Source organism: Microbacterium sp. UFMG61, assembly GCF_015354505.1.
Classification (GTDB): domain Bacteria; phylum Actinomycetota; class Actinomycetes; order Actinomycetales; family Microbacteriaceae; genus Microbacterium.
Genome location: NZ_JACAFP010000014.1, coordinates 1 through 56421, shown reverse-complemented (window position 1 = coordinate 56421; position 56421 = coordinate 1). Strand labels below are relative to the sequence as shown.

General features: G+C 68.6%; 54 protein-coding genes, 2 tRNA genes and 1 pseudogene (1 of these 57 only partly in view). 12 read left to right on the top strand and 45 right to left on the bottom strand.

What is annotated here, in order from left to right; genetic code table 11:
- Positions 1–258 carry the 3' portion of a DUF58 domain-containing protein gene (locus IXW21_RS16135; protein ID WP_194765264.1) on the top strand. The gene continues 957 nt to the left of window position 1, outside the view, so the window shows 258 of its 1215 coding nt (coding positions 958–1215); its start codon lies off the left edge, out of view; its stop codon occupies positions 256–258.
- Positions 245–2500 carry a transglutaminaseTgpA domain-containing protein gene (locus tag IXW21_RS16130; RefSeq protein ID WP_194765263.1) on the top strand — a complete coding sequence of 752 codons (2256 nt, stop codon included), beginning with the start codon at positions 245–247 and terminating at the stop codon, positions 2498–2500. Before IXW21_RS16135 ends, IXW21_RS16130 begins: the two co-directional genes overlap by 14 nt.
- A 28-nt stretch (positions 2501–2528) precedes the next feature.
- On the opposite strand, the gene IXW21_RS16125 is transcribed toward IXW21_RS16130, so the two are convergent.
- From IXW21_RS16125 to IXW21_RS16080, 13 genes are all read right to left on the bottom strand, one after another.
- Positions 2529–3422: a rhodanese-related sulfurtransferase gene (locus IXW21_RS16125; RefSeq protein WP_194765262.1), complete on the bottom strand. Its 894-nt coding sequence runs from the start codon at positions 3420–3422 to the stop codon at positions 2529–2531.
- 49 nt (positions 3423–3471) lie between these two features.
- Positions 3472–4206, bottom strand: coding sequence for a hypothetical protein (locus tag IXW21_RS16120; protein ID WP_194765261.1), 735 nt, complete (start codon positions 4204–4206; stop codon positions 3472–3474).
- Complete coding sequence (locus IXW21_RS16115) at positions 4203–4931, bottom strand: ABC transporter permease (RefSeq protein ID WP_194765260.1); 729 nt, start codon at positions 4929–4931, stop codon at positions 4203–4205. The genes IXW21_RS16120 and IXW21_RS16115 overlap by 4 nt, the downstream gene beginning before the upstream one ends.
- Positions 4928–5644: an ATP-binding cassette domain-containing protein gene (locus IXW21_RS16110; RefSeq protein WP_194765259.1), complete on the bottom strand. Its 717-nt coding sequence runs from the start codon at positions 5642–5644 to the stop codon at positions 4928–4930. Before IXW21_RS16110 ends, IXW21_RS16115 begins: the two co-directional genes overlap by 4 nt.
- A 13-nt stretch (positions 5645–5657) precedes the next feature.
- On the bottom strand, positions 5658–7331 hold the full coding sequence (gene mpaP / locus IXW21_RS16105; protein WP_194765258.1) for a daptide biosynthesis intramembrane metalloprotease: 1674 nt from the start codon (positions 7329–7331) through the stop codon (positions 5658–5660).
- A complete protein-coding gene (mpaM, locus tag IXW21_RS16100; RefSeq protein WP_194765257.1) occupies positions 7324–8145 on the bottom strand; it encodes a daptide-type RiPP biosynthesis methyltransferase in 822 nt (273 codons plus the stop codon). Before mpaM ends, mpaP begins: the two co-directional genes overlap by 8 nt.
- Before the next feature lie 63 nt (positions 8146–8208).
- Complete coding sequence (mpaA3, locus tag IXW21_RS18595; RefSeq protein WP_323742282.1) at positions 8209–8328, bottom strand: MpaA3 family daptide-type RiPP; 120 nt, start codon at positions 8326–8328, stop codon at positions 8209–8211.
- A 37-nt stretch (positions 8329–8365) separates the two neighbouring features.
- Positions 8366–8491 carry an MpaA2 family daptide-type RiPP gene (gene mpaA2 / locus IXW21_RS18460; protein ID WP_267238727.1) on the bottom strand — a complete coding sequence of 42 codons (126 nt, stop codon included), beginning with the start codon at positions 8489–8491 and terminating at the stop codon, positions 8366–8368.
- Between the two features lie 37 nt (positions 8492–8528).
- Positions 8529–8663 carry an MpaA1 family daptide-type RiPP gene (mpaA1, locus tag IXW21_RS18455; protein WP_267238726.1) on the bottom strand — a complete coding sequence of 45 codons (135 nt, stop codon included), beginning with the start codon at positions 8661–8663 and terminating at the stop codon, positions 8529–8531.
- Position 8664: 1 nt separating this feature from the next.
- On the bottom strand, positions 8665–9789 hold the full coding sequence (gene mpaC / locus IXW21_RS16095) for a daptide-type RiPP biosynthesis dehydogenase (protein WP_228528656.1): 1125 nt from the start codon (positions 9787–9789) through the stop codon (positions 8665–8667).
- Between the two features lie 59 nt (positions 9790–9848).
- Positions 9849–11108 carry a daptide-type RiPP biosynthesis aminotransferase gene (gene mpaD, locus IXW21_RS16090; RefSeq protein WP_194765255.1) on the bottom strand — a complete coding sequence of 420 codons (1260 nt, stop codon included), beginning with the start codon at positions 11106–11108 and terminating at the stop codon, positions 9849–9851.
- On the bottom strand, positions 11105–12151 hold the full coding sequence (mpaB, locus tag IXW21_RS16085; protein ID WP_194765254.1) for a daptide biosynthesis RiPP recognition protein: 1047 nt from the start codon (positions 12149–12151) through the stop codon (positions 11105–11107). Before mpaB ends, mpaD begins: the two co-directional genes overlap by 4 nt.
- 276 nt (positions 12152–12427) lie before the next feature.
- Entirely contained in the window at positions 12428–13288 is an 861-nt protein-coding gene (locus IXW21_RS16080; protein WP_194765253.1) for an aminoglycoside phosphotransferase, read from the bottom strand.
- Positions 13289–13492: 204 nt separating this feature from the next.
- Between IXW21_RS16080 and IXW21_RS16075 the strand changes: the two genes are divergently transcribed.
- Positions 13493–13580, top strand: a tRNA-Ser gene (locus IXW21_RS16075).
- 179 nt (positions 13581–13759) lie between these two features.
- On the opposite strand, the gene IXW21_RS16070 is transcribed toward IXW21_RS16075, so the two are convergent.
- The 8 genes from IXW21_RS16070 to IXW21_RS16035 form a co-directional block, all read right to left on the bottom strand.
- Positions 13760–14359 (bottom strand): GNAT family N-acetyltransferase, encoded by a 600-nt coding sequence (locus tag IXW21_RS16070; RefSeq protein WP_194765252.1) that lies wholly within the window; start codon positions 14357–14359, stop codon positions 13760–13762.
- A 30-nt stretch (positions 14360–14389) separates the two neighbouring features.
- Positions 14390–15025 (bottom strand): phosphatase PAP2 family protein, encoded by a 636-nt coding sequence (locus tag IXW21_RS16065; RefSeq protein WP_228528655.1) that lies wholly within the window; start codon positions 15023–15025, stop codon positions 14390–14392.
- A gap of 30 nt (positions 15026–15055) precedes the next feature.
- Positions 15056–16420, bottom strand: coding sequence for a multidrug effflux MFS transporter (locus IXW21_RS16060; protein WP_194765251.1), 1365 nt, complete (start codon positions 16418–16420; stop codon positions 15056–15058).
- A gap of 112 nt (positions 16421–16532) precedes the next feature.
- Positions 16533–17687 (bottom strand): cystathionine gamma-synthase, encoded by a 1155-nt coding sequence (locus IXW21_RS16055; RefSeq protein WP_194765250.1) that lies wholly within the window; start codon positions 17685–17687, stop codon positions 16533–16535.
- A 59-nt stretch (positions 17688–17746) separates the two neighbouring features.
- Positions 17747–19141 carry a cystathionine beta-synthase gene (locus tag IXW21_RS16050; protein WP_194765249.1) on the bottom strand — a complete coding sequence of 465 codons (1395 nt, stop codon included), beginning with the start codon at positions 19139–19141 and terminating at the stop codon, positions 17747–17749.
- 96 nt (positions 19142–19237) lie between these two features.
- On the bottom strand, positions 19238–20197 hold the full coding sequence (locus tag IXW21_RS16045; protein WP_194765248.1) for a carbohydrate ABC transporter permease: 960 nt from the start codon (positions 20195–20197) through the stop codon (positions 19238–19240).
- Positions 20194–21333: a carbohydrate ABC transporter permease gene (locus IXW21_RS16040; RefSeq protein ID WP_194765247.1), complete on the bottom strand. Its 1140-nt coding sequence runs from the start codon at positions 21331–21333 to the stop codon at positions 20194–20196. Before IXW21_RS16040 ends, IXW21_RS16045 begins: the two co-directional genes overlap by 4 nt.
- A 103-nt stretch (positions 21334–21436) precedes the next feature.
- Positions 21437–22756 carry an ABC transporter substrate-binding protein gene (locus tag IXW21_RS16035; RefSeq protein ID WP_194765246.1) on the bottom strand — a complete coding sequence of 440 codons (1320 nt, stop codon included), beginning with the start codon at positions 22754–22756 and terminating at the stop codon, positions 21437–21439.
- 284 nt (positions 22757–23040) lie between these two features.
- Between IXW21_RS16035 and IXW21_RS16030 the strand changes: the two genes are divergently transcribed.
- A complete protein-coding gene (locus IXW21_RS16030; protein ID WP_194765245.1) occupies positions 23041–24045 on the top strand; it encodes a LacI family DNA-binding transcriptional regulator in 1005 nt (334 codons plus the stop codon).
- 203 nt (positions 24046–24248) lie between these two features.
- Here the strand turns inward: IXW21_RS16030 and rplL are convergent, their stop codons facing one another.
- The 3 genes from rplL to IXW21_RS16015 all read right to left on the bottom strand — a co-directional run bounded on the left by rplL (position 24249) and on the right by IXW21_RS16015 (position 27192).
- Positions 24249–24626: a 50S ribosomal protein L7/L12 gene (gene rplL, locus IXW21_RS16025; protein ID WP_042539579.1), complete on the bottom strand. Its 378-nt coding sequence runs from the start codon at positions 24624–24626 to the stop codon at positions 24249–24251.
- Positions 24627–24676: 50 nt separating this feature from the next.
- Positions 24677–25165 (bottom strand): 50S ribosomal protein L10, encoded by a 489-nt coding sequence (gene rplJ, locus IXW21_RS16020; RefSeq protein WP_194765244.1) that lies wholly within the window; start codon positions 25163–25165, stop codon positions 24677–24679.
- A 233-nt stretch (positions 25166–25398) separates the two neighbouring features.
- Positions 25399–27192 carry a glycoside hydrolase family 15 protein gene (locus IXW21_RS16015; RefSeq protein WP_194765243.1) on the bottom strand — a complete coding sequence of 598 codons (1794 nt, stop codon included), beginning with the start codon at positions 27190–27192 and terminating at the stop codon, positions 25399–25401.
- Positions 27193–27243: 51 nt separating this feature from the next.
- On the opposite strand from IXW21_RS16015, the gene IXW21_RS16010 reads away from it, so the two are divergent.
- Together IXW21_RS16010 and IXW21_RS16005 are read left to right on the top strand one after the other, a co-directional pair.
- Entirely contained in the window at positions 27244–28608 is a 1365-nt protein-coding gene (locus tag IXW21_RS16010) for a glucose-6-phosphate dehydrogenase (RefSeq protein ID WP_194765242.1), read from the top strand.
- 82 nt (positions 28609–28690) lie between these two features.
- Complete coding sequence (locus tag IXW21_RS16005; RefSeq protein ID WP_194765241.1) at positions 28691–29383, top strand: YqaJ viral recombinase family protein; 693 nt, start codon at positions 28691–28693, stop codon at positions 29381–29383.
- Positions 29384–29386: 3 nt separating this feature from the next.
- Here IXW21_RS16005 and IXW21_RS16000 read toward each other — a convergent pair whose 3' ends face one another.
- The 6 genes from IXW21_RS16000 to IXW21_RS15975 form a co-directional block, all read right to left on the bottom strand.
- On the bottom strand, positions 29387–29896 hold the full coding sequence (locus IXW21_RS16000; RefSeq protein ID WP_194765240.1) for a hypothetical protein: 510 nt from the start codon (positions 29894–29896) through the stop codon (positions 29387–29389).
- The gene (locus IXW21_RS15995) at positions 29893–30609 is read right to left on the bottom strand and encodes a hypothetical protein (RefSeq protein WP_194765239.1); all 717 of its coding nucleotides are present in this window, start codon (positions 30607–30609) and stop codon (positions 29893–29895) included. Before IXW21_RS15995 ends, IXW21_RS16000 begins: the two co-directional genes overlap by 4 nt.
- A complete protein-coding gene (locus tag IXW21_RS15990; protein WP_194765238.1) occupies positions 30606–31259 on the bottom strand; it encodes a signal peptidase I in 654 nt (217 codons plus the stop codon). Before IXW21_RS15990 ends, IXW21_RS15995 begins: the two co-directional genes overlap by 4 nt.
- A 25-nt stretch (positions 31260–31284) precedes the next feature.
- A complete protein-coding gene (locus IXW21_RS15985; protein ID WP_194765237.1) occupies positions 31285–31902 on the bottom strand; it encodes a SipW-dependent-type signal peptide-containing protein in 618 nt (205 codons plus the stop codon).
- 2 nt (positions 31903–31904) lie between these two features.
- A complete protein-coding gene (locus IXW21_RS15980; RefSeq protein ID WP_194765236.1) occupies positions 31905–32528 on the bottom strand; it encodes a SipW-dependent-type signal peptide-containing protein in 624 nt (207 codons plus the stop codon).
- Positions 32529–32727: 199 nt separating this feature from the next.
- Positions 32728–33600: a LysR family transcriptional regulator ArgP gene (locus tag IXW21_RS15975; RefSeq protein ID WP_194765235.1), complete on the bottom strand. Its 873-nt coding sequence runs from the start codon at positions 33598–33600 to the stop codon at positions 32728–32730.
- 71 nt (positions 33601–33671) lie between these two features.
- Here IXW21_RS15975 and lysE point away from each other — a divergent pair, with 71 nt between their 5' ends.
- Complete coding sequence (lysE, locus tag IXW21_RS15970; RefSeq protein ID WP_194765234.1) at positions 33672–34337, top strand: L-lysine exporter; 666 nt, start codon at positions 33672–33674, stop codon at positions 34335–34337.
- Between the two features lie 20 nt (positions 34338–34357).
- Here lysE and IXW21_RS15965 read toward each other — a convergent pair whose 3' ends face one another.
- The 8 genes from IXW21_RS15965 to IXW21_RS15930 form a co-directional block, all read right to left on the bottom strand.
- Complete coding sequence (locus tag IXW21_RS15965; protein WP_194765233.1) at positions 34358–35167, bottom strand: amino acid ABC transporter ATP-binding protein; 810 nt, start codon at positions 35165–35167, stop codon at positions 34358–34360.
- Positions 35154–35819, bottom strand: coding sequence for an amino acid ABC transporter permease (locus IXW21_RS15960; protein ID WP_194765232.1), 666 nt, complete (start codon positions 35817–35819; stop codon positions 35154–35156). Before IXW21_RS15960 ends, IXW21_RS15965 begins: the two co-directional genes overlap by 14 nt.
- A gap of 3 nt (positions 35820–35822) precedes the next feature.
- On the bottom strand, positions 35823–36644 hold the full coding sequence (locus tag IXW21_RS15955; RefSeq protein ID WP_194765231.1) for an amino acid ABC transporter substrate-binding protein: 822 nt from the start codon (positions 36642–36644) through the stop codon (positions 35823–35825).
- A gap of 159 nt (positions 36645–36803) precedes the next feature.
- Positions 36804–37493, bottom strand: a complete 690-nt coding sequence (gene rplA / locus IXW21_RS15950) for a 50S ribosomal protein L1 (protein ID WP_056514047.1) — start codon at positions 37491–37493, stop codon at positions 36804–36806.
- Positions 37494–37504: 11 nt separating this feature from the next.
- Complete coding sequence (gene rplK / locus IXW21_RS15945; protein ID WP_091226625.1) at positions 37505–37936, bottom strand: 50S ribosomal protein L11; 432 nt, start codon at positions 37934–37936, stop codon at positions 37505–37507.
- Between the two features lie 209 nt (positions 37937–38145).
- Positions 38146–39180 (bottom strand): transcription termination/antitermination protein NusG, encoded by a 1035-nt coding sequence (gene nusG / locus IXW21_RS15940; RefSeq protein WP_194765230.1) that lies wholly within the window; start codon positions 39178–39180, stop codon positions 38146–38148.
- Between the two features lie 41 nt (positions 39181–39221).
- A complete protein-coding gene (gene secE / locus IXW21_RS15935; protein ID WP_194765229.1) occupies positions 39222–39494 on the bottom strand; it encodes a preprotein translocase subunit SecE in 273 nt (90 codons plus the stop codon).
- Positions 39495–39533: 39 nt separating this feature from the next.
- A tRNA-Trp gene (locus IXW21_RS15930) sits at positions 39534–39606 on the bottom strand.
- A 184-nt stretch (positions 39607–39790) separates the two neighbouring features.
- Here IXW21_RS15930 and IXW21_RS15925 point away from each other — a divergent pair.
- Positions 39791–41620, top strand: coding sequence for an HSP90 family protein (locus IXW21_RS15925; protein ID WP_194765228.1), 1830 nt, complete (start codon positions 39791–39793; stop codon positions 41618–41620).
- Positions 41621–41641: 21 nt separating this feature from the next.
- On the top strand, positions 41642–44440 hold the full coding sequence (locus IXW21_RS15920) for a hypothetical protein (protein ID WP_194765227.1): 2799 nt from the start codon (positions 41642–41644) through the stop codon (positions 44438–44440).
- A gap of 147 nt (positions 44441–44587) precedes the next feature.
- Here the strand turns inward: IXW21_RS15920 and poxB are convergent, their stop codons facing one another.
- Positions 44588–46312, bottom strand: a complete 1725-nt coding sequence (gene poxB, locus IXW21_RS15915; protein WP_194765226.1) for a ubiquinone-dependent pyruvate dehydrogenase — start codon at positions 46310–46312, stop codon at positions 44588–44590.
- A 161-nt stretch (positions 46313–46473) separates the two neighbouring features.
- Between poxB and IXW21_RS15910 the strand changes: the two genes are divergently transcribed.
- Genes IXW21_RS15910 through IXW21_RS15900 form a run of 3 tightly spaced genes read left to right on the top strand, consistent with a single transcriptional unit; the run spans position 46474 to position 48994 of the window.
- A complete protein-coding gene (locus tag IXW21_RS15910; protein ID WP_194765225.1) occupies positions 46474–47208 on the top strand; it encodes a DedA family protein in 735 nt (244 codons plus the stop codon).
- Complete coding sequence (locus IXW21_RS15905; RefSeq protein ID WP_194765224.1) at positions 47205–48350, top strand: sensor histidine kinase; 1146 nt, start codon at positions 47205–47207, stop codon at positions 48348–48350. The genes IXW21_RS15910 and IXW21_RS15905 overlap by 4 nt, the downstream gene beginning before the upstream one ends.
- Positions 48341–48994 carry a response regulator gene (locus IXW21_RS15900; protein WP_194765223.1) on the top strand — a complete coding sequence of 218 codons (654 nt, stop codon included), beginning with the start codon at positions 48341–48343 and terminating at the stop codon, positions 48992–48994. The genes IXW21_RS15905 and IXW21_RS15900 overlap by 10 nt, the downstream gene beginning before the upstream one ends.
- Before the next feature lie 84 nt (positions 48995–49078).
- Here IXW21_RS15900 and IXW21_RS15895 read toward each other — a convergent pair whose 3' ends face one another.
- The 6 genes and pseudogenes from IXW21_RS15895 to IXW21_RS15870 form a co-directional block, all read right to left on the bottom strand.
- Complete coding sequence (locus IXW21_RS15895) at positions 49079–50443, bottom strand: NAD-dependent succinate-semialdehyde dehydrogenase (protein WP_194765222.1); 1365 nt, start codon at positions 50441–50443, stop codon at positions 49079–49081.
- A 68-nt stretch (positions 50444–50511) separates the two neighbouring features.
- Positions 50512–51978: an NAD-dependent succinate-semialdehyde dehydrogenase gene (locus IXW21_RS15890; protein WP_194765221.1), complete on the bottom strand. Its 1467-nt coding sequence runs from the start codon at positions 51976–51978 to the stop codon at positions 50512–50514.
- Between the two features lie 50 nt (positions 51979–52028).
- The gene (locus IXW21_RS15885) at positions 52029–53573 is read right to left on the bottom strand and encodes an APC family permease (RefSeq protein ID WP_194765220.1); all 1545 of its coding nucleotides are present in this window, start codon (positions 53571–53573) and stop codon (positions 52029–52031) included.
- Positions 53573–54457, bottom strand: a complete 885-nt coding sequence (locus tag IXW21_RS15880) for a universal stress protein (RefSeq protein WP_194765219.1) — start codon at positions 54455–54457, stop codon at positions 53573–53575. The genes IXW21_RS15885 and IXW21_RS15880 overlap by 1 nt, the downstream gene beginning before the upstream one ends.
- Positions 54457–55836, bottom strand: a complete 1380-nt coding sequence (locus tag IXW21_RS15875) for a flavin monoamine oxidase family protein (protein WP_194765218.1) — start codon at positions 55834–55836, stop codon at positions 54457–54459. Before IXW21_RS15875 ends, IXW21_RS15880 begins: the two co-directional genes overlap by 1 nt.
- 76 nt (positions 55837–55912) lie before the next feature.
- Positions 55913–56421 (bottom strand): annotated as a pseudogene (locus tag IXW21_RS15870) (amino acid permease); the annotation flags it as partial.

Sequence of the window (56421 nt, the reverse complement as noted above, 5' to 3'; positions counted from 1 at the left end):
ACACCTCCCGGACCCCTCGTGTACATCACGGGCGAGATCGACGAGGAGGATGCCGCGCTGCTCCGACCGTTCGGGGCGGCGGCACCGATGCTCTTCGCGACCGCACCGAAGGACGGCGCGGAGACCGCCGCCACACAGCGGGGGTGGCGATTCGCCGCGCTGGGAGAGGACATCGCCGAGGCGTGGGAGGACGTTCTCCCCGAGCGGCAGACGATGTCGACGGCCGACCGGCGGGGGGACGCCGATGTTCAAGGCTGAGACCACCGCCCCGCGCCCGACTCCACCCGCCTGGCACCGCGAGCACGACCTGCCACCGAGCGTCATCGTGCCCTCGGTGCTCGCCGCGGCTGCCGCGCTCGTCGCGATGTGGCCGTACACCTCGGTGATCGCACCCGGAACGTGGTCGGCCACCGTGCTGCTGATGATCGTCGTCACGGCGCTGACGGGCATGATCGTGCGCACCGTCCTGCGTCGCCGTCGGGCGTGGCAGCGAGACCTCGCGACCATGGGTGTGCAGATCGTCGTGGCCTGTGGAGCCCTGACACTGCTCGTCGCGGGTGGCACCGCGCTGTTCGGCGTGATCCCGACCGAGAGGACCCTGATCGCCTTCCAGGGGCTCGCCGTCTCCGCCTGGGATGAGGTCGTGCACGGGGTCGCCCCTCTCGAGCCTTCACCGGGCCTCGCCGCCGTGATGGGCCTGGGTTTCGCGTTCGTCGCGATCGTGCTCGATGCCCTGGTCGCGCAGCGCGGTGCGGTCGTCGCGTCGTTGCTCACCGCCGCCGTCGGCGCGACGCCGATGATCGCCACGCTCGGCGACGCGAACGTCGTATGGTTCGTGGCGCTCGGACTGCTGGTGCTCCTGCTGCTCCGGTACACCGCCGTACAGAATCCCGAGAGCCCGCGGCGCACCTCGACCGCGCTGGCCGCCGGTGTCGGTGTCGCCGCCCTCGCGTCCACCGTCCTGATCGCCCCGGCCCTGCCGCTCGGCACGGGCATCGCCGGCACCGGCGTGGGCGTCAGCGTCGATGCGTCACTGCGCCTCGGTGACGACCTTCGTCAGCCGAACCCCGTCGAGGTGCTCACGCTGGCGACCACGGCAGAGACCGCGCCCTATCTGCGCCTCACCACGCTGTCGCAATTCGACGGACGCGTCTGGGAGCCCGACCGCGGCGACCTCCAGGCGCAGAGCGAGGGCTTCGGACCCGATGAGTGGAGTCCGGACATCGCGACGAAGGAGCAGAACACCTCCATCCGCGTCATCCGGATGTCGAGCTCGTGGCTGCCCGTGCCCTACCCCGCCACCAGCATCCAGGGAGTCCCCGCGGCCTGGCGCGTGAGCCCCGAGAACCGCACGCTGGCCTCCCGCACCGCGGATGCCGTGGGCAACGACTACACGGTGCGATCGACCCGCGTCATCCCGACGCTCGAGCAGATCAGGGCCATCCCCGCCGCCGAACCGGTCGTCGATCCCGACGTCGAGCCGGTCGAGCTGCCCGATGTGATCGCCGCCACAGCTCAGGAGGTGACAGCCGACGAGACGAACGACTACGACCGCCTGGTCGCCCTGCAGTCGTGGTTCCGCGGTCAGTTCAGCTACTCGCTCGAGACCCCCGTCGACGAGGGCTTCGACGGCACCGGCGCAGATGCGGTCGCACGCTTCCTCGAGGTGCGCTCGGGGTACTGCATCCACTTCGCCGGGGCGTTCGCGCTCATGTCCGAGAGCCTCGGCATGGACGTGCGCATCGTGGTCGGCTACCTGCCGGGCTCGCTCACCGACACGAGGCGTGGAGACGAGTCGGTGTACTCGGTCTCCAGCGATCAGCTGCACTCGTGGCCCGAGGTCCTCTTCCCCGGCGTCGGCTGGGTGCCCTTCGAGCCGACGGCCTCGCTGGGCGTGCCGACCGCCTTCGCAGCGGGCACGACGACCGGGGGCGGCAGCACCGGCACGACCGCCCCCGCTCCGACCAGTGCGCCGAGCACCGAGCAGACCACGGCCCCCGAGGTCGACCGCGGCGATGCGGGCGACAACGCCGGCACGACCGGCGAACTGCGGCAGCTCGACCCGACCCCGGTCGTGCTCGTCACACTCGGCATCCTCGTGCTGTTGTTCCTCCCCGCCGCGATCCGTCTCGCGACGGGAGCCGTGCGCCGTGGTCGGGCGCGGAGCGGTGATGCGGCGTCGGCGTGGGCCGAGCTGCGCGCGACCATGCTCGACCTCGGCGTCGCGCTCTCGGACGCCGAGAGTCCCCGCATGCGCGGCGATGACCTCGTGCGGGACAACGGAGTGGAGGTCGACGCGATGCGCACCCTGACGGATGCCGTCGAGCGTGCCAGCTACGCTCGCGCCGGGGCGGGGGATGCCATCGACCTGGACGCGCCGTTGAGCACCGTACTCCGCCAGCTCCGACACAGCGTCGACGTGCGGACGCGCGTTCTCGCGTTCGTCGTGCCTCGGTCGCTGTTCGTGACCCGGCGCTCCGACGGCGTGCTGGCCGCGTGAGCTGCAGAGGCGGGTGCGGACCTCGACCTCAGGCGGCCGCGTGTGCGTCGCAGGGCACCTGACCGCACGATTCGCACACCACGAACTGGGTGCGGCACGACAGGTCGGGGCAGTTCGCCGTGCGCTTGGTCGCGACACCGCATCCCGCGCACGTGCCGATGACCGCGGTGTGGTCGGAGAAGTCGACGGACCCGCGCTTGTCGAACACATAGAGCGAGCCGTCCCACAGGCCGTCGTCGCCGTAGGTCTCGCCGTAACGGACGATGCCGCCCTCAAGCTGGTACACCTCGCCGAAACCGCGGGAGGTCATGAGGCTCGAGAGCACCTCGCAGCGGATGCCGCCCGTGCAGTATGTGACCACGGGCTTGCCCTTGAGGTCGTCGTAGGCACCCGAGTCGAGCAGCTGCACGAAGTCGCGGGTGGTCTCGGTGTCGGGCACCACCGCGCCCCGGAAACGGCCGATCTCGGCCTCGAGCGCATTGCGCCCGTCGAAGAACACCACGTCGTCGCCACGCTCGTCGATGAGCTCATGCAGGGCCTCGGGGGTGAGTCTGGTTCCGCCCCCGACGACGCCGTTCTCGTCGACGCGCAGCTCGCCCGGAGCCCCGAACGACACGATCTCATCGCGCACCTTGACGCTGAGCTTGGGGAAGTCGAGGGTGCGACCGTCGGCATCGACCCCCGTTCCCTCGCTCCATTTGATGTCGGCGCCGGCGAACGGCGCGTACGAGCGGAAGGAGCGCGCCCACTTCTTGAGCGCGGGGAGGTCGCCACCGAGCGTGCCGTTCACGCCGTCCTTCGAGATGATCAGCCGGCCGCGCAGGCCGAGCGCCTCGCCGAGGTCGCGCTGCCACACCCGGATCGCATCGGGGTCGGCGAGCGGGGTGAAGACGTAGAAGAGGACGATCTTGGGGGTTGCCACCCCGCGATTTTACGCGGTCCGGCTGTCGGGCCTGGCCCCTCCGGTGCGACTACCGCACGTCCCTTCTCATGAACACGGCTCCGGCGGCGACGAGGATGGCCAGCAACCAGCCGACAGCCACCAGGGCGGCCGCGACACCGTCGAGGGTGTCTTCGGGCGCGACTCCGAGGGCCCCGAGGTCGAAGCGGAGAGCCTCGAGCATCGCGAGAAGAGGCAGGTACACGGCGCCGGCTTTCCAGACGACAGCGACCAGGATCGCGGACCCCATCGAGGCCGACACGAGGAAGAGGGCGACGAGGTGCGCCTGCACGATGATCCCGACGCCCACCCCCCATACCCCGGCGGCGGCGCCGAGTGCCAGCGAGGACCACACGGACCCCCACTCCACCGGGACGCCGCCCACCGCGACAGCCAGCCCGAGATGTCCGCCGAGCACTCCGGTGAGAGCGACGATCGCCCCGCCGAGTGCCGCTGCGGGCAGCCTCGCCACGAGCGTCGCCCACCGGGGCTGAAGCATCAGCCGTTGGGCGATGACACCATCTCGTCGATCGACGGTGTAGCGGAAGCAGCCGTACACCGACGCGAGAACCGCGCCGTACATCGCCGTCACGGCGCTGAACGGTGCGGCGAAGGCCTCCCGGTCGGCGGCGTCCGCCGTCGCGAACTCCGGAGGAATGCTCGTGACGAGCGACAGTGCCATCGCGATCGATGCCACGGATACCCAGCAGAGGACGATGTCGCCCGAGAAGCTTCGCGCCTGCGCTCGCAGCGCCCGGCCGATCACGTGCGCCTCCTGCGCTCCCGGAGCCAGGCGACGGCGATCAGCCCGGCCGTCCAGACGACTCCGATGCACAGAGCAGGGAGGACGTCGAGCAGAGCGCCCTGATGTCCCGGGATGCTCAGAGCGGCGAGGACCAGCCCCGGAGAGAACCTCGCCACCTCGGGTGCCGTCCGCAGCAGAGCGAGCTCCACCACCATGGGGAGCAGGAGGACGATCGCCGCCGTCAGATAATAGTTCCGAGTGATCCAGCCCACGGCTCCTCCGATGAACGCACCGAGGATCGCGCTCCCCATCGCTCCCGCATATCCTCTCCACGCTGCCGACGTGAGTTCGAGCGCCAGTCCGTCCTGGACGAGAAGGACCGAGACACCCGTCGTCCAGAGGGCGAAGATGGCGGCGGTCAGGGCGACTGCGACGATCGCTCCCCCGACGAGCTTTCCCGCGAACGTGCGCGGCGCCCCCACTGCGGTGAGCGTTCTGTCCATCGACGCGTAGTAGCACTCGCGGGTCACGCTGTAGGCCGCGACGAACGCGGCGGAGACGCCGGACCACGCGAGCGGCTCGAGCAGTCGAAGGGACGCCGCGGCGGAATCGAGGCCGTCGACGTCGAGACCTCTGCCGTCGGAGAACAGCACGAAAGCGGGCATCAGGAGCGCGACCAGGTACACCGGCAGGATCGAGCTTCCGCTCACAGCGCGCAGCAGCTCGCTGCGAATGGCGCCCCTCACGCGGCTGCTCCTTCGACGAGATCGAAGTACTTGCTCTCGAGCGAGTCGGCACCGCTCGAGATGAGGTCGTGCAACGGCCCGGCGAAGAGTGCGCGCCGTTTGATGACGACGACCTCATCGACCACCTGCTCCAGCTCGGCGAGCTGATGGCTGGCGATCAGGACCGTCCCCCCACGCTCCGCGTAGCCGCGGAGGAACCGTCGAAGCCAGCGGATGCCGTCCGGATCCAGACCGTTCGCGGGCTCGTCGAGGATGAGCGTCCGCGGAGAGCCGATCAGAGCCGCGGCCAACCCCAATCGCTGGGCCATTCCGGTCGAGAACGTCTTCACGCGACGACGAGCGTCTGCCGTCAGTCCGACCTCGTCCAGCACCTCCTCCGTTCGGCCCCGAGGCGCTCCGGCTGCGAGCCGGGAGATCTCCAGGTGGCGCCTGGCCGTGATGCCGCCCTCGAAACCGAACCCGTCCATATGGACGCCGACGTGCGTTGCGGGGTTGTCGAGTGCGGAGAAGGGCGCGCCGTCGACGAGACAGTCACCGCTCGTCGGCCCGAGCAACCCGACGATCGCTCGCAGAGTCGTCGATTTGCCCGCCCCGTTCGGCCCCAGAAGTCCGACGATCGCACCGTACGGCACGGCGAACGACAGGTCTTCGACGGCGACCCGACTCCCGTACCTCTTCGTGAGTCCTCTGACCTCGATCGCATTGTCGTTCATCTTCGTTCCTTTCCTACTTCTCGTCTCGAAGGCTCGACAGTGGCGAGAGCACTGCACTCGCCCAGATCGTCTGCCACAGGTTTCTCGCACCGAGCGCGACTCGCGCCTGTCCCGTCGTCGGCAGATCGTCGGTCTCATCCGAGATGTCCACGGCGGCGACGATCACAGCCGGAATCCGGGCGCCGTCGGCGTCGACGGGAAGGATCGCGTCCAGCGGAACCGTCGTCGACTCCGATCGCCGCGGCCGGACGATTCCCTCGCCGACCGGCATGTTCGCGAGGATCCCGTTGGTCATCAGCACGACGTGCGCGCCGTCCGGCACCGTCGTCCCGATGGTCTCGCCGGCCTGCACGAGGATGACGCCGCCGCCGCGCGACGTGAATCCGAACGTCGCCGACACGGGAATGGAGATCGCCCCTCCTGCGATCGCGATGACCGAGGCCAGCGCGATGCACACGGATGTGAAGCGGATCCTGGAGACGCCCGCACGGAGCACGCGGTGCAGTGCTCGGGCGACCACGACGGATCCGACCAGGAACACCGTGACCTCCAGACCCACCACGAGAAGGCCGAGCAGCGGTCCTCCCCCGGCGAGCGCGCGAGCGATGCGATCGACCGCGAACAGCACCAGGACTGCCGGGGTGATCAGGCTCGCGAGCCCGAACGGCACACTCCACCACGTGTTCACGCTTTTGCTCGTCCGCTGCCCCCCGAAAAGAAGGCGCGTCAGAAGATCCGCGCCGTCACGAACGCTTCGTGCCCGGAGATTTGGTTCGTCCAGAGCACTCATGAGGGCGATGTACCCGTCGAACCGCACGAAAGGGACCAGGTTGACGAGCACGATTCCGGTGCACGAGAGGGCGAGCAGCAGCAGGGTCTGATGGGCCACCGGCTGACGGACCATGAGTGCGGCGGTCACGGCGATCGCTCCGGTGACCGCATGCACCGCGGGTCCGGCCAGCGCGATCGCGACGCGTTGACGTCGGTCGGAGAGCCGCCAGCCGTCGGTCACGTCGACGAAGAAGGCAGGGGTGAGGTAGAAGAGCATGACCCCCGCCCGGCGAGGTCTCCCACCGAACCTCGTGAGCGTGACTCCGTGTGCGCTCTCGTGGAGCAGCGTCAGGAAAGAGAGGACGATGACGAGACACACCAGTCCGGCGATCGGAGCCGGGGTGGCGAGGACCTCGAGGAGCTCACCCGCCTGAAGTGCGGCCGCCGCGACTCCCAGGACGAGCAGGACCGCAACCGGGATCAGAACCGCTCGGCCCGAGAGCGGACCGATCATGCGGTCGACACCGCCGAAGATGGTCGGCGCGCGGAGCGTTGCGATCTGCAGGGTGAAGGGGGGCCGATAGACCACACGACCGGGCATCGTGTGCGCGCCCCCTTCGAGAAGCCCGCAGGCGCGAGAACGGTGGACCAGTGACACGAAGCTCTCGAAAGACTCGGACGCGGCGAACCTCCCGTGCAGATCGCCGAGAGCCGACTCGCCATCCATCGCCCGCAGCAGCTCCACGACGGTGAGGGACACCCTCGATGTCGGCACCCCATGACGCAGCGCGATCCAGACCGCGTCATCCGTCGCCCGCTCGAAGACGACACCCGTCGCGAGCCGCGGTCGAGCATCGGCGGTGAGAGGAGCCGTATCGCGCGGCCGTCGTGGACGATGGCCCCTCTTCTCAGTCATGATCGTCCTCGTGGTTCGACCCCGGCGCTCGTGACGTGGTGAGGAGCAGGATGTCCTCTCCGCGCGACGCACGGACGGCGGATACGACAGGGGCGGCGAAACCTGCGTCGATGAGCTCCTTCGAGAGAAGCTCATCGCTGAGCAACCGCAGCCGACTCGTGAAGACGGTCACCTCTCGACCGTCGCCGATGTCCGAGGCGCGAGCCCAATTGACCACGCGTGCTGCGCCGGCCGCATCGATCTGCTGGGAGAAGAGGTATACCTCCTCGCCGTCGGGTCCGGGCACGCGTATCTCGTGATCTCCGGACATCGCGATCTCCTCCGCCGAGGCGCCGCCCGCCACTGTGAGGGCGAACACACCGTGCTGAGCGAGGTGGCGGCGCACGTTCTCGTACAGAAGAGCTCTGCCCGCCCGGTCGAGCAGTGTGATGGACGTGGCACCGAGGATCACCAGCGCGAAACGCTGGGCCAGCGAGAAGTCGCGCATGTCCGCCACGACGCAATGCAGCAGGGAGCGGTCCGGAGCTGCGCGGCGAAGGTGGGCGAGCATATCGTCGGAGAGATCGATCGCGGTCACCCGATTCCCCGATCTCAGCAGGGGGATCGTCAATCTCCCGCTGCCTGCAGCGATGTCGAGGATCGGCCCGCGCGCGCGTCGCGCGAGCGCCAGCATCTCCCGCACTTCGGCGCGGTCGTTCCCGACCAGGCGCTCGTAGAAGCCAGAGCCTGCCCCCGAGTACAGGTCCTGTTCTCTCGGAACAGCACCCGCCTCCCTCAGCTTCGCCTCCATGGCAGGGGTCAACAGATTCGACATCCGCATAACGCCTTTCTTGAGAGATCCAGGTGCGGACGTGCTGTGCACGCCCGCACCCTGCGGTCAGGTCGCGATCGCCGCAGCGCCGGCGATGATGGCGATGATGTAGGTCGCGTGCTCCCACCATTCGAGTGGGGCATCAATCTGGTCGAGTTCCAGGAACTCGAGTGACTCTGTCTGCATTTCTCACCTCCTCAGTGGGATCGAGCCGACGTGATCTCTAGGTGAGTGCGATGATTCCGATGATCACGCCCAGCGCGAATCCGCGCGTGAAATCGAGTCCGTCATCCGGTGCTTCCATCGCCTCGAGTTCCGTGAACTCGAGAGTCGGTGTCGCAGTCTGCATGCTCTCCTCCGTTCTTTTCTTCCATCAGAGAATGTGGTCAGGTGGCTGCTGCTGCGCCGATGCCGATGAGCGCCAGCGCGGCTCCTATGCCTTTGTAGAAGCTCTCCCAGCTGGGAGCATCCATCGCATCCAGTTCCTGGAACTCGATTCGCCCGGTTTGTGTGGTCTCCATGTCAATCACCCCCTCTGTGCAGATCGACTGAAGTCGGCGTTCGATGCCGACGCGTGGGGCTCCAGAGAGAATCTCGGAGCAGTTCGCTGAAGTCGTCCGCTCCGAGACCCGGGAGCATGGGGAGGCGGTCGCCCCAGCATCTTTCGATGGCGACCGCGATGAGGCCCACCTCACCGCCGGTCGGTCTCGGCGGCAGGGCGAGGCCCCATCGTCGGACAACCGCGGAGATTCCCGATGACGGATCGAGCGGCAGACCCGTTCCCTCCGCGATCCGAGCCCAGAACCGCTCGAGGTTGCCGCGATCGCCCCATCGCGGATCTCCCGAGCAGATGCGTCCCCAGACGGCGGCGATGACCGCAGCCGTGGCCACCATCTTCCGCACACCCAGCGCGAAGGCGACTTCGTTCGCGATGTACCAGTGCCGGGCACTGTACGGGTGATTCCCCCGCAGCGCCCCACTGCGCTGAGTCGCCGCACTGAGTCGAGCGATGCGCAGCCGCACCGACGCGGATCGTGAGTCGGTGGTGCCCGCGTCGAGGAGCGCTCTCCCGAGAGCGACCGCATCGTTCCTCGACCGATCACTCTGCGCCGAGCTCGTCGACGCTCCCGCCAGACGGAGAAAAGCCTCCATCGTTCCTTCCCTGACGGCGGAGCGGCTGAGGGTCATCAGATTGCAGGGGTCGATGATGGCGTGGCGCGGCCGCAGGGAGCGACCGACGACCAACCGGAAGCCGGTCTCGTTTTTGAGGATTCCGACGCTGTTCGTCTCCGATGAGGTGCCGAGCGTCGTCGGGACCGCCACCAGTTCGACGGGCAGGGGAACGTCGGGAAGAAAAGTCAGGGCAGACCGCGCGGCACGCTCGACGGCGAAATCGAACACGCGTTCGCGAGCGAGCGCCAGTGCCGACAGCTTGCTGGCGTCGAGGACTGTCCCTCCCCCGACGGCGACGATCACCTCGGGCTTGTGATGAACTACCTCCCGAGCTGTCTTCATGACCGTCTCGACGTTCGCCGTTCGCGCGTCGATCTCGATCACTCGCCTCGAGGCTCCGACGGGCACGTACGAGGAGACCGACGAGTCTGCGATCACGAGCGCCTCACGCCCGGAGCTGAGGTGCGTGATCATCTGCGATGTGATGCCCCGCCCGTGCCAGAGTGTCGGGACTCGTCCTGTGAATCGCGCGGTCACGATGTCATCTCGCGTGTCTGACTCAGGCCCTCGCGCACGGCCGAGTCCACGCGCAGGAGCTCATCGGCATCGAAGCCGTACGCAGGAATCAGCTGGATCGCGCTGGGTCCCGGATGCACCAGCACGCCGTTCTGCGCGATGATCGAGACGATTCGCAGCACCTCAGCACCCGAGAGCGTGTCGCCCTCGGCATCGCGGATGCCCAGTCCGACGAAGCACCCGCGCCCCGTGACCTCCGAGACGAGACCATCCGACGCGAGACGCGACGCCAGGCTCGACAGGTCGGCAGCGAGCTCGCGCGTCACCGTCTCCGCATCGATACGGCGCAGTTCGTCGGCCACGGCGACGATCGCCGCCGTGCACGCCGGCGTTCCCGCCTGCGTCTCCCCATGGACGAAGGTCCATCCCCCGCCCACGAATGCCGTGGCTACGCGGGGCCCCACGAGCAGCGCGGCAGCACCCATCGCGCCGTTGGTCAGGGCCTTCGAAAGGATGAGAGCGTCGGGCGCCGCAGCCCAGGTGTCCGTGGCGAACATCCTTCCCGTACGGCTGAACCCCGTCGCGACTTCGTCGGCGACGATGAGGAAGCCGTACTTCTCGCGGAGAGCGAGGAGGCGAGAGACGAAGGCATCCGACAGCGCATGCGCGCCGCTGCCGAGAACGGGCTCCACCACGACCGACGCCACTCTGTCGCCCTCTCGCTTCATCAGCGCGTCCAGCTCCTCGCCGTCGTCGCTGTGAGAGACGTGGCGAACCGACCGACGGTCGACGGAGTAGACGGACTGGAGGAGTTCGTCCCCGCTCAGCGCATGGCTGCCGTACATCGTTCCGTGATAGCTGCCCGTCAGACCGACGACGAGCGACCGGGAGGTCCGACCCCTCTGCCACCAGTACTGCCTGGCGAGCTTCATCGCGGCGTCATTCGCCGCACCTCCCGACGTGGAGAAGATGACGCGGCTGTAGCTGAGCGGATTCGCCAGCGCCACGAGTGCTTCCGCCGCCTCCTCGGCGTATCGATGGGGCGTTCGGAACAGCGAGAGATACGACGCATCCCGCGTCGCCTTGTCGACGGCCTCGACGACCGCCGGATTGCCGAACCCCAGAGGGACGTTCCACAGTCCGCTCGTGGCGCAGAGACGCGTGGATCCGTCGGCGAACTCGACAGTGTTCCCGATTGCGCCCACGGCGACGAGATCACGAGTGAACGTGGCGTCTGCAGGAAGCATCGAGGGCCACAGCGCGTGGGGAATGGTCATCGCGCAGTTCCCGTCGTCCATGACGCGGCGACGCTTCGCGAGCCCGGATGAACGCCGAGTTTGGCGACGGCGTCGCCGCACAGCCGGGTGGCGTGACTGACCTCGAGATCGCATCGCCGCGCGACCCGCTCACCGGCGATCTCCACTGCGCTCGACGTCTGCGTGGCAGCGACCACGACGGCGGTGACGGGAGAGAGCAACTGGCGGCGCAGTGTGATGGTGCTCGCCAGAACGATGCCGTCGGGCATCTCGATCAGGAACGGATCGTCGGCCAGCGGCTCGGCGTCCGCGCGGTCGTCCTCGAGGAGGGCCCATCCGAAGCCGGAGATCCTGGCAGCACCGTTGGTTAGCCGGAGCATCTTCATGAGATCCGTCGCGTTGAGGTATCTTCCCATCCACGGTCGGTGGGTGTAGCCATCGACGGACATCGCCTGACGGACTGTGCCCGCCAGTTCCATGCGTCGGGGACGAGGAGAGGCGAGCATGATGCCCGGGTCGTCGACGTGGCCGATGTCCTCGCCCTGAATTCCGATGCTGACGCGGCCGTGCGCACCGATCCTGAACGCGGTCGGGCTCGCGACCCCGAGCGGATCTGCGAGAGCGCCGCGGTTCGCGAGGAGCACTCTCGGATCGAGCAACGCCGTCGGGAAGACTCCGGTTCGACGAGCCGCCTCGGCGTCATCGACGAAGGCGCGCCAGCCCGGAGCATCGCCGATGCACACCGCCGTGGGTCCGACTATCTGGATGAACTCCGCGGCGACGTAGTCCTGGAGTTCGACGCTGAGATCGTCGAGGAAGAGCTCGTCGCCGATCTCGCTCAGCGCCCCACTGCACCGCACGGCACTCGCAGGCCCTCGATACGGTTCGCCGCCTGCCGGAAGCAGGAGCAGGTCATCGGCATCGAGCCGCGCGTGGAGGCCGTCGATCCGGGCGCCCGCCTCGACGAAGAACGTCCGCGAGAACTGCTGCGGCTCTCCGCTGATCCATTCTCGGATCGCTCGAGCATCGCGAAGTTCGGTCTCTGCCGTCGATCCGGTCTGCATGTCTTCCCCCAAGATGACCTGATGCGCCACGACGAGGATTCGTCGTCATATGACGCTATAAAAAAGTCGAAGAGCATGCAATATGTTTCATATGCGATGAATCGGATCAGCGCACGACCGCGCACGCGCCCGACTCATCCTGAGTTCAGCCCCGTCGGCCGAATGCCGCAGGGTCAAGCCGAGCCCGCAGGGCCAGGCTGCAAGCCGCAGTGTCAGGCCGCCAGGGTCAGGCCGTCAGCCGCCGGCCGCCGGGTCAGCGCTCCCGCATCATGGTCGTCAGGTCAGGCGCAGAAGCCCCGTCGATCGCGGTCCCAGCAGGAGATCGACATGGCGGTGGATGAGCGGCACGAGCGCGCCGTGCTCTCCTCCGTCGGCTCGGGTCAGGAGCTTCGTCATCACATAGAGCTGCGAGGTCACGCCGTCGTCGGTCTCGAGGTCATCGCGGAACCGCCGCATGATCTCATCGGCGGTCCGAGGTGAGGCGAGCGAGTGACCGAGGAGGAAGGCGGCATCGTATCCGCGCGGCGCGAGCCCCCACGTCTCCCAGTCGGCGATCGCGAACGGATCGCGACGGAGATTGCCCCAGTGCAGCTCGCCGTGTGCCGGCCGCCACGTGACGGGGTCGACGCGCACGTCGACACCGAAGAACACTGCGACACGGCGCCTGATGACACCGGGGTCGAGGAGGCGCCGATCTGTATGTGCATCGAAGAGATGCTGCAGGTTGGTCTGCAGGCTGCGCCACCACGGATCGTCCACCGTCGGCGGACGGTCGATCACGGGTCGCGCCGCGCACGCCCTGCCCGGCAGCACGCTCAGCAGCTCGGCCCGGTACACGACGGGGCCGTCCTCCCACCCGCGCACGTCGAGCAGTCTCGGCACCGCCACCCCGGTGAGACGCGCGGCATCCTGGTTGCCCGTCCACCACGGGCCGTGCGCCCACTCCCGGCGCGCACGAACCACCCTCAGCCAGCGGTACACACCTTCCCGTTGCACCACCGAGCTGATGGAACGCTCACGGCGCCCGATCTGCACACGCCCCACCGCGTCGAGCCCGAGCTCCGACAGGGCGCGCTCGTGAGCTGTCCGCAGATCAGTACGCAGCGTCATCCGCTGCTCGGCAGTCGTCATGCGCATGCAAGCCCCCCAGCCGCATCCGACGCCGCTCTCGGAGTCGAGAGCACTCGGAGCCATGCCATATGGCCGCCAAACGTCGTCACTCGACGATAGGAAAGGTCGAAGTCCGACTCAAGGCATCCTGGAATCGCATACCGGTGCGACGGCATCCGGCGTGGTCACGGGCATCGAGCCCGATCGGATAGACTGTTCAGGTTGTTCCTTGGTGACGTGTCCGAGCGGCCGAAGGAGCACGCTTGGAAAGCGTGTGTTGTGCAAGCAACCGCGGGTTCGAATCCCGCCGTCACCGCCACAAGCCAGAGGGTCTCCGCGTCAGCGGGGGCCCTCTGGCTTTTCCATCGAGCACCGGGGTTCCGCCGTCACCGCGTCAGGCTGACTTCTCCGTGTCGGGCGGCCGCTGAGCACGCATCCATCCGCCCATCAGGGAGACCCCCGCCCATCGCCGCGCCCTCACCCGCGGCGGGCAGCGACTCAACTGAATCGCACCCCGTACTGCTGCCCGCCCGGCTCGGCCGGCAGGGGCGCCATACCGAGACGCTCGTAGAACGCCGCGGCCCCCGTGTTGTTCGGGTCCATGCCGAGGTGCAGCGCCGGAACACCCCGTCGCGTGAGCTCGGCGAACAGCGTCTCGATCAGCGCGCGTCCGAGTCCCTGCCCCTGCGTCTCGGGCAGCAGGTCGATGTGCAGGTGCGCGGGGTACTCGGCCGCGTGCGGGTTCCTGCCCGGGGCCTGGCTGTAGCCGTGCTCGATCATCCGCTCCTCGCGGGTCGTCGCCTCGGCCGGTCGCGGATACCGCTCCTGCAGCGTCGGCCACCACTCGTCGCGGAACCAGGTGGCGAACGCCTCGGTGTCGTCGGTCGCCACGATGTAGCCGATCACCCGCTCATCGTCGGTCTCGACCACCCAGGCGAGGTCGGGGTGCCTCTCGACGTAGGGCACCGCGAACAGGTCGCCCCAGAGCGAGTCGTCCGAGAGGATCCCGGTCGCGTCGGCGCCGGCATCCGCGGTCCGGGTGCAGATCTCGTACATGGCGGCACGGTCGGACGGACGATACGGACGGATGCGGGACACGACGACTCCTCGATGAGATGGGGTGTGCCGTCAGCCTATCGGCGCAGCGCCCGGCTCTCGGCGCGACGAGGTGCGCACCCAGGGCAGCAGCCATGCCGCGAGCACGAGCACCACTCCCGCTCCGACCAGCGCTCCGCCGATCGTGTCGGTCGCCCAGTGCACCGAGAGGAGGGTGCGCGAGATCGCCATCGCCACGATCCACAGGATGCCGAGGATCGCCGTCCACACCTTCGGGAAGACGAGCCACAGCACCACCGCGATCGTGGCGGCGTTCGCCACATGCCCCGACGGGAATGAACCGAAATCGCTGAGCACGATCATGTCCTCCGGGCGGGCGCGGCCGAAGAGATGCTTGAGAAGCTGCACCGCACCGGCACTGGCGAGGAACGCGGCCGCAGCGAACACCGCGGCCTGCCAGCGCCGCACGATCAGCAGCGCGATGATCACGAGCAGCGGCACCACGAGGATCGCCACCAGCCCGCCGCCGATGTCGTTGAGGATCAGCGCGGCCGTCAGCATCCAGTCGGCGCGATGCGCGGCGATAGTGACGTTCCACCAGCTGTCGAACCCGGGAGGTTCCGTGTAGCCGAACACGATCATCGCTCCGAGGAGCGTCGCCGCGACCAGCATCCCGATACCCCACCACAGCAGCGCGCGTCGTCTCATCGCTCCATTCTGCCGGTCGGATGCTGAGAATCAGGGAGTGAGCATGCCGACCGTGCGCGGACGCACGATCAGCCACAGCGACAGCACCCCGATGGCCGCACAGCCGACCATGACCGAAGCCATGGTCGTGGCCGTGATGCCGGCCCCCTGCGAGACCCAGCCGACGATCGGCGAGATGAGCCCGGCGACGCCGAAGTTCGTCGCTCCGATGACCGACGCGGCGGTTCCCGCTGCCTTTCCGTGTCGATCGAGCGCGAGCACCTGCACGTTCGGGAAGGTGAAGCCGCACGCCGTCATGAAGAAGAACAGCGGCACGACGGTGCCCCACAGCCCGAGGCCGAGCTGGTCGGTCACGATGATCGCCGTGCCCGCGATCAGCAGCGCGGCCGTCGAGTACGCCATGACCCACTGCGGGCCGAAGCGCGCCGCGAGCCGCGACGCCGTCTGCACACCGAGCACGACACCGAGCGAGTTCACCGCGAACAGGATGCCGTACTGCTGCGCGTCGAGACCGTGCGTCTGCTGGAACAGGAAGGGCGACGCCGACAGGTACGAGAACAGACCCGAGAAGGTCATGCCGCCGATGATCAGCACACCGATGAAGACGCGGTCGGAGAACACCGAGCGATAGCGCTGCATCACCGTCGCGCCGCCCTTCTCCTGGCGGCGCGCGGCGGGCAGCGTCTCGGGGATGAAGATCAGCGTCGAGACGAGCATGACCACGCCGTAGAGGGCGAGCACGATGAAGATCCCCTGCCAGGGCATGAGCGTGAGCAGCCACGAGCCGATGAGCGGCGCGGCCACGGGCGCGACACCCGACACGAGAGCGAGTCGGGAGAGCATCACGACCAGGCGTCGTCCGCCGAACAGGTCGCGGACGATGGCCATGGCGACCACACCGCCGGCCGCTGCACCGATGCCCATGAGCACACGGGCGCCGCTCAACAGAGGCAGCGTCGGCGCGAAGGCGGCAGCCGCGCTTGCGAGCACGTGCAGCGCCGTCACCGCGATCAGGGGAAGGCGTCGGCCGACCTTGTCGCTGAGCGGCCCCACGATGAGCTGGCCGAGCGCGAAGCCGATCATGGTGCCGGTGAGCGTCAGCTGGATAGCGGCGGCCGTGGTGTCGAAGTCGCGCTCGAGCACGGGGAACGCCGGCAGGTACAGGTCGATCGTGAACGGGCCGAGAGCGGTGAGCGCCCCGAGCAGCACGATGTACAGCGCGCGGCGTCCGTTCGAGATCGAGTCGCCGGGGTGCAGCATGATCGGCGCCGTCGCGGGGTTCGCACCGAGGGTGCGGATCGCGCCCGTGGACGACGGGATGCGGATGCTGCCGGTCGCCGTCCGTTCAGTGGCGGGAACGATGGGGAGGGAGTCGGTGCGGGGCGCGTCAGACACAGGTACTTCCGAGATCAGGGGGGGATTCAGCTCGAATCGATTCGAACCGGCGAAGTGTCCATGCTATCGCCCTCCTCGACGCCCGAGCGCCCGGCGCCTCGACGGGCAGAGGTCAGCGCGAGAGGGACGCCAGTCCGCGCTCCAGGTCGGCGATGAGGTCTGCGACATCCTCGATGCCGACCGACAGCCGCACGACGTTCTCGGGCACGGCGAGTTCCGTGCCGCGCACCGAGGCGTGGGTCATGTCGGGCGGATAGCCGATCAGCGACTCGACGCCGCCGAGCGACTCCGCGAGCTGGAAGAGCTCGGTCGACTCCGCGAACGCCTTCGCCGCACCTGCTCCGGCCGACAGACCGAGCGAGAGCATGCCGCCGAAGCCGCTCATCTGGCGCGCGGCCACGTCGTGCCCGGCGTGCGAGGCGAGCCCCGGGTAGTACACGGTCGCGAACTCGGGGCGCTCTGAAGCCCACTCGGCGATCGCCTGCGCGTTCGCCGAGTGCTGGCGCACCCGCACCGCGAGGGTCTTGATGCCGCGGGTGGTCAGCCACGCGTCGAGCGGTGCCGAGACCGCGCCGACCGCGAACTGCTGGAACTTGATCTGCTCGAAGAACCGGTCGTCGCAGAACACGACCGCACCGCCGAGGACGTCGGAGTGACCGCCCAGGTACTTCGTGGTCGAGTGCACGACGAGGTCGGCGCCGAGCGACAGCGGCTGCTGCAGTGCGGGCGACGCGAAGGTGTTGTCGACGACCGCGATCGCTCCGGCCGCGTGCGCGACCTCGGCGACCAGGGCGATGTCGACGATCTTCAGCAGCGGATTGCTCGGCGTCTCGATCCAGACGATCTTGGTCTCGGGGCGGATCGCCGCACGCACGGCGTCGACGTCGGACAGCTCGACCGTCGTGAAGTCGATGCCCCACGGCGAGAGCACGCGGGCGAAGAGACGGTAGGTGCCGCCGTAGACGTCGTTGCCGAGCACGACGTGGTCGCCGGGCTTCAGGATGCCGCGCAGCAGCGCGTCTTCGGCAGCGAGACCCGACGCGAACGACAGTGCATTCGCGCCGCCCTCGAGCGCCGCGAGCTGCGTCTCGAGCGAGGACCGCGTGGGGTTTCCGGCGCGGTTGTACTCGTAGCCGTCGCGGAAGCCGCCGATGCCGTCCTGCACGTGAGTGGAGGCCTGGTAGATCGGCGGGATGATCGACCCGGTCGTCGGGTCGGGCTCCTGACCTGCGTGGATGGCTCGGGTGGCGAAGGCATGCTCGGACATGCGTCTCAGCCTACGTCCGCCCGGACCCCGACAGCCGCCCTGTGACGCCGGGCGTCATCTCAGCGCGAGATGTACGAGAGCAGATCCTGTCGGGTGAGCACGGTGTGGGGCTTGCCACCCTCGGTGACCAGCAGCGCATCGACATCGGCGAGCGCCGCACGGGCCTGGGCGACGGGTGCATGGATGCCGATGAGGGGCAGCCTCTCCCCCACGTGATCGCCCACGGCATCCGTCGGCTTCGCGTCGCCGCGGAAGAGCAGGTCGAGCAGTCCCTTCTCGTCGACCGTGCCGACGACCTCGCCCATCATGACCGGTGGTTCGGCGCTCAGGACGACGAGCTGCGACACCTCGTACTCGGTCATCATCCCGATCGCCTCGAGCACCGTGTCGGTCGGATGCGCGTGCACCAGGTCGGGGATGCCTGCCCCGCTCGGGCCGCCCTGGGAGTGGCGGAGCGCCCGCGTCGCCAGGACGTCGGCGACGGTCTCGCCCTCCTCGACGTCGCTGAACCCGTAGGAGCGCATCCAGCCGTCGTTGAAGATCTTGCTCAGGTATCCGCGTCCGCCGTCGGGCAGAAGCACGACCATCACGGCATCCTCAGGAAGCTCGCGGGCCACCCGCAGCGCCCCCACCACGGCCATCCCGCTCGATCCCCCGACGAGGATCCCCTCTTCGCGGGCCAGGCGACGAGTCATCGCGAAGGACTCGGCGTCGCTCACGGCGACGATCTCGTGGGGAACGGTCGGATCGTAGGATCCGGGCCAGATGTCCTCGCCGACGCCCTCGACGAGATACGGGCGACCGGTGCCGCCGCTGTAGACGCTGCCCTCGGGGTCGATGCCGATGATGCGGACCCGCTCGTCCGACACCTCGCGCAGGTAGCGTCCGGTGCCGGTGATCGTGCCGCCCGTGCCGACGCCGGCGACGAAATGCGTCACCAGGCCGTCGGTGTCCCGCCAGATCTCGGGTCCGGTGGTCTCGTAGTGACTGCGCGGCCCGTTGGGGTTCTCGTACTGATTGGGCTTGAAGGCGCCGGGGATGTCGCGCGCCAGGCGGTCGCTGACGCTGTAGTAGGACTCGGGGCTGTCGGCGGCGACAGACGTCGGCGTCACCACGACCTCGGCACCGTATGCCCGCAGCACGTCGATCTTGTCGTCGCCGACCTTGTCGGGCACGACGAAGACGCAGTCGTAGCCGCGCTGCTGAGCCACGAGCGCGAGTCCGACTCCGGTGTTGCCGCTCGTGGGTTCGACGATCGTTCCACCGGGCTTCAGGTCACCGGCGGCTTCGGCGGCGTCGATGATGCGCGAGGCGATGCGGTCCTTCGACGACCCGCCGGGGTTCAGGTACTCGAGCTTGACGAGCACCGTGCACGCGATGCCCTCGGTGACGCGCTGGAGCTTCACGAGGGGCGTGTCGCCGACGAGGTCGACGATCGATTCTGCGTACTTCATGGTCACAGCGTACGTGCAGAGATGCCGCGACCGGGGCTGTGTTGCGCGTCGACAGGCTCAGCGACCCACCGTGGGTCCCTGAGCCTGCCGAAGGCTCTAGCCCTTCGTGGAACCCGCCAGCAGCCCGCGGACGAAATACCGCTGCAGCGCGAAGAACACGATCAACGGGACGATGATCGAGACGAAGGCTCCTGCCGTGAGCAGGTACCAGCCCTCGCCGCGACCGGTGATCTCGGCGAGCACCTTCGTGATTGGCGAGGCCGCCCCGTCGGCGAACACCAGGGCGACGAGCAGATCGTTCCAGACCCACAGGAACTGGAAGATCGCCACCGAGGCGATCGCCGGCATGGTGAGCGGCAGCACGATGCGGAAGAAGATCTGGCCGCGGGATGCGCCGTCGACGCGCGCGGCCTCGATGATCTCACCGGGGATCTCGGACATGAAGTTGTGCAGCAGGTAGATCGCCAGCGGCAGCGCGAACATGGTGTGGGCGATCCACACCTGCGCGTAGCCGCCCGCCACATCGAGTCCCTGCGTGACCTGCACGCCGAACAGGTTGATGCCCCGCGAGAATGAGGACAGCAGCGGAACGAGCGCCATCTGGATCGGCACGATCTGCAGCGCGAACACGAAGATGAACAGCGCGTTGCGCCCCTTGAACTCGATCCAGGAGAACGCGTACGCCGCCATGGCCGCGATCATCAGCGGGATGATCGTGGCCGGGATCGTGATCACGATCGAGTTGAAGAACGACTCGAGGATGGTCAGCTGCGTGGTGCCCGACTGCAGCACGGCCGCGTAGTTGTCGAGCGTGAACTGCGGGTTGGTGAAGAACGTCCACCACCCCGTGGTCTCGATCGCGTCCCTCTCGCGGAACGACGAGATGAAGAGTCCGAGCGTCGGGATGGTCCACACCACGGCGATCAGGATCGAGGCGACCGTCGCCCACGGGCGGCTGAGGCGCTTGCGCGCGCGACCCGCCGAGGCCTCGAAGCGTCCGGCGGTCGTGATCGCCCTCGTGCTCTGGCCGGTGTCTGACTTCACGGTGTCGGTCATCGGATCTCCCGCTGCTTCTTGATCTGGCGCGCGTTGTAGATGACGATCGGGAGCACCAGGATGAACAGGATGACGGAGAGCGCAGCACTGCGTCCCGCCTCGAACTTGGAGAACTGGGTGTACATCTCGTTCGCGAGAACCGACGTGCCGTAGTTTCCACCGGTCATCGTGCGCACGATGTCGAACACCTTCAGCGAGGCGATCGAGATCGTCGTGAGCACGACGATGAGCGCCGGCCTGATCGAGGGGATCGTCACCGATCGGAAGCGTTCCCAGGCGTTCGCGCCGTCGAGCTCGGCAGCCTCGAGAAGTTCCGTGGGAACCCCCTTGATGGATGCCGAGAGCACGACCATCGCGAAACCGGTCTGCACCCAGATCAGCACGACGATGAGGGCCAGGTTGTTCCACGGATTGTTCAGCAGGAACTGCTGCGGCTCTCCGCCGAACCACACGAGGATCTGGTTGAGCAGACCGATCTGCTCGAACTCGGGACCACGGTAGGCGTAGACGAAACGCCAGATGATGCTCGCGCCGACGAACGAGATCGCCATCGGCATGAAGACGAGCAGCTTGTAGATCTTCTCGCCGCGGGTCTTGTCGATGAAGACCGCATACGCGAGGCCGACGATGGTCGACAGCGTCGGCACCAGCAGCACCCACACGATCGTGTTCACGACCGAGGTGACACCGTCGGACTGCGTGAAGATCCACAGGTAGTTGGAGAAGCCGACGAAGTCGCTGCCCGTCGAGTTCCAGAACGACGCGTACACGGTCTGGATCGACGGAAGGATGAGTCCCGCCAGGAGCAGCAGGAGCGCCGGGGCCATGAAGGCGACGAGCTGGATCAGGTACCCCACGCCGTCGCGCGAGCGGTAGTCCAGGAAGAAGAACAGGGCACCGACGGCGACCGCGACTCCCATGGCCCAGTAATAGGAGTTGAAGAACCACATCACCGCGAACGGGATGAGGAGGCACATCGCGAGGCGGATGCCGGTGTAGAGGGCGCCCTTGCGAGGCGCGATGTCGACGAGGAGCAGGATGACGACGACGACCACCGCGAACGCGATGACGACGGCGAGGGCCTGGACGATCGGGGGCAGTGACCCGATCCATTGGAAGAACACAGTCGCGTTCATGGATTCCCCTTCATGAGACGGAGCTGATCACCGGTCCGCGCAGCGATGCGCGGACCGAGGGTGAGACGGTGGGCCGCCCATCGGGGCGGCCCACCTCATCCGATCAGCTGGACGGCCAGCCGGTCTCGATCTGGGTCAGGACCTCATCGGTCGAGGTGCCGTTCACCCACGCGACGATGCCCTTCCAGAAGGTCCCCGAGCCGACAGCACCGGGCATCTGGTCGGAACCGTCGAAGCGGAATGTGATCGAGTCGTCCTGGAGCAGCTTGATCGACTCCTGCAGGATGGGATCCTCGACCACATCGAGGTTCACGCCCTTGTTCGCCGACGTCACTCCGCCGAGGGCGAGGCGGCTGTCCGCCCACTCCGGGCTCGACAGGTACTCGAGCACCTTCTGCGTCGCCTCGTCGTCGCTGAACGCACCGACGATTTCGCCACCACCGGTGATGAGCGTCTCGTCTGCGTTCTGGCTCGGCGTCAGGAACGCCCAGACGTCTCCGTCTTCGGCGAAGTTCGTGCCATCAGGGTAGAAGCCCGAGAGGAACGAGGCCTGGTGGGTCAGCGCGCACTCGCCACTGGCGACCTGCGCCGCGACGTCACCGAATGCGGTCGAGTTGATGGAGCGCACGTCGCCGAAGCCGGCGTTGACGTACTCCGGGTTGAGCAGGATCTCACCGGTCGCGTCGAAGGCTTCCTTGATCTGCGGGTCGGTGAACGGGATCTCGTTCTTGACCCACTGGTCGTACACGTCGGGGCCCGCGTTGCGGAGCACGAGGTCCTCGATCCAGTCGGTGCCGGGCCAGCCGGTCGCGACGCCCGATTCGAAGCCGGCGCACCAGGGAGCCTTGCCACTCGCGGTCTTGATCGTCTCGGTGAGGGTGAGAAGCTCGTCCCAGGTCGTCGGTTCCTCGACGCCCCACTCGGCGAACTTCGTCGGCGAGTACCAGATCCAGCCCTTGACGCTGGCCATCAGCGGCGCGCCGTAGAAGGTGCCGTCGTACGTGCCGAACTCGACCCACCCCTCAGTCCAGTACTCCTCGGCATTCGCCTTGACCGCCTCGGGCGCCGGCTTCAGCAGGTCGCGCGACGCATAGTCCGCGAACAGACCCGGCTGCGGGAAGATCGCGATGTCAGGCGGGTTGCCGCCCTGCGCGCGTGTGCCGAGCTGGGTCTCGAAGTCCTGGCTGCCCTCGTACTTGATCTCGATGTCGTTCTCTTCTTCGAAGTCCGCCCAGGACTCCGCGAGGAGTTCGGCCTCGCCCTCGACGATCGTGCCGTAGATGGTGACGGTGTTGTCGCCTCCGCCTCCGCCTTCGCTTCCGCCGTCCGTGCCGCCGGGGGCACCACAGCCGGCGAGCGCGATACCCGCGACTCCCAGCAGAGCGATCGGCGCGTAACGCCGTGAACGCTGTGACAGACCCATGTGATTCTCCTCTTCGAGTTTCACGGCCCCCCCGCTCATCCTGCGCCGCCCCTCGGCACAGAATCGGGAACCGATTCCAGGACAACCTATCGGGGTCCGCGCGCCAGACACAATAAGCGTTGGTCACAAGCTCGCAACCATTCCCCCCGCGTTCCGGAGCTCGAATGGGAGCGCTCCCTCGGAGTCACTATGGAACCGGTTCCTTTCTCGCGTCCGAGGTACTACGCTGTCATCGGCGCGACCGGGTGGGGCCGCCGCGCGATGGGACTGGTCGAGGAGGACCGATGAGCACGATCGCTGACGTCGCAGCGCGTGCAGGCGTGTCGAAGGCCACGGCGAGCCGCGCGCTGAGCGGACGGGGATACGTCTCGGATGCGACACGTCAGCGGGTCGAGGATGCCGCGAGCGACCTCTCGTACGTCGCGCACTCCTCCGCCACGAGCCTGGCCACCGGGCGCACCCGCACGGTGGGCGTGATCATGCCTCCGGTCGACCGCTGGTTCTTCGCCGAGCTCCTCGCAGGCATCCAGGACGCGCTGTTCGAGCGCGACTACGAGCTCGCCCTCTACGGCATCCGCGAGGGCAGCGAGACACGCGAGCGCCTCTTCGACACCGTGCTGCCGGGGCGACGATTCGACGGCATCATCGCCGTCGGCATCCAGCCCAGCGCGCAGGAGCTCGAGCGCCTGCAGCGCTCGGAACGACCGCTCGTGAGTGTGGGACCCTACAGCGAGGGGTCGAGTGCGGTGTCGATCGACGACGTGGCGGCGGGCCGCATCGCCACGGAGCACCTCATCGAGCTCGGCCACGGGGAGATCGCCTTCGTCGGCGGCTCGACGGATGCGGATGCCCAGAGCTTCGGCGACGCGCGCCGCATCGCCGGGTACCGTGAGGCGATGGCCGCGGCGGGTCTCGCCGAGCGCGTGCGCGTCGCCCACTCCCCTCCGACAATGCCGGGCGGCTACGCCGCCGCGGTCGAACTGCTGGGCGACCGTCGTCTGCGACCGACCGCTGTGGTCGGGGTCTGCGACGAAGCCGCGATCGGCGCCATGGTCGCGGCTCGCCGCCTGGGCATCGCCGTGCCGACGGAGCTCAGCATCGTCGGTGTCGACGACCATGAGCACGCCGACATGTTCGCCCTCACGACCATCCGACAGGCACCCCGCGAGCAGGGGCACGAGGCCGTACGACTGCTCGACCAGCAGATCGAGCAGCCCGAGTCCCCTCTCGAGCGCATCGTGTCGGCATCCGTCCTGGTCGTGCGGAACTCGACAGCCGGACGCCGCTGACGCCTCCGCGTCCGCCGGCGGATGCACGGCTTTTCGTCTCGGGCGGCTCCGCCGTCCTCGCTCGACGACCTATCACCGGCGGCTCCGGGTCGTGAGCCGACCCCACCGCTCCCGGACGCACGAAAGCCCCGGGCGGACCCGGGGCTTTCGTGAAGCGTTCAGACGCTTCCAGGGCGAGGCGCTATGCCGCGACCTGGAACGGATTACTTGAGGGTAACCGTGGCGCCTGCCTCTTCGAGGGCAGCCTTGGCCTTCTCGGCTGCTTCCTTGTTCGCGCCCTCGAGCACGGCCTTGGGAGCACCGTCGACGACAGCCTTGGCCTCGCCGAGACCCAGCGAGGTGAGCTCGCGGACGGTCTTGATGACCTGGATCTTCTTGTCGCCAGCAGCCTCGAGGATGACGTCGAAGGAGTCCTTCTCCTCAACCTCTTCAGCAGCTCCGCCACCTGCGCCGGCAACGGCGACGGGGGCAGCAGCGGTGACCTCGAACTTCTCCTCGAACGCCTTGACGAAGTCGTTGAGCTCGACGAGGGTCAGGCCGGCGAACTGCTCGAGCAGCTCCTCAGTGGTGAGCTTAGCCATGATGTATCTCCTAGATAGATGGGGTTTGTTGAACGAGAACGTCGGGTCGCTTACGCGGCCTCAGCGGTCTCCAGCTTTTCGCGAAGAGCATCGATGGTGGCGGCAGCCTTGCCCATCGTGGCCTTCATCATGCCCGCAGCCTTCGCCAGCAGAACCTCACGGCTCTCGAGCGCGGCGTACTTGTTGACCTCGTCGGCAGAGAGGGCGTTGCCCTCGAAGATGCCGGCCTTGATCACGAGAAGCGGGTTGGCCTTGGCGAAGTCACGAAGAGCCTTGGCAGTGGCGACGAAGTCACCGTGCACGAACGCGACGGCCGACGGACCCTTGAGGTCGTCGTCCAGCGCGGTGATGCCAGCCTTGTTGGCGGCGATCTTGGTCAGCGTGTTCTTCACCACGGCGTACTCAGCGTCCTGACGGATGCTGTTGCGCAGCTCCTTGAGCTGGGCAACCGTCAGACCGCGGTACTCGGTCAGCAGAACGGCAGTCGAGTTCTCGAATGACTTCGTGAGCTCGGCGACCGATGCATCCTTCTGCGCCATGGTCACTCCTTGGTGTGTACGAGATGCCTCACGGCGGTGAGGCACCGGTTCCGACCCCTGGCAACAGAAAAGCTCCGGCGCAAGCGCACGGAGCTTTGGAAGTTCGTGTCCTGCGCGGGCCCCTGCTGAGCAGAGCTTCGATCCTCATGCACTCACGCGCACGACGATGACCAGCGGTCTTCGGTTACGACAACTGTACCCCACGGCATCCGCTCTTCTCAAATCAGGCGGGGTCATCGCCGGTGGGCAGCACGACCCCCGTGGCCGGCGAGCGCGTCGGCGGCCCGGATGAGACTCAGATGCGAGAGCGCCTGAGGGGTGTTGCCCGCCTGCCGGTCCTGCCCGACGTCGTACTCCTCCGACAGCAGACCGAGGTCGTTGGCCATGCCGACCAATCGCTCCATCAGGTCGCGGGCCTCGTCGAGACGACCGGTCGTCGCATACTGCTCGACCAGCCAGAAGCTGCAGGCGATGAACGGATGCTCTCCCCCGTCGAGTCCGTCGACGCCGGACTCCGTGCGATATCGCCGCAGGAATCCGTCGGTGAGCAGCGTGCGCTCGATCTGGTCGACCGTACGGAGCATCCGCGGGTCGTCGGGCGCGCAGTAGCCGACCTGCGGGAGCACGAGCAGCGAGGCGTCGACCTCGGTCGAACCGTAGTGCTGCACGAAGTACCCGTGATCGGCATCCACCCCGCGCTCGTCGATCTCGTCCCTCAGCGAATCGCGCACCGCGGCCCAGCGATCGGCATCACCCGCGAGCCCGTGCTCCTGTACGGCACGGACTCCACGGTCGAGCGCCGCCCACATCATCACGCGGGAGTGCGTGAACCACTGCGGCTCGCCCCTGATCTCCCAGATGCCGTTGTCGGGGCGGTCGATCGAGGCGATCACCTGTTCGATGAGCGCGCGCTGCAGCGGCCACGAGAAGCTGCCCTCCTCGAGCCCGGCGATCCGCGCGCACTCGAGCGCGACGAGCACCTCACCGATCACATCTCCCTGATACTGGTCGACCGCTCCGTTGCCGATCCGCACCGGTGCCGCACCGCCATAGCCGGGCAGGCTCGTGAGCTCGCGCTCGATGAGGTCGCGCTCCCCCGCGATCCCGTACATGATCTGCACCTCGTTCGGCTCACCGGCCACGGCGCGGAGCAGCCAGCGACGCCAGTGATGGGCCTCGGTGAGGAACCCGTGAGCGATGAGCGCTTCGAGTGTCAGGGCGGCATCACGCAGCCAGACGAAGCGGTAGTCCCAGTTGCGCGAGCCACCGAACTCCTCGGGGAGCGACGTCGTGGCCGCGGCGACGATGCCTCCGGTGTCCTTGTTCGTGAGCGCCCGCAGCACCAGCAGCGACCGCACGACCTCGGCGCGGTAGGCACCGTCGTGCTGGATCCCGCTCGCCCAGCCCTGCCACCACGACCGCGTGGCGGCGAACGCGTCGTCGACGTCGAGCGGCGCCGGCGGATGCTCATGCGAGGGGAACCAGCTGAGGGTCAGGTCGCGCACGTCGTCAGCCGAGACCGTGAGCGTCCCCCGATGCCGGTGATCCTCCGCGACGAGTCGTACTCCGCGCACGATCACCGCTTCGGGCCCCGCCGTCGCGCGCAGGGCCGGCTCCTCGCTCGTGCCTACCTGCCGCACCCAGGGCAGCCGACGGGAGTAATCGAAGTGCAGCCGCAGCTCCGTGACGAACTCGACGCGACCGGCGATACCGACGATCCTGCGTACGACATCGGTGCGTGACGGCTGCAGCGGCATGAACTCGTGGACCTCCGCGACGCCGTCCGGCGTCTCCCACCGGGTGACGAGGATGAACGTGTCCGACACGTAGTGCCGCTCGGAAGTCGCCGTCTCATCGAGCGGACGCAGGGTCCAGCATCCGTTCGGCGCCTCCCCCAGCAGTGCTCCGAACAGCGACGGCGCATCGAAGCGAGGCAGGCACAGCCAGTCGATGCTGCCCTCCTTCGAGACGAGCGCGCCGGTGCGGCAGTCGCTGAGCAGGGCGTAGTCCTCGATCGGAGCGGGCATCGACCGATTGTGACACGACTGTCGACGGGGTGGACGGGTTACGGTGGGGTCATGGCCGCTGCGACGACGCTCGTGATCCTCGGAGCCGGGGGCGATCTCACCTCCCGCCTCCTCCTTCCCGCCCTCGGACAGCTGCTGCTGCGCGAGCCCGAACGCGCGGTGCACATCATCGGCGCGGACCGCGAGGACTGGACGGACGCCGAACTCCAGACCGTCGTCCGCACGGCTTTCGCGACGATGGATGCCGAAGAGGCCGCCGCGCGCGTCGACGTGTCGTACGTGCGCACCGACATCACCGAACCCGACGACCTGCGGGCGCTGCTGCAGGGACGCACCGGACAGGTCGCGATCTACTTCGCCGTGCCGCCCGCGGTCGCCGCGGCATCCATCGCGGCGCTCACCGCCGAGATGCTGCCCGACGGAGCGGTTCTGGTCATGGAGAAGCCCTTCGGCACCGACGAGGCGAGTGCCCGCGAGCTGAACCGCACACTCACGGCGCTGGTGCCGGAGAGTCAGGTCTTCCGGGTCGACCACTTCCTCGGTCGCTCCACCACGCTGAATCTGCTCGGCGCACGTTTCGCCAACCGGATCCTCGAGCCCCTCTGGTCGGCCGAGAGCATCGAGTCTGTCGACATCGTCTACGACGAATCGCTCGCTCTCGAGGGGCGCGCGGGCTACTACGACTCCGCCGGGGCGCTCGTCGACATGATCCAGAGCCACCTCCTGCAGGTGCTCGCCGTACTCGCGATGGAAGAGCCCACGACGCTCGACCAGGTCGACTTCCGCGAGGCGACGAGCGCCGTGCTCCGCGCGACCGCGGTGTGGGACGACGACCCCGTGGCGTCGTCGCGTCGGGCGCGGTACACCGCAGGCACGGTCGGCGGCACGGAGAAGCCGTCGTACGTCGACGAGCCGGGAGTCGATCCCGAACGCCAGACCGAGACGCTCGCCGAGGCCACGTTCGAGGTGCGCAACAGCCGCTGGGCGGGCACACCCTTCCGGTTGCGGTCGGGCAAGGCGCTCAGCACGCCGTCGACCGAGATCGTCGTGCGCTTCCGCCCCGTCAGGCATATTCCGACAGGGCTCAGCGGTTCGTCGGACGGCGCCGTGCTGCGGTTCTCCCTGGGACCCGACCGGATCTCGCTCGAGCTGAACCTCAACGCCGCAGAGGATCCGTTCGAACTGGAGCGCGCGACCCTGTCGGCCGAACTCGGCGAGGGCGCGCTCAAGGCCTACGCCGAAGTGCTGTCGGGCGTGCTCGACGGCGATCCGATGCTGGCCGTGCGCGGCGATGCCGCTGAGCAGTGCTGGCGCATCGTCGCACCGATCCTCGAGGCCTGGCGCCGAGGCGATGTGCCCCTCGAGGAGTACGCCGCAGGATCGACCGGGCCCGAGAGCTGGCCCGCACTCGGCTGATCGCGCCCGCGCAGACGACGAGGGACGCCGGGTGCGGCGTGTACGGGACCGGAGGGTCGGCGACCGGGGTTACGCTCGATAGGTGACCCCGGAACTCCACGCTCGCATCGTCGCGGACTCGCGCGACCGGGTGGCCTGGATGCGTGCCCGTTCACGCGGCATCACCGCGACCGATGTCGCAGGACTCACGAGCGAAAGGTCGATCGCTCGCGCCGCCGACTCGAAGCTCGGCGGCGGACCCCGCTTCGGCGGCAACGCCTATACCGACCATGGCCGGCGTCGTGAGCCCGAGATCGCCGCCTGGGTGGCGGCGACGCACGGCATCCTTCCGTCGTCCGCACTCTTCCGCGCCGAGGTCGAGCACCGCCACCTCGCGACACCCGACGGCATCGCCGTCGATGCGGACGGACGCGTCAAGCTCGCCGAGATCAAGACAACGAACAAGGCGTTCCGCGGCATCCCGCGCACCTACCTGCGTCAGGTGTGGTGGCAGCAGCACGTGCTCGGCGCCGAGCGCACACTGTTCGTCTGGGAGGAGCACGTCGACTTCGCTCCCATCCACGACGAGCCGCGATGCGTGTGGATCGACCGTGACGATCGCGAGATCGCCAAGCTCGTCGGGCTCGCGACCGAACTCATCGACGAGCTCTACCGACGCACGACCGGCATGCAGGTGCCGCCGCGCATCGCCGAGGCCACGGCCGCGGCCGCCGCGAGCCGCCGCGAGCACCTCCGCGAACGCGACGCCTTCCGCGCTCTCGCCCTCGCCGACTGACGCTCAGGTGCAGGTCGCGCCGAGTCCGAGCAGGGCGATCGAGAGCTGACGCGTGGCTCCCGCCGATACCCACGAGGTGCCGGTGAGCAGGTTGTTGACGGTGAGTGTGGTGGTGCTGCCGAGCAGGTTGGAGATCAGGCTGACGAGCAGCGCCTGATTCAACACAGCGGTGTAGGTGTACAGACCCGCCGAGGGGCCGGTCGAGGTGATGCTGGTCGCCGGTACGACCGCTGTCGTCGTGCCCTGCGTCAGAGTGAGTCGCACGCCGTTCGCCGGGTATGGAGAGGTCCAGATCAGCGTGACGCTCTGGAAGATTCCGAGCCCGTTGTTGGCGACGTTGCACGCTGTGATCGTCGGGGCGGGCACCCGGAACGCCGTGATCGTCGTCTGCGCATACTCGGGGTCCGTGAAGGCCGCGTCCGTCACCTGGGTCGCGGGCGTGAGTCCCACGCCCACCAGCAGCGCGGCGCCGGCGACGCCCACGAGCACACGGTGTCGACGCTGCCCGGTCATGAGCTTCCCCCCGGCGCATCGGACGACTCCATTGCATCCGACGACTCCGGCACGTCCGACGGGTGCGGTGCATCCGACGGGTCCTTCGGGCGACGCAGGAAGGCGAGGGCCGTGCCTGCCACGAGCAGCACCCCGCCCGCGGCGAACGCCCAGCGGAAGTGCGGCGACAGGCCCGTGGCCGCGAGGCCGCCGTCCGGCCCGATCACGGCCGCCTCTCCCGCGCCCTGAGCGTGCACTCGCACCTCGGTGCTGCCGTCGCCCGCCCCCTCGAGCGCGATCCCGAGGCGCAGATGCCCCACGTCGGCGGCGCTCATCTCGATGAGTGCGACCTCCACGCCGTCGCGCGGTACCGGCCAGGAAGACCTCAGGGTGCGCGCGCCTCCGGGACACTCGGCGCCGACCCACGGCTGCATGCAGATCTGAGCATCGACCAGCAGGGGCGCGTCACCCCGGGCGCTGATCCCGATCCGCACGGTCCCCGGGTCGGGAGCATCGGCGCTGACGGTGACGTCCCACTGCACCGGGTACCCCGGGCGCAGACTCGACGCCGCGGCCCAATCGGCGACCGACACCAGCCGCAGCACCTGGCCCTGCACCACGTCTGTCGTCTGCGCAGCGGCGGCTGGGGCCGCAGCACCGCCGCCGATCAGCACCGCGAGAGCGGCTGCCGACGACACGGCGACCGCCCGTCGCCACAGCGTTCCCCGACTCATCCGTGCCCCTCACGCGGCGCACGCGGCCAGAACGCCCACACCACGAGCACCGTCGCCCCGATCGTGAGACCGCCGAGCACGAGGGGATCCCCGAGCCCCGCGATCACGGTGGCGACCCCGGGCACCGAGAACAGGACGACACGGACCGAGCTCACCGGGTACGGGAAGGGATCGTCATCGGCGTTCGCATCGCCGCGCATCGTGATGACACGCTGCTCGTCGTCGGCCCCCGGGGCGACCGACGTCACCCGGTGCGTCACCGGCAGATCGCCAGGACGATCGACAGTGACCACATCGCCGACCTCGATCGCGGACGCCGGTATCCGCTGCACGACGGCGACGGAACCGGCGGGGATCGTCGGCGACATCGATCCGGTGCGGAACATGATGAGCGTGATGTTCGCCGTGAGAGCGAGGATCACGAGCACCATGCAGACGACCCCCGCGACGGCCGCGATCCACAGCGCGATGTCGGCCAGCATCCGTCCGACACCGCGTCTCCTGCGACGCGTCGCAGGAGCGGATGCCTCGGGAGGGGCCGGCGATGCCCCCGCCTCGGCAGCCCGCTCTCGGAGCTCCCTCCTCGTCCGCGTCGTCGTCGGCGCCGCGTTCTGCGCCGTCAGCGTCGCCTGCTCAGGGCCTTCCCTCATCGTCCGCACACCTCCTCGGTCGACCTCAGGATGCGGTTCCGAGGATCTGCCACGTCTGCACGGCGGTGAGTCCCTGCGCCGTGTTGTCGGTGGCGGCGGGAAGCGAGACCGCGAAGCAGTAGTTCGCGGTCGATCCGGAGTTCGCTGCGACCGCCTGCGTCACCGTTCCGGCGGTGTTCATCGCGGAGTTGTCGGGGACGACCGAGGTTCCGGCCGCGTAGGTCGTGGCGTTGCACGCGGTCCCGGCGATCGTGCGGACGCCGTATCGCAGGAACGTCGCGAGCCCCGTGCCCGTGGTCGAGGCCACGTTCAGCTGCAGAGAGCCCGCGACCGACGGGTTCGCCGTCCGCACGCTGAAGAGCGAGTACACGGTGCTGCCGGGGACCATGGCGTTGAACGGCGCGGTGAAGGTGAGGGCGGCGGGTGTGCCGACCGGGTGACTCGAGAACGTCGTGCCGTCCGTGGCGCCGACGATGTCGAATCGGCCCGCCGTGAACGTCGTGCTGCCGTACTCCGAGTCGTTCCAGGCGGCGAGGGTCATGGTCGCGCCCACGCCGAACACCAGCCCGGCTGCGAGCAGGGCACGTATCCGGCGGGAGCGCAGCCGCTTCGCCTCCCGCATGCCGCTGCGGGTGTCAGCCATGATCAGTTGTCGATGGAGGTGGCGGTGAACTCCCACGTCGCGACGGCGGTCTCACCCTGCTCGAGTCCTGCGCCGGCGGTGACCGCGAAGCACAGCTGCACCGGCGTGCCGGGCGTTCCGGCGGTCGCCCCCTGCGCCAACGGCACAGAGGTGGCGCCCGTCTGCGCACTCAACGTCGCACCCGAGGCGACCACGGTGCCGGTGGCCGTGGCGTCGCACGCGTCCCCCGGATCGATGGCGGTCACCGTGTACGACAGGTGGGGCTCGTTTCCGCCGCTCCCCGCGGTGATGCCCGCCGGGATGAGCGTGGCGTCGTTCGTGGTGGTGCTGTCGAGGCGCACCCAGAACGGCGCGTAGACCACATCGCCGGGCGACATCGACGCCGCGACCTCGGGCAGCTGGAAGACGAGCGACGCGGCGGCGTCGCCGTCATCGACATTGTGGTCGGCGTAGTCGGCGGTGGCGCTCGTCGTCGAACCTTCGAGGTTGAACGAACCCGCCGTGAATGTTCCGGTCGCGAATTCGGAGTCGTTCCATGCGGCGAGCGTGACGCCGACGCCGACGCCGAGCACCACCCCTCCCGCAAGAACCGCCAGAACTTTGCGTCGCGTGTCGTTCGTAGCCATGTGCGTTCCCCCTCAGGAATCGGCGCTCGCGGATGCCTGGGAATGGTCGCCCTCCGCGACCTGCATCCACGTACTCAGGTGTTGCGAGCCATCCTTATCGAGATAATGGCCGATCACAAGGGTTATTCATATATCGATTGAACATTCATTCAGTAGAAATGACCGCTCATCAGGTGATACTCCGACCATCTCCGCCGAGTCAGCGCACGAGCACTCGGGCGGCCTCCGCCGCCACCTCGGCCGCGATCGTGTCGAGCAGGTCGGAACGCAGATTCCACTGCTGCCAGTACAGAGCGACCCGCACCGGATCGCCGCCGAGCGGCACGAGGGCGTCATCGTTCTGCAGCAGGGGGACCATCCCCCATCCGAGTCCCAGCCGCACCGCGAGCGCGAAGTCATGGGATGCCGGCACGTAGTGTCGCGGCACGCCCTGAGCCGCCACTCCCCTGGTCCGCAGCCATTCGTGCTGCAGCGTGTCACGCCGATCGAAGTCGACGAACGGCGCGGCTGCGAGAGCCGCGGGCGTCGCCCCCTCGGGGAACCAGCGCTCGGCGAAGCCCGCCTCCGCCATCGCCCGATACTCCAGCACCCCGAGCGGGGTCACGGAGCATCCCGCCACGGGCGTCTGCTCGCTGGTGACCGCCGCCATGACCGTGCCCGACTCGAGCAGACGCGCGGTGAAGTTCTGATCGTCACGATGCAGGTCGACATCGATGTCGTGCACCGCCGACAGACGGGCGATCGGTCGCAGGAACCAGGTCGCCATCGAGTCGGCGTTGACAGCGAGCGGGATGCGGATGCGGGGCGCATCGCCGTCGAGCCCGAGGCCGCCGAGCGCGTCGTGCTCGAGCAGCTCGACCTGACGGGCGAGCCTCACGACCGCCTCCCCCGCCTCCGTCAGCCGCGCGGGCTTCGAGCGGACGACCAGCACCCGACCGAGCTGCTGCTCGAGCGTCTTGAGTCGCTGGCTGACCGCCGAGGGCGTGATCTGCAGCACGCGAGACGCCGCGTCGAGCGTGCCTTCGTCAGCCACGGCCGCCACGGTGGAGGCGAGCTCCGGATCGATCTTCACATAAGCCAGGCTAATGGTTCACAAGGAATCTTCGCTGGCGCTGTCGATGGTTCCCTCCCTACGTTTGACCCATGCTCTCCGTGTTCTCGGGTCTCGGACTCGGCCTCTCCCTCATCATCGCCATCGGCGCACAGAACGTCTTCGTGCTGCGCCAGGGAATCAGACGAGAGCACGTGCTCCCGGTGGTCATCGTGTGCGCACTCTCCGATGCGCTGCTGATCGCCGCCGGGGTCGCGGGGCTGGGAGTCGTCATCGCGGCGGCCCCGTGGCTCGTCGTGGTCGCCCGATGGGCGGGGGCCGCGTTCCTGCTCGTCTACGGGATCCTTGCCGCGCGCCGCGCACTGCGAGGCGGAGAGGAGCTGCGCGTGGATGACACGCCTGCCGCCACGGCATCCGTGCCGTCGGCTGCTGCGACGAGCGCGATGACCGCGACCCGCACCGCTCTCGCGCCCGTGTTGCTCACGGTCCTCGCCCTCACCTGGTTGAACCCGCACGTCTACCTCGACACGGTGCTCATGCTCGGGTCGATCGCGGCGACCCACGGCGATGACCGCTGGCTGTTCGCGGCGGGTGCGATCGCCGCGAGCCTCCTGTGGTTCACCGCCCTCGGATTCGGCGCCCGCCATCTCGGCCGGTGGCTGCGCACCGAACGCTCGTGGCGGATCCTCGACGGGGTCATCGCGGTCGTCATGATCGCGATCGCGATCAGCCTCGTGCTGCCGGTGCTGGGCGGCTGAGACCCGACCTCTGCGACGGGTCAGTCCCCGTCGAGCGGGCGGAGGATGCGGGTGAGGAAGCGCTGAGTGCGCTCGTGCTGCGGCGCACCGAAGAGCCGCGCCGGCGGGCCCTGTTCGATCACGACCCCGCCGTCCATGAACAGCACATGGTCGGCGGCCTCGCGGGCGAAGCTCAGCTCGTGCGTCACCACGACCATGCTCCATCCGTCGTCGGCGAGTTCCTTGATGACGAGCAGCACCTCGCCGACCAGCTCAGGATCGAGCGCACTGGTCGGCTCGTCGAAGAGCAGCAGATCGGGCCGCAGCGCCAGCGCGCGCACGATGCCCACCCGCTGCTGCTGTCCGCCCGACAGCTCGTGGGGCCGCGCATCCGCCTTGTCCGCCAGCCCCACCCGCGCGAGAAGCGTCTGCGCCTCGGCGACGACCTCGGCCTTCGGGCGACCCTGCACGCGCCAGGGACCCTCGATCACGTTCTGCAGCACCGTGAGGTGCGGGAAGAGGTTGTGATGCTGGAAGACCATCGCCGACCGGTCTCGCAGAGCCAGCCGCTTCTGCTTCTGCACGCGCGCCGGCACCCTCTCGGTCGGGGCGAAGTCGATGTCGGGTCCGCCGGCGACGACGATCTCGCCGGAATCCGGCGTCTCCAGGCCGTTGAGCGCGCGGAGCACCGTGGTCTTACCGGAGCCGCTCGGGCCGATCAGCACGACCACCTCTCCCCGGTGCAGGGTCAGGTCGATGCCGCGGAGCACCTCGTTGTCGCCGAAGCTCTTGCGGAGTCCCCGGGCGGTCAGCAGCCGGTCGGCCGTCGACGTGTGATCAGCGAGCGACATGACGGTCGAGCCTCCTCTCGAGCGCGCTCTGCCCGAAGGACAGGACGAGGCAGATCACCCAGTAGACCAGGGCGGCCGCCAGATAGACGACCATGAACTCGAGGGTCGCCGCAGCGACCTGCTGGGCCACCTTGAAGAGCTCGGTCACGAGGATCAGCGACGCGAGCGACGTGTCCTTCACCAGCGAGATGAACGTGTTCGACAGCGGCGGCACCGAGACCCGCGCAGCCTGCGGCAGGATCACGCGCGTGAGGGTGCGCGTGCGGTTCATGCCCACCGTGTACGCGGCTTCCCACTGCCCCTTCGGCACCGAGAGGATCGCCGCCCGCACCACCTCGGCGGCGTACCCGCCGACGTTGAGCGAGAGGGCGATGACCGCGCTCGGCCACGGGTCGAGTGTCACGCCGATCGACGGCAGGCCGTAGAAGATCACGAACAGCTGCACGAGCATCGGGGTGCCGCGGATCACCGAGATGTAGAACCGCGCGACACCCGACACGATCGGGTTGACCGAGATCCTCATCAGGGCGACGAGGATCGCGATCACCAGCCCGAGCGCGAACGACAGCAGCGCCAACGGCACCGTGACCGTCACACCCGCCAGGGCGATGGGCCCGAGCGAGTCGAGGAACAGCTGCCAGGGGTTCTCCATGGACTACTGCGTGACGTCTTCGCCGAAGTAGGTGTCGCTGATCTCGGCGAGCGTGCCATCGGCGCGCAGCTCTTCGAGGGCGCCGTCGATCGCCTCGACCAGGTCGGTCTTGTCCTTGGTGAAGACGAACGCCTGCTCGCCGGCCTCGTCGGTCTCGGCCGCGATCTTCAGCCCGGACGGGCTGTTGGTGGTCTCGTAGTCGAGGAAGGTCAGCTTGTCGTTCACGGTCGCGTCGACGCGCCCCTGGCGCAGCAGCTCGACGGCCTGCGCCCATCCCTCGACGCCCTCGACCGTCGCGCCCGACTCGGTGGCCAGCTCGTACCAGTTGCTGGTGAGCGACTGGGCGGTGGTCTTGCCTGCGAGGTCGTCGAACGACGAGATCGAGTCGTCGTCCTCGGCGACCACGATCACACCCGGCGACACGGTGTACGGGGTGCTGAAGAGGTACTTGGCCTCGCGCTCGTCGTTGATGCTGACCTGGTTCGCGATCAGATCGAAGCGTCCGGCATCCAGGCCCGCGAAGATCGCGTCCCACTGGGTCTCCTGGAACTCGATGTCGAGGTCGAGCTTCTCGGCCACGGCCTCGATGATCTCGACGTCGAAGCCGGTCAGGTCACCCGCGCCGTCTTCGTCGTGGAAGCTGAAGGGACGGTAGGTCCCCTCGGTCGCGACCGTGAGCACGCCGTCCTTGAGCAGACCGAGGTCGCTGCCGGAGCCCTCTGCGCTCGAGCTGCTCTCGGCGGGTGCGGTGCTTCCGCTGCATCCGGTGAGCGCTGCGGCGGCGGTGACGACGAGCGCGGTGACGGCGATGAGGCGACGGGACATGGGTACCCTCCTGGGGTGCGGTGAGGCGCGATTGCTGTGGCGCGGAACTCACCTACAGTACGTGGACTGTCGCCGGCATCCCACATCTCATGACGTCGGATGTCGATCGGGGATGCAGAAAAGGCCCCCGCAGTCGCGGGGGCCTTTCCGGAATCACACTCAGATGGAGTTGACGTCCAGCGGGATGCCGGGGCCGAACGTGGTCGACACGGCACCCTTCTGGATGTAGCGGCCCTTCGAGCTCGACGGCTTGAGGCGGACGATCTCCTCGAGCGCTGCGCCGATGTTCTCGTCGAGCTGCTCAGCCGAGAACGACGACTTGCCGACGACGAAGTGCACGTTGGCGTGCTTGTCGACGCGGAACTCGATCTTTCCGCCCTTGATCTCCTCGACGGCCTTGGCCGTGTTCGGGGTCACGGTGCCGGTCTTCGGGTTCGGCATGAGTCCACGCGGACCCAGGACCTTTCCGAGACGACCGACCTGGCCCATGAGCTCCGGGGTCGAGACGGCCGCGTCGAACGCGGTCCAGCCTGCGGCGACCTTCTCGATGAGCTCGGCGCCGCCGACCTCATCTGCACCTGCGGCGATCGCTGCCTCGGCCGCGGGGCCGGTGGCGAAGACGATGACGCGGGCGGTCTTACCGGTGCCGTGGGGCAGGATGACGGTGCCGCGCACCATCTGGTCTGCCTTGCGGGGGTCGACCGAGAGCTTCAGCGCGACCTCGACGGTCGAGTCGAACTTCGACGAGCCGGTCTCCTTGGCGAGGGCGACTGCCTCGGTGGGAGTGTAGAAACGGTCTGCCTCGATCTTCTCGGCGGCAGCCTTGTAAGCCTTGGACTTCGTAGCCATGATTATTCTCCTCAGCCCTCGACCGTGATGCCCATGGAACGGGCGGTTCCGGCGATGATCTTCGAGGCAGCCTCGATGTCGTTCGCGTTCAGGTCGGCCTGCTTGGTCTCGGCGATCTGACGGACCTGGTCCTTGGTGATCTTCGCGACCTTGACCGTGTGAGGCGTCGACGAGCCCTTGGGCACGCCGGCAGCCTTCTTGATGAGCTCCGCAGCAGGCGGGGTCTTCAGGACGAAGGTGAAGCTGCGGTCCTCGTAGACGGTGATCTCGACGGGGATGACGTTGCCGCGCTGCGACTCGGTCGCGGCGTTGTACGCCTTGCAGAACTCCATGATGTTGACGCCATGCTGACCGAGCGCGGGGCCGATCGGCGGCGCCGGGTTGGCTGCACCGGCGTTGATCTGAAGCTTGATCAGGCCGGTCACCTTCTTCTTCGGTGCCATATCCTCTTCCTTTCATCGAACGGATGCCGGTTGCATCCGCTCTCCCGCGAACCCGGCATCTCCGGGCTGCGGTCGTCTGCGCGCACGCCGAAGCGGCACACAAACCACATGAGTCTACCTGATCCGTCGACGCTCCGGAAACGCGAGAACGGCCGCCCCGAACCGGGGCGGCCGTTCTCGTGCACGTCGGCAGGCTCAGTGACCCGCTGTCAGAGCATCTTGGTGACCTGGTCGAACGACAGCTCGACCGGGGTCTCGCGCTCGAAGAGGGAGACGAGCACGGTGAGCTTGCCGCTCTCCGGCTTGATCTCGCTGATCGAACCGGGAAGACCCGCGAACGAGCCCTCCTTGATCGTGATGGTCTCGCCGATCTCGAAGTCGACCTCGGCGGGCAGCGGACGGGCGACGGCGACGCCGCCCTTCGACGCGATGTTCTTGGCGGTCGGCGCGTCCTTGACCTCGACGAGCGACTTCAGCATGTTGAAGGCCTCTTCGAAGCGCAGCGGCGTCGGGTTGTGGGCGTTGCCCACGAAGCCGGTGACACCCGGGGTGTGGCGCACGACAGACCAGGTGTCTTCCGTGAGCTCCATGCGCACGAGCACGTAGCCCGGGATGCGCACACGGGTGACCATCTTGCGCTGGCCGTTCTTGATCTCGACGACGTCCTCCATCGGGACCTCGATCTGGTAGATCTCGTCCTCGACCTCGAGCGTCGACTTGCGCTGCTCGATGTTCGCCTTGACCTTGCGCTCGAAGCCGGCGTACGAGTGGATGACGTACCACTTGCCCGGGAGCATGCGCAGGTCCATGCGGAAGGCCTCGTAGGGGTCTTCCTCGGCGTCGTCGTCGGACTCGTCGTCAGTCTGCTCGTCGTCGGCGCCGAGGTCGGGGCCGTCGTACGGGGTGACCTCGTCGGCCTCGGCGGCCTCGAGCTCGGCGGTCTCTTCCGCCACAGAATCATTGAGGACCTCAGCGGCAGCCTCAGACTCAGCCGCTTCGTCCAGGTTGAGAGCGTCGTTCACGATCGCGTCAGCCTCCGGGTCGTCGATTTCGATGTCGGTGTCATCGTCGGTGCTGTCGTCGTCCTCGCCGTCGACGTCCTCGATGTGGAGGGCGACGTGCTCGGCCGACGTGACGGAACGCTCTTCGGCTGCGAGGACGTTGCCCTCCTGGGCCTCGTCCTCTTCGCTGGACTGCTCAGCGGCGGTCGCCCAGTCGGCGTCGTCGGAATATCGTTCAGACACGTTGTTTCTTTCCAATCATTGCGGCACGAGCCGCAAGGGCATCAGGCGCCGGGAACTCCGAAAACAATGTGCGTCACCCACGCGAACAAGGTGTCCAGTCCGTAGACGATGCCCATGACGATCAGAACGAAGACCAGCACGACCGCGGTGAACTTGACCAGCTCCTTGCGGGTCGGGGTGACGACCTTGCGAAGCTCTGCGATGACCTGACGGAAGAACAGGGCGATGCTCCCGAAGAAGCCGAGGGGCCCGCGCTTCTTCTCGCGGGTGGCGCCGGCCGCGACGACATCGCCGCGCGGTTCGTCCTGATCCATCCTGAATGTACCTTTCGTGTGTCAGCGTGCGCTGACGCGCAGGGCGGACAGGAATCGAACCTGCAACCTGCGGTTTTGGAGACCGCTGCTCTGCCAATTGAGCTACCGCCCTAGAGACCGGTGGTCTCGGGGTGTCGTCTTCATCCTGCCACCGAAACCGGATTGCAAGGACCGGGGCACGGCGAAAGAATGCAGACAACAACTGCTGGTCAAGCATACGGCATCCCTCGGCCGGTTCCGAACCGGCGGCCGCATCCGTGTTGTTGTTAGGCTCGAGCGGGTCCGACGGGAGGGGGATGCGGGTGAGTGCTGACGTGCAGCAGTTCCAGGTGGATCTGCGCGGGGTCGTCGACCTGCTGAGTCGTCACATCTACTCGAGCCCTCGGGTGTACCTGCGCGAGCTGCTGCAGAACGCCCGCGACGCCGTCACGGCGCGCCGCGAGGTCGATGGCGAGGGCGGACGCATCCGGATAACCCCGCTCAGCGACACCTCCCCCGAGTTCGTGCTGCGCGACGACGGCGTGGGTCTGACAGCGAGCGAGGTCGCCGATCTGCTCGCCACCGTCGGCCGCAGCTCGAAGCGAGACATCTTCGACCTGCCCCGCAGCGACTATCTCGGCCAGTTCGGCATCGGTCTGCTCAGCTGCTTCATGGTCGCCGACACCATCGTGATCCGCTCGCGCAGCGCCCGAGGCGGCTCCGCCGTGGAATGGACGGGCAGTGCCGACGGCACGTTCCGCGTGGTCGAGATCGACGACGACCTGCCCGTCGGCACGAGCGTGCACCTCGTGCCCCGCTTCGACGCCGACGAGCTGCTGCGCCCGGCCGCGGTGCGTGAGCTCGCGACGAGCTTCGCCGAGTTCCTTCCGGTGCGCGTTACGATCGACACCCCGAACGGCGAGATCGACGTCACGCGCCGCGCTCCCTTCCTCGACGCCGCCGAGAGACCCGACGAGGCGGTGGAGTACGGCCGCGACCTGCTCGGAGCATCGCCGCTCGACGTGATCGAGCTGACCGAGCCCGCAACCGGCACGCGCGGCCTCGCCTACGTGCTCCCCTACGCCCCGCCGCCCGGCGCACGCCAGGCGACCCGCATGTACCTGGGCCGGATGCTCCTCGCCGAACGCGTCGACGACGTGCTGCCCGACTGGACGTTCTTCGTGCGCGCCGTGGTCGACTCGACCGGTCTCGCGCCGACCGCCAGCCGGGAGTCGCTCGTCGACGACGCGGCACTCGAACGCGTTCGGGAGCAGCTCGGCGCCGGCATCCGCCGATGGGTGCTCGAGCTGGGTCTGCGCGAGCCGCACCGCCTCGCGCAGTTCGTCGCGATCCACGAGGTCGGCCTCAAATCGCTCGTGCGACACGACGGCGAGCTCGCCCGGTTCATCACGCGCTGGCTCACCCTCGAGACGACGCACGGCACCCTGCGCATCGGTGATCTCGTCGAGCGGTTCCCGCACGTGCGCTACGCCGCGACGGTCGACGAGTTCCGCCAGGTGGCGGGGATCTCGCCCGGCTCCGAGGTGCTCGTGAACGGCGGCTACCTCTACGACGCCGACCTGGTGCGGATGCTCCCCGACCTGTATCCGCAGCTCACCGTCGAGGCCGTCGACGTGACGGGCGAGCTCGACCGGCTCGACCCTCCCCCGCTCGACGACCGCGACCTCGCGGTGGCGCTCGAGGCGCGCGCGGGCGACGTGCTCGCGGCATCCGACTGCTCGGTGACCGTGCGCTCGATCGACAGACCCGACCTCGCCGCGCTGTACGTCGCGGATCCCGAGGTGCTGCGCCGCATCGACCGCGGACGAACCAAGGGCATCACCGGATCGCTCTGGGGCGGGGTGCTCGACCGTATCGACAGCACCCTCTCGACCGCGCGCGACGACGATCCGACCGCGCGTCTGTGCCTCAACTGGTCGAACCGGGTCGTGCGTGCGCTCGTGCGCGTGCAGGACGACGCCGTGTTCGCGCGGACCGTGCAGCTGCTCTACATCCAGGCGCTGCTCGCGGGCCACCACCCGCTCTCCGATGCCGACCGCGCCCTGATGACCACGGCGCTCACCGACCTCGTCTCACTCTCGGCCGGCATCGAAGAGGACGCGATCCCCTTCGATGACGCGCTCTGACCCCCTGAAAGGGACACGATCATGGCCCGCCCGAAGAAGCGCTTCCAGCAGCTCGTCGACGAGATCGACCGCACCCCGTGGGGTCCCGCCGAGCAGGCGCTCGTGGCGGAGGCCGTCGCTCTGGCCGTGGAGATCGGCGATGAGCAGCTCGAGTACCAGGCACGGATGCGCCAGACGGCGTCGGCGAACATGAACGGCGCCACCGATGTGATGCTGAACTCGTTCGCGTGGTGCCTCGCCCGCCACGACGCCGATCCGCAGCGCTTTCCCGCCGACCTCGACTACGGCGGGGCCGACCTCATGTGGCAGTTCAAGTGGATGGCCTCGGCACTGCGCTCGTCGCCGGCCTTCTCGGTCGAGCAGATCGCGGCGGTGCTCGACGACATGGAGTCGCACTACCGCACGGCGGGACTCGGGCTGAGCGGAGTGCTCACGGCCCGGTTCGAGGATGCCTGGGACGCCGGCCGCCTCGACGACGCCGAATCGCTGCGCGTGCGCCTCGAGGCCACCCCGCGCGACGAGCACAGCCACTGCGACGCGTGCGGGCGCAGCCAGTTCGCGGGCTTCTTCGCGGAGACCGATCGCGACGCCGAGGCGATCCGCCTGGTCGAGGAGATGCTCGAGGGCGGCTTCTCGTGCGGCGAAGAGCCCGAGCACGCCCTCTCACGCGTGCTGCTCCCCTACCTGCGCGCGGGCCGTGTCGACGAGGCGAAGAGCGCGCACCTGCGCAGCTACCGTCTCGCGAAGGACAACCCCGACAACCTGCGCATCGTCGCGAACAACATCGTGTTCGCCGCCGTGACCGGCAACGAGGCCAGGGCGCTCTCGCTGGTCGAGCGCCACATCGCATGGCTCGCACACGACGGGCTGAACGTCGACGCGCACTTCGCCGCTCTCGCCGCCTTCGCCTTCGCGCTCGATCGGGTCGCCGATGCGGGTCACGGCGACACCCCGGTCCGCGGCGCGGAGTCTCCGGCACTGGCGCCGTTCTTCGGGCAGCATGACGGATCGTGGACGGCGTCCGAGCTCGCGGCCGCAGCATGGGCCACGGCCGAACGCATCGGTGCCGACTTCGATCACCGCGACGGCACCGACGGTCATGCCCGCAGCCTCGCCCGCATCCGCGCGCTCGCGGGTGAGCACTACGAGGTGCCGATCCGGTCGGACGCCTTCATCACCACGGCCGACGCCGCGACCCCGTCCGACGCCGATGCGTGGTTCGACCGGGTCATGGACCTGGCGCAGTTCGGCGCCGAGCACGAGACCCTGCAGGCGCTTCCCCACGCTCTCGCCGTCGACGACCCCGCGAAGCTCGCACAGCTCATGTCGATGCGCCTCGGCATCCTGATCGCGCTCGATCGCGCCGCAGAGGCCCTCGAGCTGCTTCCCGCCCGTATCGACGCGCTCAGGGCCGCAGGCATGCACGAGCAGGCCGACCTCGAACAGCGCCTGGGCCTCGCGACCTTCGGGCTGAACACCCCCGAGGCCGCCGCCGCCCTCGAACACGAGCTGCAGGCGTCGGATGCGCTGCCGGCATGGTCGCGCGGTGACCTCGCGATCAGTCGCGCCTCGCTGCACATGCACGCCGAAGAACCGGATGCCGCGCTCGACCTCGCCGAGCTCGCCGCTCGCGCGTTCGCCGAGGCCGAGGACTCCCGTCTCGCGAACACCACGACGCTCGTCGCGATCGCGGCCGTGCTGCAGAAGGGCGACATCGAGGCGGCATCCGCCCTGCTCGACCGTCTGCTCGCGCAGGACGATCTCAGCGTCGGACACCGCGCACAGGCGCTGCAGACCCGCGCACGAGTACGCGGCGGCACCGAGGCGTTCGCCGACGGCGCCGCGGATGCCGACGAGGCCTGCCGCCTGCTCGCCGGACTCGGTGCGACGAAGGCACTGGCCTCTGCGCATCTGCTCGCCGGGGCGCTGTGGGAGGACGCCGGAGACCCCGAGAAGGCCGTCACCCGCTACCGCGTGACGTCGCGGCTCGTGGCACAGGAGGGCGGCGACCTGACCGGAGCGGACTTCCGTCTGGCACGCGCCATGCTCGCGGCCGGTGACGCCCACGAGGCGGCCGAGCTGTTCGGCCAGGTGCTCGAGCGCGAGGAGCAGGCAGAGGTCTCCGCCGCATCGCGCGGCATGACCGCATCGCTGCTGGCCCGCGCCCTCGCCTCGTCCGGGGAGTTCGGACAGGCCGTCGGTGCGTTCGGATACGCCGCCGAGCTGTTCGGCGAGGCTGAGGAGCACGCCGACCACGCCGTCGCGCTGACCGAGCGGGCCAGGATCCTCGCCCGGTTCGATGAGAACGACGATGCGATCGAGTCGCTCGAAGCGGCATCCGACATCGCGCGCAAGGCTCCCGAGGCCGTGGGCGCGCTCGTCGACGTGCTGCACAACCTGGGTCAGGCGTACGGCGCACGCCAGGACGAGCGGGCCTTCGCCCTCTTCGACGAGGTGGCCGCGCTCGCGCAGGAGCATGAGGCCGGATGGCTGCTCGCGGAAGTCACCGACTCACGCGGTCGCGCCTTCGCCGAGTTCGGACGCACGGACGAGGCCGTCGCCGCGGCACTGACAGCGGCCGACGGCTTCGCCGCACTGGGAGATGCGGGGTCGGCGGGGGGCTCGGAGCTGTTCGCCGCGCGTCTGCTCGCCGGCGGTGAGCGTGCCGGCGATGCCGTTCCGATCTACCGCTCGGCGATCGACCACGCCGAGGCCCACCCGCCGCTGCGACAGGTGTCGGCGCTCGAGCTGGGCGACGTGCTCGAGGGCCTCGGCCGTCACGTCGAGGCCGCCGAGGTGCGGGCGCTGCTCGACAGCTGAGTCGCGCTTCGGGCACAGGCGTCAGCGCCGCATCGCCTCGTGCGCTCACCCGTCGGGGAGGAGATCTCCGCCTCGGGAGGAGGGTTCGCGGGGAACTCTCCTCCCGAACGTGAGTTCTCCTCCCGAGCGGGTGTCGGAGTCAGCGCCTCAGAGGAGCTGACGCCAGTTGGCGCGCGCGAGGTCGAGCAGCTCGTCGCCCTTGCCCGACATGACCGTGCGGATCGCGTACAGCGCGAAGCCCTTGACCTGCGCGGCCTCGATCGCCGGCGGCATCGACAGCTCCTGCCGCTCGGTGACGACGTCGAGCAGGGCGGGGCCGTCGTGCTCGAGCACCTCGCGCACGGCATCCGGCAGGTCTTCGCTGTTCTCGACCCGTCGGGCGAAGATGCCCATGGCCTCGGCGATCGCCGCGAAGCTCGGGTTGTCCAGCGAGGTGCCGTAGTTCACGAATCCCGCTGCCTTCATCTCGAGCTCGACGAAGTTCAGCGATGAGTTGTTCACCACGATCGTCTTCACGGGCAGCCCGTTCTGCGTGAGGGTCAGCAGCTCGCCCAGCATCATCGCGAGCCCGCCGTCGCCCGCGAGGGCCACGACCTGACGATCGGGATGCGACACCTGAGCGCCGATGCCGTGCAGCAGCGCGTTCGCCATCGATCCGTGCGTGAACGACCCGATCAGGCGCCGGTTCTCGGTCATCGACAGGTAGCGCGCCGCCCACACCGTGGGCGATCCCACATCGGCGGTGAAGATCGCGTCATCCGCCGCCTGCTCGTTCAGCAGCCGGGCGAGGTACTGCGGGTGGATGGGGCGGCCCGCCTTGGTCGGGGTCGCGAGGTCGTCGAGCTTCGCGCGCGTCTTGCGGTAGTGCGCCGTCGAGTCGTCGAGGTGGTCGCGGTCGCTCTTCTCGGCGAGGCGCGGCAGCAGGGCGGCGGCCGTCGCCCCGACGTCTCCGACGAGACCGAGGTCGAGCGGATGCCGCTTGCCCAGCTGCGAGCCGCGGATGTCGACCTGGATCGTCGTGGCGTGCTCGGGGTAGAACTGCTCGTACGGGAAGTCGCTGCCGAGCACCAGCAGCGTGTCGGCAGCCTCCATGGCCCGGTAGCCCGAGGCGAACCCGAGAAGCCCGGTCATGCCGACGTCGAACGGGTTGTCGTACTCGATGAACTCCTTGCCCCGCAGGGCGTGCACGATCGGCGCACCGAGCCGGTCGGCCAGAGCGATGACCTCGTCGTGCGAGCCTTCGACTCCCGCACCCGCGAGGATCGTGGTCTTCTTCGAGGCGTTGAGCAGGGTCGCCGCGCGCTCGAGCTCGTCGCCGCTCGGCACGATCACCGGGCGCGTGCGCTCGATGACCACGGCTCGGTCGTCGGCGATCTCGGCGAGCGCGACATCGCCCGGGATCACGAGCACCGCGACACCGCGCCGCTCGATGGCCGCGCGCATCGCGATCTCGAGCAGACGCGGCATCTGCTGGGGGTCGGCGACGTACTCGACGTAGACGCTGCACTCGCGGAAGAGCTCCTGCGGGTGGGTCTCCTGGAAGTACCCCGTGCCGATCTCCGTGGTCGGGATGTGGGCCGCGATCGCGAGCACGGGCACGCGCGAGCGGTTCGCGTCATACAGACCGTTGATGAGGTGCAGGTTTCCGGGGCCGCACGAGCCGGCGACGACCGCGAGGTCGCCGGTCAGCGAGGCATCAGCCGCCGCCGCGAACGCCGCCGATTCCTCATGCCGCACGTGCACCCATCGGATGCTCCCGTCTTTGCGGAGTGCGTCGGTGAATCCGTTGAGGGAGTCACCCGGAAGGCCGTAGACACGGTCGATCCCGTTGGCGCGGAGGGTCTTGACGATGTTCGCTGCGACGGTTGCCATGCTTCCAACCTACGCCCGGGTTCCGGGGTCGGGATCGATCAGATGTCGAAGCGAGCCGCTGCATCTGTAGAGGGCGAGGCGCACAGCTTTACGGTTTTCCGCACCGGGGACGACGGGCAGCCGCAGTGACGGCATCCGCGCGTCTGCGTAGCGTCGACAGCATGGCGGCCTCTGACAACCTGAACGTGTTCGCGGACTGGGCCATCGGCCTGATGGAAGCGCTCGGCAGCATCGGCGCCGGCGTCGCCGTCGCGATCGAGAATCTGTTCCCGCCGATCCCGAGCGAGGTCGTGCTGCCGCTCGCGGGCTTCACCGCGAGCCAGGGCACGATCGTGCTGTGGGAGGTACTCGTCTGGACCACGGTCGGCTCGGTCGTGGGCGCGCTCGCGCTGTACGGACTCGGCGCCTGGCTCGGCCCCGTACGGCTGCGCCGCATCGTCGACCGGATGCCGCTGATGAAGGTCAGCGACGTCGACCGGACCGAGGAGTGGTTCGCGCGGCACGGAGCCAAGGCGGTCTTCTTCGGCCGCATGATCCCGATCTTCCGGAGCCTGATCTCGATCCCCGCCGGGGTCCAGCGGATGCCGCTCGCGAAATTCACCCTGCTCACCGCGGCCGGCAGTGCGATCTGGAACACCGTGTTCGTCATGGCCGGCTTCCTGCTCGGCGAGCAGTGGCATCGCATCGAGCAGTACGCCGACGGTCTGCAGGTGCTCGTGATCGGCGCGGTGATCGTGGTCGTGTCGCTGTTCCTGGTGGCGCGGGTTCGGCAGCGCGTGAAAGGCACCGACGTCGAAGACTCGCGGGCCACGAACCCCGAACCGGCGCGGGACATCGAGCCCGACGACCTGCCCGACGCGGCGATCACCGGGTCGCACGGCACAATGGAGAGATGACGTCCCCCACCGACGCCTCGGCGCCCCCGCGCTCGATCACGCGGGATGCGGTGCGGATGCTGGGTGGCACGGCCGCCGGCATCGGGATGCTCGTCCCCACGCTGATCGCCGTGGCCACCGCCCCGCGGCGGCCGGCACCGGCGGTCGTGCGCTCGGTGGCCGCGCGCCTGACCTGGATCGACGGCATCCCCCGCCGCACGCCGCCCCGCGCACCGCGGCTGCGCGGACTGCTCGCCCTGTCTGCCCTGCTGCAGCTCGTCGTGCTGTGCATCCTGATCCTCATCGGCGCGGGCATCGTGGTCGGCGTCCAGATGCTCGTCGCCGCAGCAACCGGCGGTCCCGTCGCCCTGTTCAGCGCACGCCCGGGCAGGGTCACCTGGGCGACCGTGGGACTCTTCGTGATCCCCGGTCTCGTGCTCCTGTTCCTCGCCCTCTCGGGCATCGGCGGCATCGCCTGGCTCGAGCGGCGGGTATGGCAGTCGTTCCAGCGGCCGGGGGCCGGAGAGCTCTCGCAGGAGGTCGTGCGGCTGCACACCACACTCGACGAGGTGGTGGCGGCGGTGGATGCCGAGCGGCGGCGCATCGAGCGCGACATCCACGACGGCGTGCAGCAGCGGGTGGTGGCGCTGTCGATCCTGCTGGCCCGCGTGGAACGGGCCGAGACCGACGAGGCGCGCCGTCTGCTGAGCGGCGCACGCGCCGAGACGCAGCACATCCTCGATGATCTGCGCGATGTGGCCTGGCGAACGTATCCCGAGATGCTGCAACGCGACGGTCTCGTCGCGGCGCTCGAGGCTCTTCGCGACCGCGTGGCGATGCCGGTGACTCTCGAGATCGAGGGCGGGGTCGACGGCACGGCGATCTGCGATCGCGCCGTCGAGACCGCCGCCTACTTCGTGGCGAGCGAGGCCGTGACCAACGCGATCAAGCACGCGCAGGCGAGCACCATCGGCATCCGCGTCCGCACTGCGCCCGAGACGCTCACCATGACGATCGAAGACGACGGAGTCGGCGGAGCGGATGCCTCGGGCACCGGCCTGTCAGGCATCGCCTCACGCGTGGCCGCGCGCGACGGGCGACTGCACGTGCACAGTCCCGTCGGCGGCCCGACCGTGATCGAGGCGGTGATCCCGTGCGGATAGCGATCGCCGAGGATTCCACGCTGCTGCGCGAGGGCATCGTGCAGCTGCTGGTGGCCGAAGGGCACGAGGTGAGCGCCTCGGTCTCCGATGCGGATGCGCTCATGACAGCGCTGGCCGCAGAAGAGCCCGACCTCGTGATCGTCGACGTGCGGATGCCGCCCGACTTCGTCGACGAGGGCATCCGTGCGGCGCTGCGCATCAGGCACGAGCATCCCGGTGTCTCGGTTCTCGTGCTGTCGCAGCACGTCGAGCGGCGCTATGCCAGTGAACTGCTCGACGGTCGCGGCGGCGTCGGCTATCTGCTCAAAGACCGCGTGTCCGACATCGCCGGCTTCCTCGACGCGATCGTGCGGGTGGCCGAGGGCGGGGTCGCGTTCGACCCCGAGGTGATCCGGCGTCTGATCGCCGACCGCGCAGGTCCCGATCCGCGCATGGCCGAGCTGAGCGAGCGCGAAGGCACGGTGCTCGAGCTGATCGCCGAAGGGCACAGCAACGCGGCCATCGCCGAGCGACTGTTCGTGAGCCAGAGCGGCGTCGAGAAGCACATCAACACCATCTTCACGAAGCTCGGCGTCGCATCGGGCTCGGGCGTCAACCGCCGTGTGCTCGCCGTGCTCGCCTACCTCGGTCAGACGACGGACTGAGCACGAACTCTGGGCGCGTCACCACGGGTACGACGCGAGAGGGGCGGATGCAGTGCGCATCCGCCCCTCCTGCGCTGCGATCGCTCAGCCGATGCGGATGAGCTTCTTGTTGACGAACTCGTCGGCCGCGAGGTGGCCGAGCTCGCGGGCCGTGCCGCTGCGCTTGATGCCGCCGAAGGGCAGCTCCGGACTGTCGGCGAGCACGAGGTTGACGTAGACCATGCCCGCCTCGATCCGATCGGCGACGCGCTCGGCCTGCTCGGCGTCGGTCGTGAAGACGTAGGAGCCGAGGCCGAAGGTGGTGTCGTTCGCCAGGGCGACCGCGGCGTCCTCATCGGCGACCCGGTAGACGACCGCCGCGGGACCGAAGAGCTCCTCGCGGTAGACGTTCATCTCAGGCGTCACGTCGGCGAGCACGGTCGGAGCGAAGAACGCCCCCTCGCGGGTACCGCCGGTGAGCAGCGTCGCCCCCTGCTCGACGGCCTGGTCGATCTGCTTCTGCAGGTTCTCCGCCGCCGTCTCGGACGAGACCGGGCCGAGCACGGTGTCGTCGAGCATCGGGTCGGTCGCCGTCACGGATGCCATCGCCGCGGTGAACTTCTCGACGAACGAGTCGTACAGACCGTCGACGATGATGAAGCGCTTCGCGCCGTTGCACGCCTGCCCGTTGTTGTCGAGACGCGCGTCGACTCCGGCCTGCACCGTGGCGTCGAGATCATCGGTCGACAGCACGATGAACGGGTCGGACCCGCCGAGCTCGAGCGCGACCTTCTTGAGGTTTCGCCCGGCGATCTCGGCGACCGCGGCACCCGCGCGCTCGGACCCCGTGAGCGAGACGCCCGCGACGCGCGGATCGGCGATCATGTCGGCGATCTGATCGTTCGTCGCGAGGACGTTCTGGTACGCCCCCTTCGGGAAACCGGCGTCGTGGTAGATCGCCTCGATCGCGGTCGACGACTCCGGGCACTGCGGTGCGGGCTTGAGCAGGATCGTGTTGCCGACGATCAGGTTCGGCGCCGCGAAGCGCACGATCTGGTACGCAGGGAAGTTCCACGGCATGATGCCGACGAGCGGCCCGAGCGACGACCGCCGGATGACGGCAGAGCCCTCGCCGAGGATCGCGATCGGCTGGTCGGCCATGATCGCCTCGGCCTGATCGGCATAGTACTCGGCGATGTCGGCGGCGAAGTCGACCTCTCCGAGCGCGGCCTCGCGGGGCTTGCCCATCTCGCGTACGAACACGTCGGCGAGCTCCTCACGGCGCTCACGGTGCAGCTCGGCCGCGCGGCGCACGAGAGCGGCGCGCTCGGCCACGGTCGACGACCGCGACCACTCGCGGTGCGCCTCGTCGGCGGCGGCCACGGCCTCGTCGATCTGCGCATCCGTGAACGTGTCGAAGGATGCCAGCGTCTCTCCTGTGGCGGGGTTGATGACGGCGTAATCGGTCATGTCGAGTCCTCTCATGTTGTCGGTCTGGGCCCTTCGACAGGCTCAGGGACCCAGACCGGAGGTGTCGGTCAGGAGACCGGGATCAGCGTGTACTTGGTGGACAGGTACTCGTGGATGCCCTCGGCACCGCCCTCACGACCGACGCCCGACTGCTTGACGCCGCCGAAGGGAGCTGCGGCGTTCGACACCACGCCCACGTTGAGCCCCATCATGCCGGTCTCGAGCCTGTCGATCATCCGCTGACCGCGCTGCAGGTTCTCGGTGAACACGTACGAGACGAGCCCGTACTCGGTGTCGTTCGCGAGGCGCACGGCGTCGTCTTCGGTGTCGAACGTCGCGATCGCGAGAACCGGTCCGAAGATCTCCTCGCGGAGGATCGCAGACCCGGCGACGACGTCGGTCAGAACGGTCGGCTCGTAGAACGTGCCGGTGCCCTCGAGCGCCTTTCCGCCCGCGAGCAGGGTCGCGCCACGCTCGACCGCGTCATCGACCAGCTCGCCGGCCTTGGCGACGGCATCCTCGTCGATGAGCGGTCCGATCGCGACGCCCTCTTCGGTGCCGCGACCGATCTTCATGGCATTCACGCGCTCGGTGACGCGCTTCGCGAACTCGCCCGCGACGTCCTTGTGCACGATGAAGCGGTTCGCCGCGGTGCATGCCTGGCCGATGTTGCGGAACTTCGCAGCCAGCGCGCCGTCCACGGCCTTGTCGAGGTCGGCGTCGTCGAACACGACGAACGGGGCGTTGCCGCCGAGCTCCATCGAGACCCGCAGCACGCCTTCGGCCGCCTGGGCGATGAGCTTGCGGCCGACCTCGGTCGAGCCGGTGAACGACAGCTTGCGCAGCCGCGGGTCGGCGATGATCGGTGCCGAGAGCGCCGACGACTTCGACGTCTGCACGACGTTGACGACACCCTTGGGCAGCCCGGCCTTCTCGAGCAGTGACGTGAAGAAGATCGTCGTGAGCGGCGTGAGTGCCGGGGGCTTGATCACCACGGTGCAACCCGCCGCGAGCGCGGGGGCGATCTTGCGGGTCGCCATCGCGAACGGGAAGTTCCACGGCGTCACGAAGAACGACGGACCCACCGGCCGCTGCGAGACGACCATGTGGCCGGTGCCCTCGGGGTTGATGCCGTAGCGGCCGCTGATGCGCACGGCCTCCTCGCTGAACCAGCGCAGGAACTCGCCTCCGTAGGCGACCTCGCCGCGCGCCTCGGCGAGCGGCTTGCCCATCTCGAGGGTCATGAGCAGAGCGAGATCCTCTTTGTGCTCCTGCACGAGATCGAAAGCCCGCCGCAGGATTTCGCTGCGTGTGCGCGGGGCGGTGGCCGCCCAGGCATCCTGCGCCGCGACCGCCGCATCGAGAGCGCGGATGCCGTCACCGGGCGTCGCGTCTGCGATCGTGCGGATCACCGCACCCGTCGCCGGGTCGTGCACGTCGAAGGTGCCGCCGGTCTCGCCGTCGATCCACTCGCCGCCGATGAAGAGGCCGGTGGGGATGCTGTCGAGCAGCGCCTGCTCTGTCTGAGTGCTCATGGGTTCTCTTTCTGTGAGGGAGTACGGCGGGGTTCGCGAGTCGCGGACCGTCAGCGACGGCGGAGACTCGGCGGTGCGTCGACGCCGAGCGTCTCACCGCGGAAGAAGGCGGGGCGCTTGATCGCCTGCCAGATCATGACGACGATCCCGACGCCGATGATGCCGACGCCGAGCACGAAGACGAGCCCCACGCCGCCGATGCTCGATCCGCTGCCGTAGGCGGGGTCCATCGAGTCGATGAGGGTCGTGACGAACAGCACGGCGAGGATGCCGCCGCCGACGAGCGGGAACAGGAACGTGAAGAAGAAGCTCCGCGCCGAGTCGAACCACTGCTTGCGGAAATACCACACGCACGCGAACGCGGTGAGGCCGTAGTAGAAGCAGATCATCATGCCGAGCGACAGGATCGTGTCGGTCAGGACGTTCTCACTCACCAGGCGCATCACGGCGTAGAACACGGATGCCACCACGGCCGACACGATCGTCGCGTAGCCGGGAGTGAAGAAGCGCGGGCTGACGCGAGCGAACTTCTTCGGCAGCGCACCGTAGTGGCCCATCGCGAGCAGCGTGCGAGCCGGTCCCACGGCTGTCGACTGCAGCGATGCCGCCGAGCTCGACAGCACGGCCAGCGAGACGAGGAACGCGAGGGGTCCGAGCACGGGGTCCGACAGCGCGAAGAACACGTTGGCGGAGATGCCCTCGTTCGCGAGGCCGTACTCCCCCGAGCCGACACCGGCGAACATGATCAGACCGATCGCGAGCAGCAGGTAGAGGGCGACGACGACCACGACGGTGACCATGGCGGCGCGCCCCGGGGTCTTGGCCGGGTCCTTGGTCTCCTCGTTCATGGTCAGGACGACGTCCCAGCCCCAGAAGATGAAGATCGACAGCGAGAGGCCGGCCGCGAAGGCGCTGAAGCTCGGCACCTCGAACGGGTTGAACCACGACCACGAGAACGCCGTGGGCTCGGGGGCGTCGCCCGACACGGCCTTGACGATCGCGACCGTCGCGAACACGACGAGCACGAGCACCTGGAAGCCCACCAGGATGTACTGGAACTTCTGCGTGGTCTGCATGTCGCGGTACGACACGAGAGTGGCCCCGAGCATGAACAGCAGGCAGACGACCACATTGATGATCGGGTTGAAGGCGAGGTCCGCGATCGCGGCATTGCCCGTCAGCTGAGCGATGAGCAGGAACAGGAACTCGACGGCGATGCCGGCGAGATTCGACAGCACGATCACGGTGGCGGCGATCAGGCCCCATCCCGTCATCCAGCCGATCCAGGGACCGAAGGCGCGCACGCCCCAGGTGAACGAGGTGCCGGAGTCGGGCATCATGCGGTTGAGCTCGCGGTAGCCGAAGGCCGTCAGCAGCATCGGTATGAAGCCGACGAGCATGATCGCGGGCACCTGCGTGCCGACCTCGGCCACGGTCGGTCCGAGCGAGGCGGTGAGCGTGTAGGCCGGGGCGATCGTCGAGACGCCGATGACGACGGCTCCGAGAACGCCGACGGCCCCCGCGCTCAGCCCCTTCTGGGAGATGCCGGTCGTGACACCGGACACGGGCTCCGTCGCCCGATTCGAGCTGCTCATCAGCGGTCTCCTGCTTCGGCGCGGGTGCGCGGGACGACGATCATGGGAACGGGCAGCTCGTGCAGCATCTTCGCCGCGGTCGAGCCGAGGAACAGCCGGCGCGGCTGCGCCAACCTGCTGGAGCCCACGAGGACGACCTCGCCGGGCTGCCACGAGAGGTTCGACACCGCATCTTCGACGGTGTCACCGGGAGCCTCTTCGATCACGGCGCCGAGTTCGTCGGGAAGGATCTCCTGGGCGACCGCGAGCACCTCGTGCGCATGGGTCTCGCCCACGACGCGGATCGCGCCGGTGTCGAGTCCGGGAGGCACGTCGAAGGGCACGAGCGACACGAGACGCAGGCCGACTCCGGCGTCGCCCGCGAGCGCTGCGGCCTCGTCGAGGAGGTTGTCGGCTCCGGGGCGCGTGCCGATGGCGGCCGTCACGCGGGGCAGCACATGGTCGTCCTGCCCGGCGGTGCCCGCCGGTGCCAGCGCGACCGGGATGGTCGACGAGTGCAGCAGCTCGGACGCCACGCTGCCGAGACGGTGGCGACCGAACAGGCTGCCACCCGCTGCGCCGACGACGATCAGCCGGGCACCGAACTCCTCGCCCGCGGCGATGAGCCCCTCGGCGAAGGACTCCGCGAATCGCACGTGGCCGCTGCGGATCAGCTCCTGAGGCAGACCCACGACGGCCTCTTCGAGCCACTGCGTGGCCTGACGGCGGAGGTGGTCCTCGTAGGCGCGCTCCGGTGGCACGGCCGCGCTGCGGGTGCCCTCGAACGGCAGCACCATCACCAGGTGCAGCACCGCGCCGAGGCTGCGGGCGAGCCGGGCGCCGAGCGCCGCGGCATCCGCCCCCGAATCCGTCGCCGTGTAGCCGACGACGATCGATGCGGCCATCAGCCGGCCTCGACCGTCGCGCCTGCGCGAGCCGACTCGACGATGTTCGCGGCCGCGAGACGGCCCATGCGGATGGCGCCGTCGACGTGCTGGTATCCGGCGCCGGCCATGTCGCTGCACGCGAAGTGGATCGGACCGACCGCGGCACGCAGATCGGCGCCGTAGCGGTGGAGACCGCCCATGTCGAAGCTCGCGGCGTATGCGCCGCGGGTCCACTCCTCGGTGCCCCAGTCGCTCTCGTAGTAGACGACCGGGTTCTTGGCCTCGGGACCGTAGTAGTGCGACAGCGACTCGAGGATGCGCTCCTTGCGCTCCTCGGCCGACAGCTCGAAGAGGTCGTCCGCGTTCTGGTCGCTGACGAAGCCGACCAGCGTGCCGCGCTCGTCGCCGTGGTTGGTGTTGTCGTACGCCTCGTGCGACAGCTCGTAGGGGCTGAACGCGGTACCGCTGAGACCCTGCTCGCGCCAGAACGGACGGTCGTAGACGGCGTGCACCTTGATCACGAAGCCCATCGACAGGTGCTGGTGCAGCTGGTGCTGACGTCGCGGCAACGGCGGCACGAACGAGATGCGGTCATAGAGCACGGGCGCGTGCGCGAGGATCGCGAAGCGCGCGCGCACGGTGTGATCGTCGGTCGTGGCGACGACGCCGTCCTGCGCCCACTCGAGTGTGCGCACCGGCTGGTTGAGGTGCACGTCGTCGCCCAGACGCTCGGCGAGACGGATCGGCACCTGCTGCAGACCGCCGACGACGCGCTTGTCGAGGATGAAGTCGGCGTCGACGAGGTTCGAGTAGGAGCCGGCGGATGCCGCCATCAGCAGCGACTGCAGCAGCGAGAACGTGTGGGTCGGCTTGGTGAGCATCGCCGAGCCGGTCGCGAAGGCGAGGTTGCGCACGGCCTCGTCGTCGTCGGTCTGCTGACGCAGCCAGGCGTCCCACGTGACGTGGTCCCATTCCTCGGCCATCGGGTGCTCCCACGGCCGGTCCGGGTCGATCTCGGCCACCATGTCGTCGAGCAGCGCGGTGATCTCGGCGATGACGGCCTCGGTCTCGGCGGACACCGGGAACATCTCGCCGGTGAAGCGGTGCACGGTGCCGTCCGGGCCGACGTAGACGCTGTCGCCCTCGCGGTAGCGGCTGTAGGTCTCGAGACCGAGCTCCGCGATCGTGTCTTTGAGGGCATCCTGATCGGGCGAGACCCACTGGCCGCCGATCTCGAGCATCGCGCCCTCGATGACGTCGGTCCACAGTCGGCCACCGACGCGGTCACGCGCCTCGAGCACTGCGACCGACAGGCCCGCCGTGCGCAGGTCGTTCGCTGCGGTGAGCCCCGCGGCTCCGGCTCCGATGATCAGGACGTCACGAGTGATCTCAGCCATCTGCTTCTCCTTCGTTGGAAAGGTGTGCCGGTCGCGACTCGTGATCCCCCGACCTGAGTCGCGACCGGACGTCTGTTCAGGTCGCGACGGCGTCGCTTCCCGAGATCTCTGCCGCGTGCGCGGCGTTGCGCTTCTTCAGGTTCCGGCGCACGAGCGGCCAGAACAGCACGAGCACGCCGGTGGCGATGAGGCTCGTCCAGACCTGGGTGCGTCCGCCCTCGGTCGTCAGCATGATCACGAGCACAGCGGCGATGCAGGCGATCAGCACGATGTTGAGCCACGGGTGGAGCCACATCTTCAGCTTGAGGTTCGCGACCTCCTCGGGTGTCATGTTCTGGCGCAGCCGCCACTGGGTCAGCGCGATGAAGACGTACACGAACAGGGCGACGAGCCCTGCCGAGTTCATGATGAAGTCGAAGATGCCCGAGCCGGGGGTGAAGAAGTTCACGAGGGTGGCGATGAGGCCGCCGATCGTCGAGGCGAGAAGCGCCATGACGGGAACGCCGCTCTTCGACTTCTTCGTCATGATCTTCGGCGCGAAGCCCTGCTCGGCGAGCGCCGAGAACATGCGCGACGCGGAGTACA

Bases quoted from the DNA above. Each gene is read 5' to 3' on its own strand.
- lysE (WP_194765234.1), top strand. From the start codon at position 33,672: ATGCTCTCCGTGTTCTCGGGTCTCGGACTCGGCCTCTCCCTCATCATC.
- IXW21_RS15890 (WP_194765221.1), bottom strand. From the start codon at position 51,978: ATGAGCACTCAGACAGAGCAGGCGCTGCTCGACAGCATCCCCACCGGC.
- IXW21_RS16110 (WP_194765259.1), bottom strand. From the start codon at position 5,644: ATGAACGACAATGCGATCGAGGTCAGAGGACTCACGAAGAGGTACGGG.
- IXW21_RS15995 (WP_194765239.1), bottom strand. From the start codon at position 30,609: ATGAGTCGGGGAACGCTGTGGCGACGGGCGGTCGCCGTGTCGTCGGCA.
- IXW21_RS16045 (WP_194765248.1), bottom strand. From the start codon at position 20,197: ATGACCGACACCGTGAAGTCAGACACCGGCCAGAGCACGAGGGCGATC.
- IXW21_RS16055 (WP_194765250.1), bottom strand. From the start codon at position 17,687: ATGTCCGAGCATGCCTTCGCCACCCGAGCCATCCACGCAGGTCAGGAG.
- mpaP (WP_194765258.1), bottom strand. From the start codon at position 7,331: ATGACTGAGAAGAGGGGCCATCGTCCACGACGGCCGCGCGATACGGCT.
- mpaM (WP_194765257.1), bottom strand. From the start codon at position 8,145: ATGTCGAATCTGTTGACCCCTGCCATGGAGGCGAAGCTGAGGGAGGCG.
- IXW21_RS16035 (WP_194765246.1), bottom strand. From the start codon at position 22,756: ATGGGTCTGTCACAGCGTTCACGGCGTTACGCGCCGATCGCTCTGCTG.
- secE (WP_194765229.1), bottom strand. From the start codon at position 39,494: ATGGATCAGGACGAACCGCGCGGCGATGTCGTCGCGGCCGGCGCCACC.
- IXW21_RS15875 (WP_194765218.1), bottom strand. From the start codon at position 55,836: ATGGCTGAGATCACTCGTGACGTCCTGATCATCGGAGCCGGAGCCGCG.
- IXW21_RS15960 (WP_194765232.1), bottom strand. From the start codon at position 35,819: ATGGAGAACCCCTGGCAGCTGTTCCTCGACTCGCTCGGGCCCATCGCC.
- IXW21_RS16010 (WP_194765242.1), top strand. From the start codon at position 27,244: ATGGCCGCTGCGACGACGCTCGTGATCCTCGGAGCCGGGGGCGATCTC.
- rplJ (WP_194765244.1), bottom strand. From the start codon at position 25,165: ATGGCGCAGAAGGATGCATCGGTCGCCGAGCTCACGAAGTCATTCGAG.
- mpaA2 (WP_267238727.1), bottom strand. From the start codon at position 8,491: ATGCAGACTGCGACACCGACTCTCGAGTTCACGGAACTCGAGGCGATG.
- mpaB (WP_194765254.1), bottom strand. From the start codon at position 12,151: ATGCAGACCGGATCGACGGCAGAGACCGAACTTCGCGATGCTCGAGCG.
- IXW21_RS15880 (WP_194765219.1), bottom strand. From the start codon at position 54,457: ATGGCCGCATCGATCGTCGTCGGCTACACGGCGACGGATTCGGGGGCG.
- IXW21_RS15905 (WP_194765224.1), top strand. From the start codon at position 47,205: ATGACGTCCCCCACCGACGCCTCGGCGCCCCCGCGCTCGATCACGCGG.
- IXW21_RS16065 (WP_228528655.1), bottom strand. From the start codon at position 15,025: ATGAGACGACGCGCGCTGCTGTGGTGGGGTATCGGGATGCTGGTCGCG.
- IXW21_RS15990 (WP_194765238.1), bottom strand. From the start codon at position 31,259: ATGAGGGAAGGCCCTGAGCAGGCGACGCTGACGGCGCAGAACGCGGCG.
- IXW21_RS15920 (WP_194765227.1), top strand. From the start codon at position 41,642: ATGGCCCGCCCGAAGAAGCGCTTCCAGCAGCTCGTCGACGAGATCGAC.
- mpaA3 (WP_323742282.1), bottom strand. From the start codon at position 8,328: ATGCAGACAGAGTCACTCGAGTTCCTGGAACTCGACCAGATTGATGCC.
- rplA (WP_056514047.1), bottom strand. From the start codon at position 37,493: ATGGCTACGAAGTCCAAGGCTTACAAGGCTGCCGCCGAGAAGATCGAG.
- IXW21_RS16015 (WP_194765243.1), bottom strand. From the start codon at position 27,192: ATGCCCGCTCCGATCGAGGACTACGCCCTGCTCAGCGACTGCCGCACC.
- IXW21_RS15980 (WP_194765236.1), bottom strand. From the start codon at position 32,528: ATGGCTACGAACGACACGCGACGCAAAGTTCTGGCGGTTCTTGCGGGA.
- IXW21_RS16040 (WP_194765247.1), bottom strand. From the start codon at position 21,333: ATGAACGCGACTGTGTTCTTCCAATGGATCGGGTCACTGCCCCCGATC.
- IXW21_RS16050 (WP_194765249.1), bottom strand. From the start codon at position 19,141: ATGAAGTACGCAGAATCGATCGTCGACCTCGTCGGCGACACGCCCCTC.
- mpaA1 (WP_267238726.1), bottom strand. From the start codon at position 8,663: ATGGAGACCACACAAACCGGGCGAATCGAGTTCCAGGAACTGGATGCG.
- IXW21_RS15965 (WP_194765233.1), bottom strand. From the start codon at position 35,167: ATGTCGCTCGCTGATCACACGTCGACGGCCGACCGGCTGCTGACCGCC.
- mpaC (WP_228528656.1), bottom strand. From the start codon at position 9,789: ATGATCACGCACCTCAGCTCCGGGCGTGAGGCGCTCGTGATCGCAGAC.
- rplK (WP_091226625.1), bottom strand. From the start codon at position 37,936: ATGGCACCGAAGAAGAAGGTGACCGGCCTGATCAAGCTTCAGATCAAC.
- IXW21_RS15955 (WP_194765231.1), bottom strand. From the start codon at position 36,644: ATGTCCCGTCGCCTCATCGCCGTCACCGCGCTCGTCGTCACCGCCGCC.
- IXW21_RS15895 (WP_194765222.1), bottom strand. From the start codon at position 50,443: ATGACCGATTACGCCGTCATCAACCCCGCCACAGGAGAGACGCTGGCA.
- poxB (WP_194765226.1), bottom strand. From the start codon at position 46,312: ATGGCAACCGTCGCAGCGAACATCGTCAAGACCCTCCGCGCCAACGGG.
- IXW21_RS15985 (WP_194765237.1), bottom strand. From the start codon at position 31,902: ATGGCTGACACCCGCAGCGGCATGCGGGAGGCGAAGCGGCTGCGCTCC.
- IXW21_RS15910 (WP_194765225.1), top strand. From the start codon at position 46,474: ATGGCGGCCTCTGACAACCTGAACGTGTTCGCGGACTGGGCCATCGGC.
- IXW21_RS15885 (WP_194765220.1), bottom strand. From the start codon at position 53,573: ATGAGCAGCTCGAATCGGGCGACGGAGCCCGTGTCCGGTGTCACGACC.
- IXW21_RS16130 (WP_194765263.1), top strand. From the start codon at position 245: ATGTTCAAGGCTGAGACCACCGCCCCGCGCCCGACTCCACCCGCCTGG.
- IXW21_RS16000 (WP_194765240.1), bottom strand. From the start codon at position 29,896: ATGACCGGGCAGCGTCGACACCGTGTGCTCGTGGGCGTCGCCGGCGCC.
- IXW21_RS16030 (WP_194765245.1), top strand. From the start codon at position 23,041: ATGAGCACGATCGCTGACGTCGCAGCGCGTGCAGGCGTGTCGAAGGCC.
- IXW21_RS15925 (WP_194765228.1), top strand. From the start codon at position 39,791: ATGCGGGTGAGTGCTGACGTGCAGCAGTTCCAGGTGGATCTGCGCGGG.
- IXW21_RS16080 (WP_194765253.1), bottom strand. From the start codon at position 13,288: ATGCGCATGACGACTGCCGAGCAGCGGATGACGCTGCGTACTGATCTG.
- rplL (WP_042539579.1), bottom strand. From the start codon at position 24,626: ATGGCTAAGCTCACCACTGAGGAGCTGCTCGAGCAGTTCGCCGGCCTG.
- mpaD (WP_194765255.1), bottom strand. From the start codon at position 11,108: ATGACCATTCCCCACGCGCTGTGGCCCTCGATGCTTCCTGCAGACGCC.